Consider the following 57671-nt stretch of genomic DNA (forward strand, 5'->3'; position numbering starts at 1 on the left):
ATGGAAAACTGTCGCTATTATTTGATCAGTCCAAGCACCTATTAAATCTATATTAGAAAGGGTGGCATAATAGCTTTCCTCTTTGTCATATGAACGTGCAGGTTCTACTGTTGCAAGTAATAGTGCCATCTTACCTTTAAAATGCTTATACAATGCAGCTTCTGAAACACCGACTGTTTTAGCAATTTGGGACGTAGAAGTAGCATCAAAGCCTTGTTTATAAAAAAGGTTTCTCGCTTCTACTATAATTTTTTGCTTTGTTAAAGCACCTTTTGTTTGTTTATTTGAATGATGCGTATCCGTCATCAAGCATTACCACACTTCCGTTAATAACATCTGCTTCTTCCAATGATAGCAGATAAACGGCATTGGCAATAGCTTCAGGTTTGATTAAATCACCGCGCATTTGATTACCTTTTAATTTATCAGTTAGACCAGCATCCTTGTAACCTTGTACGATTGGAGTATCAACAGTTCCTGGAGCAACACCTACAACACGAATACCATATGGTGCTAATTCAAGTGCACCTGTTTGACACATCATACGTACGGCACCTTTAGATGCTTGGTAAGCAAATGTATATTGATTTGATAGATATCCAAATACCGAAGCTGTGTTGATAATTACACCTTTAATATTAAGGTCACGCATTTTACGACCAGCTGCTAGCATGCCGTAGAATACACCATGCTGATTAACACCAATAACGCGATCATAATCTTCTACTGTGTAATCTAAGAATGGAATAATTTTTCCAATTCCGGCATTGTTAAATACCACATCTAAAGAGCCATACAGCTCTACAGTTTTTTCTATCATTGCCTCTACTTGGTCGAATTTAGAAACGTCAACTTTTACAAAAGTAGCTTCGCCATTTTGAGCTTTAATCATATCAACGGTTTCTTGTCCACCTTTTTCGTTGAAATCGGCTACAACTATTTTGTCCCCTTTACTTGCAAATTTAATTGCTGTGGAGCGACCAATTCCACTACCTGCTCCTGTAATGACTACTACACGTTCTGCCATGATAATATCTCTCCCTCAAGAAAAAAAGTTAGTAAGTGTTCACTTACTTATTTAAATATACAGTGTTCGGATTTTTTTCGCAAATGAAATGTACTCTCTTCATGATTAATGGCCATTAATCATGAAGAGAGTACTAGAAATGCGTTTATTATTGAGGGCATAAGGTGGAAAATAATATTAATTATCTCTAGGTGTAATATTCTTAGAGAACTTTAAAATCATTTTGAATAGGGTGGGAAAAGCAATGTGAACTATTCTTGAACCTATTTCAAAATTGTCCGATTTTTTTATTTACTAAGTAGTAATTGGGTCGAAAAGGTATAGAAAATGTGGAATAATGAATACTAAGGAGTGATATATAATGGCATGGAAAGAACAGACATTTGACGAGTTAACAACAACAGATCTATACCGCATACTGCAATTGCGCATAAACGTATTTGTAGTTGAGCAAAAGGCATATTATGCAGATCTGGATGACCATGATCAAAATTGTGTACATGTAACATATGAAAAGGACGGCAAACTAATTGCTTATGCACGAGTTGTACCACCAGGCGAAAAATTTGAAATGGCTTCATTTGGACGAGTAATCGTTTTACCAGAAGCCAGAGGAACAGGGCTAGCACAAGAACTCATAAAAAGAGTAATGGCGATTCTAGAACGTAATTGGCCTGAAGCAGACCTATTTATAGAGGCTCAAGCCTATTTAAAAAAATTCTATGGTGCGTTTGGATTTGAGGCTGTTTCGGAGGAATATATTATGGAATGTTTGCCTCATATTGATATGGTGTGTAAACGAAAAAAATAGTATTTTGCAAGGTGAATTGCAATATCATGTTTAGTTATTTGGATATAAGGTAAATAACATAGTATGATTAAACAAAATATTGGAAGGAATGATGTTCAATGGCAAAAGGTAAATCTTTAGTTATCGCTGGCATAGCAGCAGGTGCATATGCATATTTCCGAAAAAAAGAAAACCGTGATAAAGCGGTAGTGGCGTTCAATAATACAAAGGTAAAAGTTAATTCATTTATTGAAGCGCAAAAACACAATTATTCTGAGCTAACTGAAGCAGGACACCCAAACCCTTATGACGAGGGTGATTCTAGAATGGTAGATGAAGGGGCGCTAACAAGCGTTCAATATTATAATGCAGAGGTGCAGGATGATGGACAAGATAATTCTTTTGATGATCCCGAACAGCCTGCAGATGATAAAAAAAAATAATATTGTAAAAGCCAACCGTAATTGATTTGCGGTTGGCTCTATTTTTTAGTATCAATGAATACAAAAAAGAGGAGCCCAAATCTTTGGAATTTCCAAGATTTGAACAACCTCTTTTAGTAAGCAATTTAGAACTGAATTATTATTTTACTTCTTCAAGTTCTGGAGTAAGCATTTGACCGTATTTAGCAAGGTTTGTATGGAATTCAAAAGCCTTTTCTAATACGTGAGGAGTTTGTCCTCCACGTGCATTTGCTTCTTCTACATATGCATTTAATGCAGATTTGAATTTAGGGTGAGCACAGTTTTCGATAATTAGTGCTGCACGTTCACGAGGAGCAAGTCCGCGTAAATCAGCATAACCTTGTTCAGTTACAATTACATCTACGTCATGTTCTGTATGGTCAACGTGAGATACGAATGGTACTACTGAAGAAATTTTGCCGCCTTTAGCGTATGATTTAGTAACAAAGATAGATACACGAGAATTACGTGTAAAGTCTCCTGATCCACCGATACCATTCATCATTTTCGTTCCGCTTACGTGAGTTGAGTTTACGTTTCCGTAAATATCAAGCTCAAGAGCAGTATTAATCGCGATTAATCCCATACGACGGATTAATTCTGGATGGTTAGAAATTTCTTGTGGACGTAATAATACTTTTTCTTTGTATTTTTCTAAATTGTGATAAACAGATTCCATTTTCTCTTGAGAAAGTGTTGTAGAGCAACCACTAGCAAATTTTACTTTACCAGCATCGATTAAGTCGAATACAGCATCTTGTAAAACTTCAGAGTAAACTTCTAAATCTTTGAATTCAGAATCTAACATACCGTGAAGCACTGCGTTTGCAACTGAACCTACACCTGATTGCATTGGAGCAAGTTCTTCAGTTAAGCGTCCTTCTTTGATTTCGTTACGTAAGAAACCAAGTAAGTGAGAAGCGATTTGATCTGTTTCAGCATCTGGTGGTACGATTGCAGATTCAGAGTCTTCTTGATTTGTAATGACAATACCAGCGACTTTATCTAAATCTAAAGGAATACCGATTGTACCGATACGATCAGAAGCATTTAACAGTGGAATTGGACCACGTTCACCTTGGTTATCTGGAATGTAGATATCATGCATACCTTCAAGAGCTGGATAAGAAGCAAGGTTTAATTCGATAATTACTTTATCTGCAGTTTTAACGAAAATGGGTGAGTTACCAACAGAAGTAGTTGGAATTAACATACCATCTTCAGTAATTGCTACTGCTTCAATGATAGCTACGTCTACGCCTTTCATAGCGCCTTGACGTAAGTACTCAGCAGTAATAGATAAATGTTGATCTATATAGTACATGTCACCATTGTTAATATGACCACGCATAGCGCTATCAGATTGGAAAGGTACGCGTTTACCAATAATACCAGCATCAGACATAATAGTATCGATATCAGATCCTAGAGATGCACCTGTATATACATCAACTTTGAACTTTTCGTTTTTAGAGCGCTCTACTAAAGCCATTGGTACTGCTTTTGCGTCTCCTGAACGTGTGAAGCCACTTAGACCTAGTGCCATACCATCTTGAATGAAAGATGCAGCCTCCTCAGCTGTAATTACTTTTTTCGCAAGTTCTGCATGACGAAGTCTTTCTTCGATTTTTACTGTCATTACTATCATCCTCTCTGCTTAATGAATGCTTTTTAATCATTATTACGTAAAAATTCTATTTCTATAAAATAGCCAGGAATGAATATTATACCTATTTTTTATATTATCATCGAATTGTCACATTTGCTCGAAAAAAGCATGAAAAGGCTTAAAACTGGCTCGAAAGAGAAAAAAAGCGCATGAACGAGAAAAAGCTGCCTTAAAAGACAGCTTTTTCTTATGTTTACTTAGAATCCCAGTGAACGACGGAAATAGCTTGCATAACGTTGACTGACAGGAATTCTAGTCCCATCTTTCATAATTAATAAGAAGGTTGAATGAGAATCTGGTTGGATTTCTTCAATAAAATCGATATTAACAATGTATGAACGATGGCAACGGATGAAAGAGTCCGGAGATAAGAAAAGCTCTAGATCACTTAAGTTCAAACGATGGTAGCCTTCTTTGTGCATTGTTTTCACAAAAGTCTTGCGTAGTTGGGTTTCTAAATAGATAACCTCTTTATGTTTGACAGGGTACCAACAGTCATCAATTTTAATCGTAATGTAGTTTGTAAGGAAAGGAGATGGCTTTTGTGGAAAAATAGCTGTAATAGCCCCTTTGGTTTCTCCTTCTTCCATTAACGGAATACTCATTCCATAGTAAGGAACGCCGAACACTTCAGGTTCGATAAATGAATTGATTTTTTGTCCGTAACGAAGAGCTTGGTGAGTTGCTGAACCTTCAGGGATTAAATCACCCGGTTTGATTTTCAAATCAACTTTTTTGCTTGGCTGATAATATAAGTATTCTTCAGTATCTGAAATAACGATTGAAGTGTTATCAGGGAAAAACTCCTTAATAATCTGTATCAATTCCTCGATAGATCGTGGATCCATAAATCCTTACCCCGTTTCTTTCCATTCTTAAGTTCTTTCCTAACATTTTACTATAGTTTAAAGAGGAATTTAAGTAAATAGAATGATTGGAATTTTGAAAAATTATTTGTTGAATTTTGGGTGAAACAAAAGGTACATACTATGCTTAGTTCATACTATAGTTTTGTCATAAGAGTTTGTAAAGAATTGTAGCTTACATGCCAATATGAATAAAAAATATACCCTTTAATTATTATTAATGGATAAATTATGTATAATATATATAATTCACCTGTAAAATTAGTGAGAATAACGACCTATAATATCTTTTTTTACAAATTTTGCTTAGAAAGGCATAAAACTATTTTCATATTACCAATTTCGTTATATAGTTATTTAAAGTCTATTATAAAACATGCGCATATTGTAGAAAGATGGGGAGTATATGCTACAACACCAATATTCTATTTCAGAAGCTATTTCAAAGAGGTATTTCCAAGAGATTGAAACGATGAACCGTTATGAGGGTATTGAAAGATTTTTTGAAATTGAATCCCAATTGTTGCGAGAGATTTATCAATTAGAGGCTGAAGCTTCTAAGGAATCTTTGCGTCGTCTAATCGATATATTATCAGAGCGATCAGGGAAACATTTTTTCAGAGCAATCAGGCATTATTTTGTTGTACTTTCATCAGTTGTCACCAGAAGGCTTATTGAAAACCAGGCACCATCTAAAAAGGCATTTGCCTTTAACGCCGCTTGCGTTGAGATGATTGATCAACGTATGAATGATGCAGAATTTTTGCAGTTTGCGGATGATTTAATAGAGTTCTATATTTATGTGATTTCTGAAAGAAAACAACCTTCTTACAAGCATCAAACCGTCAATAAAGTCATTATGTTTATCGATGATGAGGTGGAGACAGACTTATCTGTAGAAGATATTGCTTTGTACTTTACAATCAGTACAAGCCATCTGTCGCGTATTTTTAAGGAGCATGTGGGAATTACATTAGTAGAGTATTTGAACGTAAGACGTGTTGAAGAATCGCAGTATTACTTAAGGCATACAAATAAAAGTATTTCAGATATTTCAGAGCAATTTCACTTCTGTAACCAGAGCTACTATACACGTATTTTCAAGAAGTATGTGGGGCTGACTCCTAAGCACTTTAGGGATCAACCAAATCACGAGTACTTTCGTTTTCAACTGCCAGACCGAAATATTTGAAAATATTGATAGTTTGCTTCTTCTTTGATTTGATATGTACTATATATTTAAGGTATACTTCACTATAGTTTGAGAAATTGTAGGTGAGAAAATTGAAGAAGAAACTTGGGTTACTCTCAATGCTTGGTTTAGCGCCATTTGTGCTAGCTGGTTGTGATTCAGTGAAAAACCAAGAAGGCTTTTTTTATAGCTTGTTCGTAAAGCCAATGGAATTTGTTTTAGATTTCTTTGGAAATACGTTATTTACAGATAGTTACGGATTGGCAATCATCTTAATTACGGTTCTTATTCGACTTATCTTGATGCCGTTTATGCTTAAAAACTATAAGCATCAACAAGGTATGAAGACAAAGATGGATAAGTTAAAGCCTGAAATGGATGATATCCAAAAGAAATTAAAAGCAGCAAAAACAAAAGAAGAACAAATGGCATTGCAACAAGAAATGATGGGTTTATATCGTAAACATGGAGTCAATCCATTGAATATGGGTTGTTTACCAGTAGTGATACAAATGCCAATCATCATGGGTCTTTATTATGCAATCCTTTATTCAACTGAGGTTCAAGCCCATCAATTCTTATGGTTTAGCCTAGGTAAACCAGATATTATTATGACATTGGTTGCTGGTGCGATTTATTTCGTTCAAGCACAAGTATCGTTATGGACGGTTCCTGAACAGCAAAAATCGCAAATGAAATTGATGATGTATATTTCACCAATTATGATTATGTTCATCTCATTCTCTAGTATGGCAGCATTACCACTTTATTGGTCTGTCAGCGGTGCGATTTTAATATTCCAAACATACCTTGGTCGTAAGTTCTATTCGCAACATCCAGAAAAAGCAGCAGAATAGTAATACAATGATCGGGGCAGATAGTGTCCCGATTTTTTTGGAGGAAAATACTTTGAAAGCAAAACAAATTACGGGTGTACTTGTTGTCATTACGAGTTTATTGGCTCTATATTTCATCATTAAACAGAATTTTAATGTAGCTATACTTTTCATGACATTAATGTTCACCGTGACAAATGGATTTAGAGCAAAAGATTTTAAGGAAAAAGGTTTTGAAAAAGAGGCTAAATGGATGCGAGGAATGTCTATTTTCTTCGGTGTAGCTACTTTAGCAATTTTAGTAGTGAATTTCATATAACCTTATTATGAAACGGTATCTTGCGATTGCTAGATATCGTTTTTATTGTTAAACGAAACATTACTGCAAATAAATCGTCTATATAAAAGAGAATTGGTAATTGGTAATTCAAAAGGATCACTATAAAATGATGAAAAATATACAAAAGAAGGATAGGTATCGATTTGTAATGAGTAAAAATAACCATATCGAATTTCCATTTAAGATGATGGCTTCATTTGCCGTTTTTGCGCTAATGATGTCAGGTTGTGGAAATGAAAATACCGAAAATAAGGATGAACAATCATCAAAAACAACTGAAACATTCCAAGAGGATTTAGAAAAGAAAGATCCCCAAAAAAATGAACAAGAAGTAGAACGTGATGCTGGTGGCTATATTGTGGGACAAGAACTTCCTAAAGAAGCAACTTATATAAGCGATCTGTTAATCGCGAGTAAAAGGTATCCTTTACCTGCTGATTTTGCTCCAGGTGAAGATCCTGAAGCACGTGCAGCTTTTGAAGAATTAAATGCTGCTGCTGTACTTGAAGGATATACTTTTAATGCTTTTAGTACTTATCGTTCTTATGATCGTCAAGTTGAGTTGTATGCGAATTATGTAAGTAGGGATGGCAAAGAGGCAGCAGATACATATAGTGCCCGTCCTGGTTATTCTGAACATCAAACAGGGTTAGCTTTTGATATCGGTGAGGTAGGAAATGAACAGTTTTTTGCCGATGAAGGTTTCGGTGCAACTGCAGCAGGGCAATGGCTTGAAAAAAATGCCCATAAATATGGGTTTATCATGCGCTATCCAGAAGGAAAAGAAGATGTTACAGGTTATATGCATGAATCTTGGCATTTCCGTTATGTAGGTAAAGATATTGCTAAGGATATCTATAAAAATAAAAGTACATTAGAAGAATACTTAGAAATCGAAAAATAAAATACTATACAATAGGAAAGCCTTCTGAATATAAATTCAGAAGGCTTTTATTGTTTATAAAATTGGTGATAGTAACCGAGATATTGATTCTTTCATTTTTATAATACGAGAACGGTTAGCGTATCTTTCAGGTGTTAATTCTGTACTTAACTGCATATCTTGCTCAAATAGTTCTGCTAATTGATGGGAAGTTTCTCGATCATAGATAAATGCATTTACCTCAAAATTCAGTTTGAAGCTACGGAAGTCGATATTAGCTGTACCTACTGTGGAGGCTTCATCATCAATAACAATCATTTTTGAATGCAAGAAGCCATTTTCATAAATGTAGATTTTAGCCCCAGCTTTAATGAGTTGCCCAATATATGAATAGGTTGCCCAGTAAACAAACATATGATCAGGTTTGTTAGGAATCATAATACGCACATCAATTCCTGATAAACAAGCAATCCTAACTGCATCCATAAAACTATCATCAGGAATGAAATATGGTGTTTGAATATAAACGTACTTCTTAGCCATACCAATTAATTTTACATAGCCGATTTTAATTTGTTCCCATTCTGAATCAGGACCACTAGAAACTATTTGCAAACCAACTTCACCTTTACGAGAAAAAGTAGGGAAGTATCGATCAGAATATTCAATATCCTGGTTATCAGATGCTTGATTCCAGTCTAGAATGAAGCGAGTTTGAAGTGGATGTACAGAACTTCCCTCTATACGTAAATGTGTGTCACGCCAGTAACCAAATTTTTTGTTTAATCCAAGATACTCATCACCGACATTAAACCCGCCGATGTATCCAGTCCGACCATCCACTATAACGAGCTTGCGATGATTTCGGTAATTCAAACGGGGGTTAATGAGAGGTAAAATTGATGGGAAAAATACTTCCACTTCACCACCGGCCTCTATCAACTCCTTGAAATGTCGTTTGTGTACTCCTCTAGAACCCATCTCATCATATAATACTCTTACTTGTATTCCTTGCTTTGCTTTCTTTATTAATTCATTGTATATATGTCTTCCCAAGTTATCCATTTTGAAAATATAGTATTGAATATGGATATGGTCCTTTGCAGCTTCAATATCTTTTAGCAAGGCTTTAAATTTTTCAGCACCATCAGAATAAATCTTCACAGAGTTATCTTGTGTTAGTACGGCATGATTTGAACTGAGGTGCATATAGATAAGATCTTTATAATGAGCTGCATCATCTAAACGGTATTCAAACGTACTATCTTCAATTGCCTCCATTTGATAATCGATTAGTTTTTCAATCCCAATTTTCTTGCGACCTTCCCATCGGAAAAGGTGCTTTTTACGTAATTTTCGACCTAATAATAAATATAGTATGAAACCGCCTACTGGGAAAAAGAAAAGGACTAATATCCAAGCCCATGTCGAGGAAGGCTCACGTCGTTCTAAAAATATAATGGGGATTGCTAATAAGATGTTCAACGATAAGATGAGGGATACCATAAATGAAAAGAATGTTACAACCATACGCTACACCTTCTTCCATTATTTCTTTTCTTTAGTATATCTTATAAATCTGCAAGAAAGAAGAATATAAAGTCTACCTACAAGTTTCTTTAAAACCTACTTGACCAATAGGTATTAATGGTTTATGGTATTCTATATATTTATCATTCTGTTATTCTTTATAGGAGGATTTACTATGGATACTTTATTGACATTACTCAATGTTGTAGTACTTTTACTACTCATTGGTTTATTAGTTATTATGCACCGCAAAAATATATCATTTTCAAAGCGGGTATTTGCTGGACTTGGTTTAGGAATTGCATACGGTTTAATCTTACATTTTGCGTATGGAGTTGACGCACAAGTATTGGTGGATTCTGTTGGATGGTTTAGTATCATTGGCTCGGGATATGTAAAATTACTTCAAATGGTTGCAATGCCATTAGTCTTTATCTCAATACTTTCGGCGTTTACGAAAGTGATTATCGGCAAAAACTTTGGTAAAATGGCTGGACTTATTTTATTCATATTAGTTGGCACGACGGCAGTAGCTGCGGCAGTAGGTATTACTTCAGCAGTAGGTTTTCAATTAGATGCATCGCAAATTGTACAAGGTGATGCGGAAATGCAACGTGGTGAAGATATTACTGCGAAATCAGCAGATATAAGTGAAAAAACATTACCGCAACAAATTATAGATTTGCTTCCAGCTAATCCATTTTTAGATCTAACAGGTGCACGTTCTTCTTCAACAATTGCAGTTGTTATTTTCGCAGCGTTCCTAGGATTTGCTTATTTAGCAGTTAAGCGTCAGGACGAAAAGACAGCCGATACAATAAAAGTTGGAATTGATGCAATTTATGCACTAGTAATGGGTGTTGTGAAAATTGTTTTACGTTTAACTCCATTCGGTATTTTGGCTATTATGGCAGCAACAGTTGCAACATCAGATTTTGGTGCAATCTATAATATGGGGAAATTCGTTATCGCTTCATATGTAGCGTTGTTCGTAATGTTCATTGTTCACTTATTGATTGTGACTGCGTCAGGTTTAAACCCAATTACTTATGTAAAAAAAGTAGCGCCGACATTATTATTTGCTTTCACTTCAAGATCGAGTGCAGGTACATTACCACTTAATATTCAAACACAGACAAATCGTTTAGGTGTTTCAGAAGGGATTGCAAACTTCTCAGGTTCGTTTGGTTTGTCAATTGGTCAAAATGGTTGTGCAGGTATTTATCCAGCTATGCTTGCTGTTATGATTGCTCCAAGCGTTGGAATTAACCCATTAGAACCATCCTTCATTTTAACATTGATTGCTGTAGTAGCAATTAGCTCATTCGGTGTGGCAGGTGTTGGCGGTGGTGCAACATTCGCTGCAATTCTCGTTTTATCAGCGATGAATTTACCAGTAGCTCTTGCAGGCGTTTTAATTTCTGTTGAGCCATTAATTGACATGGGTCGTACAGCGTTAAATGTAAATGGTTCAATGACTGCAGGTGTTGCAACTGCACGCTTGACAGGTGAATTAGATAAAGATGTTTATAACACTGAAACATCACAAGAACTAACTGAAATTTAATGTACTTAATGAAAGCCTGCTCTAGTATAACTTAGAGCAGGATTTTTTTACATCTAGCGACCTTTTTTAAATACATCTCTGGTCTGATATGGTATATCTTTCTTTTTGGTATAGTAAAATAAAGGAAAGAGGTGCTGTTGTGAAGAAAGTATTGGTAAGTATATTTTTAATAGCAATAATTATAGTTTGTGGCTTTTATTACTTTACTGGATTTAAAATGAAAAATGCGATTATCGAGAAGGAGATTGTGGTAACAGATATAGATGAGATTGATTTGTTAAGCTCGTCGATTGACATTGAAGTCGTTGAAAGTAAAGGGGATAAAGCGGTTTTCACTATATCAGGAAGAGCAACTCCTAATTTGGCAAAGAAAATTTATTTAGATGTAAAGAAAACTGATCGCACTATTGTAGCTGAAGCGAAATTTAAAAGATTATTCTCTTTTTTTAGTTTCAATAGAGGGTCAGTCCACTTAAAAGTAGCATTGCCTAAAGCTACGTATGAAAAAATATCAGTGAATACTTCTTCAGGTGATGTAGCGTATATAGATATTGCTACGAAAGGGTTAGCTATTCATACCGCTTCAGGTGATATAGCTGGGAATAATATTGCTGTAGATGGTGACATAGAATTAACTACTTCTAGTGGAGATATAAGCGTCCGAGATATGCAAGCGAAGAAAGTTATAATGGATTCAACATCAGGAGACATTACAGGTCAAAGCATTACCGTAGATGGTGATGCAAAATTAACTTCAACTAGTGGAGATGTAGGCACACAGGATGTAAAAGCAAAGAGCATAGTAATGAATAGTACATCGGGCGAAATAGCGGCGGATTATTTATCAGGAGATATTACAGCCAAAACTAGCTCGGGTGATATTGCGGTATTAGTAAAAACATTGAATGAAAATATAACGCTTAGTACTGCAAGTGGAGATACGGCTGTAATATTGAAAAACAAGGCAGATAATTTAAGTGTAGATTTCGTGAGTGATTCAGGAGATGCGACAGTAATATATTCTGGTATGACTTTTAAAGAGAAAAAAGATCATCGAATTGTGGGTGAAATCGGTAACGGAAATCCGATCGTGAAAACCCGAACAAATTCAGGTGATTTTGAATTAATCGCACAATAATACAAAATGGGAAATTACCTCCTTTTTTTCGTAGCCATTTAGCTATAAAATGAAAGTAGTAGAAAATATTCCTGTTTTGTAACTAATAGTATTAATATGGAAACTTCTATTTAAACATTTCGTTATTATAGTAAAACGTTAAAGGGGCTTTTCTATGTATTGGTGTAAAATTGCGCAAACAGAACATGAATTTGATGAAATCGCCAAACTTAACTACGAAACATTTGTAGAAGAAATCCCTCAGCATGAGCCAAACCCTAGCGGTCGACGAGTGGATGCTTTTCATCATGAAAATATGTACTTAGTTGTATTGAAGGATGAAGAGCTCGTCGGTATGGTTGCTTTTCGAGATGTTCGACCTTTCTCTTTAGATAAAAAGATTGGTCCAGTGGAAAAGTTATTACCTGCAGATGCTTTATTAGGGAAGCTTTGTGAGGTACGATTGTTAGCTGTTAAGAAGGAGCATCGTAATGGACGTGTCTTTTTTATGCTGACACGAGCTCTGATCGACTATGCTTATGAAAATGGCTATGGAGCTGCGGTTATCTCGGGTACTGTACGCGAAGAAAAATTGTATATGCAAATGGGTTTTGAGGCATTTTCAGAGCCAGTTGGGACAGATGATGCAAAGTTTATCCCGATGGTTTTAACGACTGAGCGCTATGAGAAATCATTAGCAGGTCGTTTTAAGCAACGACGTTACTCCTTTTATCCAGGACCAGTCCAACTGACAGATGCTATTCAAGCGCCATTACTCAAGACGCCAGTATCTCATCGTTCCTATTCTTTTTCTAGAACGATAGGTCAGGTGCGTAGTAAATTGGAAGCATTAAGTGGAGCACGTTATGCACACTTGCTGTTAGGAAGCGGTACATTGGCGAATGAGGCAATGATTGCACAGCTTACCAAACTCTCTGGAAGAGGATTAATTGTTACGAACGGTGCCTTTGGTGAGCGCTTGCAAAAGCAAGCAGAGCGTTGGCATTTAGAACATGATTGGTTACGTTATGATTGGGGCCAATCTTTTAATGAAGCAGAATTAGAAAGTATTTTAAAACAGTCTGATTTTGAGTGGCTATTAATGGCTCATGGTGAAACATCTACTGGAATGTTAAATAATCTAGAGATGGTACAAAATTTATGCGAGACATATAATGTGAAACTATGTATGGATAGTGTAAGTTCTTTTGGAACATATCGTTTTTCAATGGAGAAAGTATTTATAGCAACAGCGGTTAGTGGTAAGGCAGTCGGCACATTGAGTGGTATTGCCGTAGTATTTTCAAATCATGTTATTGCAAAAAGTGAGCAACTTCCGTCGTATATTGATTTAGGCAATTATTCTAATCATAATATTCCATTTACTTATCCAGCGCAGTTGATGGAGAGTTTTAACAACGCGCTATTAGCCTATACTGAAGGAAATCGCTACGATTTATTGCAAACAAGATATAAAAAATTACAACAGGCAGCTATAGATGGAGACTTCACTTTCTTAACAACTGAAGGCTATCCAATGATCGTTACATTAAAAGCAGATGAATCTTTAACGAGTATGGCGGATGCTGCAGCGATGAATGGTTTCCATTTACACTACGAAAGTGCTTATTTAAAAGAGCGTGGATGGGTGCAAATCTCAATCATCCAACCTGACTTTGATGAAGCATGGGAACGCTTTAAGAAATGGTATAGTAAGTATAGGGAATACAGAAAACTTAAATGTTGAATGGACTAGTTGAACTGTTAAAACTAGTACACAAAAAAGCAGATGGTGCTATCGCCCATCTGCTTTCTTTTTTAGCTTTTCATATGTGTCATTAATAAATTGTTTATAAGGTGTATCTATAAAATGCTCGACTAAATCAACGCCAATTTTTGCTTCTTCTAAAGCTTTTGCTAATTGCCCTTGTTGCTCATAGCATAAAGCTTTATAAGCATATAATTCATTTTGAAGAGACAGATCATAAGGGTGATGGAAGTGGTTGGGAAATTCGTCGATTTGTTCAAATGCTTCAAGTGCTTCAGTGTAACGCTTCATCCCGAATAAAGATTTACCTTTTTCAAGATAGTAAAAGACCTTTGTTTTACTTCCTTCGCCTTCGTCAATTTCGTAGTATTGCTCAAGTAACTCATTTCCTTTTTCGTAGTCTTTAATATAACTGTTATAGTAATGGGCTTTCGTAAAAAGGGTAAATTCCTTTGTTGTGATATCGTCTGTAAAGTCAGCATATTGAGAGAGCTTTTTCAAATAATATTGTAAGTCTTGCTCGTTACCATACATCATTTCTTTGAACGCGGCTAATCGATAAAGGTCATCGATGCGATAGAAAATACGTGCTTCCTTCGATAGTTTGATTGCTTCGTTCATGACTCCAAAACCTTCTTCATTCATCCCGATTGCCAAGTATTCAACAGCTATCATATAAAGTAAATCAAGATTTGGTAGTTCATCTATTACATAGTGATTCAATTCCATTTCTTTTTTAGCTGCCAGTAGAATATTTAACGATTCTTCGTAATTATGATTAACGAACACAGCAGATGATTTTAATATATAGGCACGTAACCAATCGTTCATTAAGTTCATCTTTTGGAAGGTATGAATAGCTCGATCTAATGGTTCTTCCCAATGTTGCTTCTCTACATCGTATTTAGCCTCAGAATATAATACCAAGAGTTGTCCTGCTTCGTAACTAATGGGGAGTCTGTCTATATAAGGCTCAATAAGTTGTAATCTTTCAAGTTGTGGTTCAATTACTTCTAACGATTTAGGGACCTGGATACTTTTCACTTTTTCAAGTAACTCGCGTAATTCGGATGCACTTACTTCCTCTAATAATTCACTTACTTCAATCCCGAGCTGTTCTGCAATATATGCCAAGCTATCCATAGAAGGATTGGCTTTATCATTTTCAATTAGACTGAGCATACCTTTTGTTAAACGGTCGCCTGCTAGCTCTGCTAATGTTAGCTTCCGCTCTTTGCGAATTTTACGTATTCGCGTTCCGAGAGTTTCCATACAGACACCTCATTATTTTTGAATTAGTTTAATTATATTAAACTTTAGCTTGCAATGGAAGTCAAGTGCATGGTATTATTTGTTTAATAAAATTAAACATTTTAATTAAATTAAACAAAAGGTGGAGATAGAAAGTGAATGAAGCGTTAAAGTTAAAGAAAGCGACTTATCATTTATGGACTTTTACAATTAGTAAAATGATTTCTTCATTGGGTTCAAATGTATTAGGGTTTGGTATTAGTTTATATATTTTGGCAATGACAGGATCAGCGACTTCTTTTGCTGTAAATATGATTTGTTCTATTATTCCAAGAACTTTGTTGGCACCAATTGCAGGTATGATGGCAGACAAATATTCGAAAAAACCTATCATATTAACTGCACAAGCTTGTACCGTATTAACTATGGGTGGACTCCTTACGTATTCATCTATATTCGGAATGTCAGTAACAGCAATCTATATTACAACAGCAATTTATTCAATTACATCAACATTTATAGGTATTACATTTTCTTCTTCAATTGCAAGTTTAGTTGATGGAGAACGTTTACAAAAAGCGACCTCATTTAACCAGGCTTCATTATCTGTAGCGGCCATTGGTGGCCCTGCTCTTGGTGGTATGATGTATGGTTTTGTTTCGATAGAAGTATTCTTAATAATTCATATGGCTGCATACGCTACAGCTTTTATACTCGAAGCAACAATGGATTTTAAATTGTATTCAAAAAAAGAAGATAAAAGTGAAGGAGATAAAGAAAGCTTTTTACAAAATTTTAAAGAAGGATATAGATATTTAAAAACAAAGCGTGTCGTCTCAATTATTATTTGGGCTGCGTTATGGATTAATTTTTTCTTTGCGGCTTTGAACGTAGGTGGAACTTATGTGTTAGTTCAGTTATTACATGTAAATTCACGACATGTCGGGATTATTGATGCATCAGGAGCAGTTGGGATGCTTGTAGCGTCTATTTATTTCGCGACAAGAAAGCAAGTGAAATATCCGTTATTATTTTCAAAACGATCTATATTGTTAATGGCCATATCATTAGGTTTAATGACTATTCCACTGTGGATAGATTTCCCGTATATTGGGATAGTTATTTTTTATATAACTATTTTTATAAGCTTTTCTGTATTGGGTGTATTTACGAATACACCAATAGGAGTCATGATGCAAACGGAAGTAGAGGAAGAATATCGTGGTAGAGTATTCGGTATTCTTGAAACAATGGCGGGGGCGATGATGCCACTTGGAACGCTGCTGTTTGGGTTATTATTTGATAAGTTCCCCGCACAGTGGATCTTGCTCGGCTCAAGTAGTTTCCTTATTGTCATAACGCTTTATATGCTAAGATCCTCCGTACTAAAAGAGGCTTATCCGGAATTGGCAAAAGAAACAAAGTCATTTAAATTGACAGAAAAAATCCAGCAACCATAATGGTTGCTGGATTTTTACTTTTATTCTGAAATGCGTAATGTTTTTTTAGTTGATTTGAATAATAGGATGACTAGAATGCTTACTACCGCTAGTGATGCAGAAATAAAATATGTTGAGTTTGCTTGCATAGTGAATACCCAAGTGAAGAATAGTGGGCCGATAATACGTCCCATATTATCCATTGAATATGTTATACCAGCTGCTGTACCGTATTTACCGCCAGATTCTTTTGATGTTAACGAAACTGTTAATGTTCTTGCTAAAGCATTACCTGCTGTGAAGACACATAGCGCAAATCCTGCGAAAGCGAGGCTTGTTGTAAAAGGGAATAGTAATAAACCGCATGCTGTAATAATTTGAGCAATCATTAACCATTTTGCTTCAGACCCGTCTTTAATTCGACGAACAAGACCACCTTGGACTAAGAAATCTACAAAGCCGCTAAATAAGAATAGTGATCCAAGTTGAGCTGAAGTGATGTTGATTTTATCCATTTGGAATAATTGGAGAGTCGACTCAACACCTGCAAGTAAAAAGGTTACAACGAATGAAAATAGGAATAAATATCGTACTCGATATTTGAAAAGAGTAGAAGCACCTTTTGGAACAATTGCGCGTTTATTCGCTTGGCCAAGTCGCTCAGGTTCTACTAATACAATACTTGCATAAATGAATAATAGGAAGATTAAAATAGCTGAGGCTGTAAATGGTAAGCTCAGGCTATATTGACCAAGTAATCCACCTATAGCTGGGCCGAAGATGAAACCTAAACCGATTGACATCCCCATGAAGCCCATGTATTTATTGCGATTTTCCTCTGTAGACATGTCACCTATAAAACCTGTGACAGCCGTATAAAGTGCTCCGGAGAATAGCCCACCTACAACGCGGGAAACATAGAGCATTGTAAGAGAATCGATAAAGAGCGAAATTAATAAGAAACTTGTGCAGAAGCCAAGAAGCCCCACTAAAATTAATTTTTTACGACCCATTTTATCTGATAACATACCCCAAAGAGGAGCTGTGAAGAAGCTTGCTAAAGAATAAACTGTTAATAATCCACCTACATGCATTTTGTTAAAGCCTTGTTGTACTACAACCTCAGGCAAAATTGGAATGATTAACCCGAATCCTAAATAAACAAAAAACTGTACGGACATTAATAATAGGATGGATTTTTTCATATAATCCCTGCTTTCTATAAACATAAGTATGTTCATTTTAACGCTGTATAAATTCAGAAACAACTATAAGAGGTAAAATAAAGAAGTGTTTGATCGTATCGAATTGAACGCTCCTTATACCCATTCTATAGTTTTCTGGTTGCAGTATGAAGGATTTAATGCTACAACCATCGTGACACGATGACCTTTTGAGGTTGCACAATTTCCTTGTTATCATAATGTGATAAGACTGAGTAATCTGTGACAACTTGTGGGTGTATGAATAAAAAATATTTCCCATGAACATAAAAAACAACTGCTAGGAGCAGTTGTTTTATGTGTGATTAAAAATTATTAAGATAAAATTTTCCTGTTAAGAAGGATCTACTAAGCCCTTAACAGCATATCCTGCCTCTTCAATTGTTTGTGAAATGTCTGTTTTATCCAATTTTGAATTGTCATAAGCTACATCTACTGTGCTTTCTTGAAGGTTTACCGATACAGTATTTACGCCTGTAAGTGCACTAACATCAGTTTCAATAGCTTTTACACAGTGACCACAAGACATGCCTTCTACTTTTAATTGAATTGTTTCTGTCATATCAAACACTCCTTATTTCCTCATTAGTTTTTGTATAGTGGTGAGAAGTTCATCTAATACTTCGTCATCACCTTCAGCTAGTCTGTCCTTTACACAGCCTTTTAAGTGTCCGTTTAAGAGCACTTTTGCGACACTATTTAAAGCTGATTGTGTTGCGGATAGTTGTGTGATGATATCGTCACAGTAAACATCCTTTTCGACCATTCCCTTAATACCGCGAATTTGACCTTCTGCGCGATTTAGTCGAGTGATTAAATCTTTTTTTACTTGTTCTGGATGATGACTTTTACGACAAGAGTTATCGTGACATTCGTTCGTCATTTTGTTCCTCCTACGTTTGATGGAGTTATTTTATCATACTATAGGGGGGTATTCAAAATTAATGAATTAAATACCTTGTTTAAATATTACTGTTCAGGGTAACTAACAAGTAATAAGTAGCATAAATATTTTGAAAATACCGTTGTCAATAAGGCTTATCGTGTAGTATGATTTACTTCCACTTAATATATGTAACAATATTGAAACGTATCAGATGTTGAAAAAATGTTATAATAATAAGCATGAAATACTTAATAAGTGGGTATGATGTAGTTGAAACCTTTTATGGGACACTACGTCTTAAATATAAAGAAAAGAAGAGGTGGAAAGTATGGGAAGAGAAGTAGATTTGACTAAAATTGTTTCTAACTTATCAAAGCTTGGCGTTAAAGCAACGACTACAAAATCGCGCTTGGAATTACTTAAAGCAATAGCACCACCAAAACAATCACCACAAACACAAAACTAACATGCTCCGCTTCGACTATATGATGTCGAAGTTTTTTTGTTTGCAAAAAAAGCCCAGAGAAAAATTTTTCTCTGGGCTTTAATATTATTATAAAAACTCTTCGTCTTCATCATGATTTCCGAACATATATGTGCGGTGATGGAATTTCATACTGAATACAAGGCCTAATGCCAGTGCATTCCCCATCATTGAGCTACCACCGTAACTTATAAATGGTAATGGAATACCTGTTATAGGTAGTAATTGAATTGTCATACCTATGTTTTCTAATACGTGGAATGTTATCATCGCTATAATCCCAGCACAAACATATGTACAGAATGGGTCTTTCATTTGCAAAGTTAATTTTGTCAGATGGAAGATTAGGAAAAAGAATAAACAAATAACGGCGCTTGCTCCGATAAAGCCGTACTCTTCACCAATTACACTAAAGACAAAGTCAGTATGGTTTTCGGGGACATATACTTCACGACCTTGGAAACCTTTCCCGAAAATTTCACCTGAGCCAATGGCATTTAAGGATGAAATTAAGTGATAGCCATCACTAGATGCATAGGAATAAGGGTCTAACCAAGAATAGATTCGAGCAAATTGATAAGGGCTAAAACCTAATTTATGTTGTAGGAAGTCTTGCATATAAAGAGCCATCCATAATAAACCAGCCCCTAAAGCTGCGGCGCTACCTGCTATAGGTAAAATTATTTTCCAAGAAATCCCTGCTACAATTACAGTTGCTGCAGTAATAGCAAAGAATACGAGCGCAGAACCTAAATCAGGCTGTTGCATAATAAATGCTAATGGAATTAATAATACGCCGAAAATTTTACCTAATAACATGAAATCTGTTTTCAAAGATCTCATAGAGTATTTTTCATGATGCTTACTGACCATTCGGGCGAGTGCAAGTATGAAAAAAGTTTTCATAAATTCGGAAGGTTGAATATCACCTACAGGTAAATGGAACCAACTTTTTGCACCATTTCGTGGTTCTGCGATTTGACCTACTCCACCAGGGGCAATCAATAATAGAGCTAATAGCAAAATCCCAGCTCCATATAAATACCAGGACATTTTCTTGTACTGGTCAGGTTCAAAATACATCATAGCACCCATGATACATGCGCCGATAAAATACCAAAATAATTGCTTAGTTACATAGTTTGCTGCATATTGACCAGAAGTTTGAGCTGAAGCAATAGCTGTTACACTGATAATACAAAATAGAAGCATTATAAAAGCGAGCGTCCAGTCAAAACGATCGGAAAATTTTTTATTTGTATTCATTTACGTCACCTAAATTATTTAGTTTCAATTCTTATTTCATTATAGCGTAAATAATTGTATCACGCTTCATAATAAAGATGTGACGAAATCGAATCACAAATGTTTCAAATTATGATAATTCATCTTATAATGAGAGTTGGAAATGAGGTGATCGACTTGGCAAAAAAAATGCGAGCTGCTGATGATTTTTTGCACCACTTATATGTACATATGAATGAGATTAATCAATTTGTCATTTTTAGTGGTTTAACGTTTCAAGAATTCGTTTCTTCAGTCGGTCCGCTTCAAAATATTTTACTCTTGAAAAATGAATACGAAGACGGTTCATTTAATATGCATACACAGTTAGAATTCGTAGAAGAAAGAAGTATCCGCAAGTTTATAAAGAAAGCCTCAGATTCAAAAAAAGAGCTTTGCTGGATTGATTTCTCAGACGAAAAACGATTAAATCTTTTAACGCCACAAGAACAGGCGGAGCTATTATATATCGGTCATAAAAAAGAGCCTGTCCGGACGCCATTTTATCACCAGTTACAAAATAAATACGTATATTTGGCCAATGAAGATGAAAAGATGTCTAAAATTTATTTTCGAGATTTACAAGATGTCGAAGAATTATTAGCTAATTTGTTTAATGCCATTATTCAAGAAAAAGAAAAGCCTGCGACATTTTGGAGAAGAAAAGTAAAAGACAGTATACCGACTTTTACGAAAGAAATGCTTTCGAGCTTTCGCGAGGAAGTGAAGGATGGTGTCCTATTTTCAATGTACAGAATTGAAAAGCCGGACCTTGCATATGTCTTAGAACTGCGCAATATTTCCGATTTAACTTTCCCAGATGAAATTTGGGATGAGTTGAATACGATATTAAAGAAAAAGGCAGAGCAAATTATGGAAGTTCATTGAGTGCCAACTGCTTTAAAGGGTTCTCCACGGATATTTCTGTGGAGAATTTTTTCATATTAGCATGCATAAATTTTCTAGAGTGCTATTATAAGAAAAGATATTTTTAGTAAGAAAAGATTGAAAGTCCTGCGACTCTTCACGATGAAATCATTTCATGAATCATTTTGGTTCATGATAAACTAAAAGTACAACAAACTGGAGGACGTTTATAAAATGAAAAAAAAATTAGGCTTATTATATGGTGGTAAATCTGCTGAGCATGATGTTTCTCTTTCGACAGCAAGAGCAGTCACTCAAGCGTTAAACTTTGATAAATTTGATGTATTCCCTATTTTCATTACACGCGAAGGCGAATGGAGAAAAGGAGACCAACTAACTGCACCAGTAGAATCAATTGAACAATTACAATTAGGCAAAGGAACGCAGGATAGCATTCCAAATGATGTATCAAGCTTTTTATTAAATAAAGATGAAAAAGAATTTGATGTAATTTTCCCATTACTTCATGGTACAAACGGGGAAGATGGTACAGTGCAAGGTTTATTAGAAGTATTGAACTTACCATATGTCGGCAATGGAGTTTTAGCTTCTTCTGCAGGGATGGATAAAGTAGTGATGAAGCAATTATTCGAGCATGCTGGTTTAAAACAAGTTCCTTATGTCTACTTCATCCGTAAAGAGTGGAATAAAAATCAAGATGCATTAATCGCTAAAATGGAAGAAGAGCTAACTTGGCCGATGTTCGTTAAACCTGCAAACTTAGGTTCAAGTGTTGGAATTAGTAAAGCTTCTAACCGTGAAGAGTTGATTAAAGCAATCGATCTTGCGTCAAAATATGATCGTAAAATTATTGTTGAAACTGGAATCGATGCACGTGAAGTAGAAATGGGTGTACTCGGAAACGATTCACCAAAAGTATCCGTACCTGGTGAAATCAAACCAGTTACAGACTTCTATGATTACGATTCGAAATATAATGATAATAATACAGGTCTAATCATTCCTGCTCCTGTAACAACAGATGTTGTAGAGCGTATGAAGGATATGGCTATTCGTGCATTTAAAGTATTAGATTGTTCAGGCCTCGTTCGTGCAGATTTCTTTGTAACTGCTGAAGATGATATCATTATTAATGAAGTAAATACTATGCCAGGATTTACGCCTGTCAGCATGTACCCGATTTTATGGCAAAATACAGGTGTCACTTATTCAGATTTAATCGAACAATTGATTGATTTGGCAATTGAAAGACATGACGAAAAACAACAGCTTCAATATCAATAAGACGCGAGTGTGATGAGATAATGAGAAAAACATTAAAGCAAATTGCAAAGTGGTTAAATTGTGAACAACAACTAGTAGAAGACGTTGTTGTAACAGGGATTTCGATAAATACACGTACGTTGCAAGCTGGAGATTTATTTATCCCTTTCCGTGGTGAAAAAACAAATGGTCATCGTTATGTAACACAAGCATTTGAAAACGGTGCAGCGGCATCATTTTGGCTAAAGGATGAACCGAATCCTCCTGCTGGCCTACCATTACTTTTTGTAGATGATGCAGAAGAGGCACTTCAACAAATGGCATCAGCATATCGACAAGAGCACAGTGCAACATTTATCGGTATTACAGGCTCAAATGGGAAGACTTCAACAAAAGACTTAGTAGCAGGAGTGTTATCGCCATACTACAAAGTGCAAAAAACAGAAGGTAACTTTAATAATGAGCTAGGTTTACCGTTAACAATTTTATCGTTAGATGAAGATACAGATTTTGCTATTCTTGAGATGGGAATGAGTGGTTTTGGTGAAATTGAATTTTTGACTAAATTAGCTAAACCTCATTTCACAGCTATCACGAATATTGGAGAAGCACATATGCAAGATCTTGGTTCAAGAGCGGGCATCGCGAAAGCGAAGTTTGAAATTATTCAAGGTTTACAAACAGGTGGTAAGTTGTTCTATGACGGTGATGAGCCATTACTTACACCGCTTGTTACAGAACAAAAAGATTTGCAAGCCGTATCATTTGGACTGTTAGGTTCGGCGGATATAACAGCTACTAATATAGCGACAACTGAAAACGGAAGTTCATTTACTGTTAAGGGTTTGTTGAATGAGGATTTCTTCATCTCAGTATTAGGTAGTCACCAAGTGAAAAACACATTGGTAGCGATTTTAATTGCGCGTGAAGTAGGGCTATCAGCCGAACAAATTCGCGAAGCTTTAAAAGAGGTTTCATTAACAAATATGCGCATGCAATTAGTAAATGGAGCGCAAGATATCTTATTTATTAATGACGCTTACAACGCAGCACCAACTTCTATGAAGGCAGCATTACAGTTTTTACAAACGACAGAAATACGTTCAGATAAATGGATAGTACTTGGAGATATGTTAGAACTAGGTGATTTGGAGCAACAGTACCATGAGGAAATCGCGGAGGTTATTGATGGTAAGAGCATCCATCAAGTATGCTTATTTGGACCACGTATGAAGTGGCTAAATGATAAGTTGAAAGATAATCTACCAGCGGATCGACTATTATGGACTGCAGAAGATTATGAAACAATCATAAAACACCTTCGCACGAATGCAGGTCCAAATTCTATTGTCTTATTAAAAGGTTCACGTGGTATGGAGCTTGAAAATGTATTGAATGCGTTTAAAAAATAATTTTTTAGTAAAAGCATCTAAAAAGGTTAAGTTCCTTTTAGATGCTTTTTTCTTATAAAATATTGGGTACACTATTGGCGGAGGGTGACGTGATGACAACAGGCGTACTTTGTATTCATGGTTTTACAGGTGGACCTCAAGAATTAAAGCCTTTTGTGGATTTTTTAAAGCAGAATACGGATTGGCTTGTTCTTGTGCCGACTCTTTCAGGACATGGTGAAGAATTGCATTTGGAAAACTATAAAGCTGAACATTGGCTAATGGATGCGGAACTTGCTTATAAAAAGTTAGCTAAAGAAGTAGATGTAGTCATTGTAGTAGGTTTTTCAATGGGTGGACTTATAGCCCTTTATTTAGCATTACGTTATGAAGTGGAGAAGTTAGTTTTACTAAGTGCTGCGGCAAAGTATATTAGCGTTCGTCAATTGCTGAAAGACATTAAAGAATTGACTAACGATTTGTTTCATGGAGAGCTAGAGCAAAATGAGTTATACCATCGCTATGACAATAAAATTAGCAATGTTCCGATGTCATCGACGTTAGAATTCCTTCGTTTAGTGCGAAAAGTAGAGCCTTATTATGAAAAAATCACAGTACCCATTTGTATAGTGCAAGGGGAAGTGGATGGAATAGTGCCAGCAATAACCGCACAATTTTTATATGACCGATTAGGGTCTACAAAAAAGCAATTAATACTTTCACCAAATGGCAAGCATCATATTTGCTTTAGCGATGATAGGGAAGAATGGTTTCAATCTGTACTGAACTTTTTGTTAGAGTGAAAAAAACAGATAATTATGACTGATGGATATTGATTGCATAGTATGGTTACTCGTGTTAGACTATTGAAAGCAATGGATACATTTTGTGTGAAGACTCTCCGAGATGATGGAGAGTGCTTTTTTTTGAACATTACGGTTTATTCTTTTTTGGGTTAGAATTCCCCGAGAATTGAACCGCTCGGCAAAGACCGGGCTTTACTTTATATATATAAAATTCCTCTGGAACTTAAACAGAGATATATTAAGAGACGGAAACGTTCCTCTCACAAGGCTCGATTTGCCCTATTTTCATCTGAAAATGTAACCATTTGTCAAATGCATGAGCAAAAAGGAGAATGAAACTTTGACAAATTTTTCAGAATTAAACGTTAGCGCTTCTATCCAAAAATCCCTATCACGTATGGGCTTTGAAGAAGCAACCCCAATCCAAGAAGGTACAATTTCATTTGCGAAAGAAGGACGCGACATTATCGGCCAGGCACAAACTGGTACTGGTAAAACTGCAGCGTTTGGTATTCCGCTTATCGAGAAAATTGATATCAATAATCCTGCAATCCAAGGCTTAATTATTGCCCCAACTCGCGAATTAGCAATCCAAGTTTCTGAAGAACTTCATAAAATTGGTTATGATACACGTGCACGAATTTTATCAGTATATGGTGGACAGGACATTGGTCGCCAAATCCGTGCTCTTAAAAATAAACCACAAATTATTGTTGGTACTCCTGGTCGTATTCTTGACCATATCAACCGTCGTACATTGAAATTAGATAACGTTCAAACACTTGTGTTAGACGAAGCTGATGAAATGCTAAACATGGGATTCATCGAAGATATCAATACAATTTTAGAAAACGTTCCAGCTGAACGCCAAACATTACTGTTCTCAGCTACTATGCCTGGACCAATTCGTAAAATTGCTGAGAAATTCATGAAAGACCCTGAAGTGGTTAAAATTAAATCTAAAGAAATGACAGTAGAAAACATTGAACAATTTTTCGTTAAGTCTCAAGAACGCGAAAAATTCGATATCCTTTCTCGTCTTTTAAATGTTCACCAACCAGAATTAGCGATCGTATTTGGTCGTACTAAACGTCGTGTTGATGAATTAGCTCACGCTTTAAGCATTCGCGGTTACCTTGCAGAAGGTATTCATGGTGATTTAAGCCAAGCAAAACGTATTTCAGTATTACGTCAATTCAAAGAAAATAAAATTGATGTATTAGTTGCAACAGACGTAGCAGCTCGTGGCCTTGATATTTCAGGTGTAACTCACGTTTATAACTTCGATATCCCACAAGACCCAGAGTCTTACGTTCACCGTATTGGACGTACAGGTCGTGCTGGTAAATCAGGTATGGCAATTACATTTGTAACTCCACGTGAAATGGGTTACCTACGCATCGTTGAAGAAACAACTAAAAAACGCATGACAGCTCTTCGTCCACCAACAGCGGATGAAGCTTTAGTTGGCCAACAAGCTCTTGCAGTAGAACAATTAACTGAACTAGTTGAGAAAAATCACTTAAGTGATTACCGTTCAATGGCAGAAGACTTATTAGCTAAACACGAAGCTGTTGACTTAGTAGCAGCAGCTATTAAATCAATGACTAAAGAGCCGGATGATACACCAATCAAAATCACTGAAGAACGCCCATTACCACAACGTGGCGGACGTTCAGGTGGTAGCGGTAGTCGTGGCGGTCGCTCAAGCGGCGGCGGTGGCGGTTACCGTGGCGGTCGCTCAAGTGGCGGCAGCAGCCGTGGTGGAGAACGCGGTGGACGCGGCGGAGAACGCGGTGGAAGCCGTGGAGAACGTGGCGGAGATCGTGGTCGTCGTGAAGGTGGCGGTCGTCGTGAAGGCGGAGCTAGCCAAGGTGGACGCACTCGTGCACCACGCAAACGTAGCGAAGACTAAAATTCACTTATTAAAGCTATCCCATTTCGGTGGGGTAGCTTTTTTGTTTTCTCTATATTGACGTAGAAATAACTATTGGACAGTTTACCTGCCTCTCTGTAGACTGAAAATAAATGAAACATTTCTTACTATTCAAACGTAAAAGAGTTATAAGAGAAGAGAGGTGGACAAAGTGAGTGTAGAACCAAAATACCAAATATCAAGAAAAGGTCTAACTGTATGGCGTGTGTACGGTATCATTCAATCACTAATTGTTTTATTAATAGCCGCAGGCGTTGGAGTGTTAACGTGGTTTTTTGAATGGTATTGGTGGATATACATAATTTGCGCAGTAGTGCCGTTTGTTTTTGCATTTTTATTTATTTATCTATTTCCTAAAATACGTTGGGATCATTGGCGTTACGAAGTACGTGAACAAGAAATTGAAGTGCAACATGGGTTATTTATTGTTGTTAGGACATTAGTGCCGATGGTGCGTGTACAACATGTTGATACTTCGCAAGGTCCAATTTTAAAACGTTATGGATTAGCTGAAATGACAATCTCAACAGCAGCAACGACGCATACAATTCCGGCACTCGTTATAGCTGAGGCAGATGATTTACGAGCGCGTATATCTGAATTAGCAAGGGTGGCGGAAGACGATGTCTGATGAAAAATTTAAATTACATCCAATATCAGCTGTTATAAATTTCATCACAGGTTTAAAGGATTTAATATTACCGTTCGTCATTATTTTTGTTAGTAATGGTTTTAAGTTGAATTTAAATCCGCATGATGAAGAGTTTTGGGCGGATCTCGTACCGTTAGCGATTGTTGGGCTTTTATTAATATTAAATTTAATTAGCGGAATTGTGAAATGGCGACGCTTTGTTTACTGGTTTGAAGATGGTGAACTGAGAGTAGAGTATGGGCTCTTCGTGAAAAAGAAACGTTATATCCCATTTGAACGGATTCAAAGCTTGAATTATCAAGAGGGAATTTTTCATCGACCATTTGGGCTTGTTAAAGTCAGTGTAGAAACAGCTGGTAGTAATGATGGGAAAGCAGAAGCGGAATTGACTGCGATTACACGAACTGCTGCGGATATGATTGAGATTGAGATGAAACGGACAAAGAGGGAAAAACGACAAGTGTCTACCTTAAACGAATCAGTAGATGAAATTGGTCATGACTATTTGTCAGAAGCTGATGTCCAGCTAGTCGCAAATCAACAAAAGCAATATACTGAAGAGAATATTCAAAGAGATGTTATTTTCAACATGTCTATAAAGGACTTACTTGTTTTAGCAACTACATCAGGCGGTGTTGGTGTGGTATTTTCAGGGTTAGCAGCTATAGCATCGCAGTTTGGAAATATTATTCCGTATGATTATTTGTATGGGGAGTTTCAAGCATTTATTAAAGTGGGTGTATTATTAATAGCACTAGTGGTATTTTTTGTGCTACTTGTTGCTTGGGCATTGTCTGTCGTTTTAACGTTATTGAGTAATTATGGGTTCGTTGTTGAACGTGAAAATGACAAGCTTATTATTACGCGGGGGTTATTAGAGAGAAAGCGTATAACTATTCCGATTAATCGAATCCAAGGTATTAAAATTGTGGAAAATCCACTACGTCAAATGTTTGGCTATGCAACGGTTGTTGTTGAAAGTGCTGGAGGTGCAGTGCTTGATAAAGATAAGAAAATTATCCTTATGCCACTTGTGAAAAAGGGCCAAGCAATAGCTCCATTACAACAATTGTTCCCGGAAATCAATTGGTTACCAATGTTAAAACGCTCTCCTAAAAAAGGTCGTTCATTTTACTACCGTATAGATTTTTTATGGATGCTACCATTAATAGCGTTAGTAAGTTACTTCTTCTTCCCTTATGGATTATTGTCGCTAATCATTATTCCGTTAGCGATGTTACTTGGTATGTGGCAGCATAAAACTGCAGGCTATTCTGTAGAAGGGCACCAACTAACAATTAGTTATCGTTCATTTAGTAGGACAACAATCTTTATGGAGAAAAAACGTATTCAGCAGATGAGTTTGCGGCAAACATACTTCCAAAGAAAAAAAGATGTTGCTTCAATTGGAACGACTATTATGTCAGGTTCAATGGGATCATCCGCTGTGATTGCTCATTTTGAAAAAAATGATATGGAAAAAATAATGGCTTGGTATAAACCGAATACGAAACAGGTTCATGATGAACAGCAGTTTTATGGGCCATAAGAAAAAGCTGTTGAGTAAGAAACTCAACAGCTTTTCTTATTTTTTCTTTTTTATCCGCCAATTTAAAATTCTGCGTGGATGAAAGTCGATTAGACCGATAACGAAACCAGTTAGCAAACCAACAAGATGCGCAGTTGCATTAACATTGGATTGTAGGAACGTCATTATAATACTAACAATGATAATAGGCATGATTGTTTGCTTTAATTGTGGCATGGTATTTCTCGTATAATAGACTAGTGCAGCAAATGCACCGAAAATACCAAATATCGCACCACTGGCTCCAACGCTGATGTAGTTTGGTGGTTGAATTAAATAGGTTGCTACATTACCTAAAAGTCCTGCGAAAAAATAGATGGTGAAGAATCTCATCTTCCCTGCAATTTTTTCGAGTTCAGGACCAAATAAATAAAGCCAGAACATATTAAATAGCAGGTGTAGAAAACCTGCATGAAGGAAGATTGGAGTCACTAGTCGCCAATATTCCCCGTCGGCAATTAAAAAGTTTGCACCAGCACCTAAGTTGAATACATTATCACCAACGATAGGTAAAACACCCATTGCATAGACTAAAATATTCAGTGCAATTATTAATGAAACGACAGGGTAGTATTTTATGTACTGTGAAAAATTTTCTCTACGATTAAACATCTATTCACCTCAATTTTGTATAATTATTATACATTGTTTTAGCTAATGAAAGAAAGGAGAACCTTATATGATAAAAGGAATCGGATTAGATATCGTCGAAATCAAACGTGTCAAACGATCCAATGATCTCAGTGAAAAATTTAGACAGCGTATTTTAACAAATAAGGAACTCGCTATTTTTGATACATTAAAAGCACGTCGCCAAATGGAATTCTTAGCTGGGAGATTCTCTGCAAAAGAAGCTTATTCAAAAGCAAATGGAACGGGTATTGGTAAGAGTTGTGGCTTTCTAGACATCGAAGTCTTGCCTAATCAGTTGGGTCAACCGACTCTTTATTTTAAAGGGAAAAGTGTAGATGGTTATGTTAGTATAACCCATTCAAAAGAATATGCTGCAGCTCAAGTAATCCTTCTAGCATAAACGCTTAGCTTGTTTCATAAGATACCTTAACGGATAGAATTGAGAAGGGATGGGAAATTGCGAAAACGTTTTATAGTGGTTGCGTTACTTATGATTGTATCACTGGTTTTGGGAGCTTGTGGTTCAAATTCAAAGGAAGCAGTTTTGAAAAAAACGAGTAATAAATGGACGGAAACAAAGGGGTATGATTTGACTGCTCAGATGGAAATTAAATCTGGTGCAGAACCCCGTACTTATGATGTTAATGTATGGCATACAAAACCTGATTTTTATCGTGTAGCCGTTGCACAACAAGGTGAAAAAGATTCGCAAATGATTATTCGCAATGAAGATGGTGTATTTGTTGTAACACCTTCTATGAAAAAAACGTATAAATTCCAAAGTGATTGGCCGAAACAAAATAGTCAGGCGTACTTAATTGGTGCACTTGCTGAAGATTTAAAAGCTGACGAGAATGCGAAGATGACAGAATCAGACAAGTCTTATGTTTTTGAAGTCAAAACACGTAATAATCATTCGAAGATGTTACCTTATCAACAAATTTTCATTGATAAAAAGACGTTACTTCCAACTAAAGTTTCGGTGTTAAATGAAGCGAAGGAAGAACAAATTGTTATTACATTCAAGAAAATCTCGCTTGGAACGTCAAGAAAAGGTACAGACTATGCAGTAGAGGATTTCTCTAAAAAAGGCACGAATGATAAAGGGACAACTGATGGAACAGCAACTAAAGAAAATGCAACTGATGAAAAAACTGAAGGAACTACAACTGAAAAAGAAAATGCTAAAGATGACTCTGGGAAAACTTCAGAGAATGCAACTGGAGAAGATAAAGATGGGACTAAAAGTGTAACAGGTGATGCACAAGCAGGAGCTGAAATTGAAAACCCTGAATTCCAAACACATTACCCAGTTCTTAAATGGGATAATGTCAAGCTGACTGATGAAAAAACAGTTGCAAGTGCAGACGGTGAAAGAAGAATCTTGACATTCGAGGGTGACAAGCCATTCACAGTAATTGAACAAGCTGCAAATACAAATCCACTCTCTGTTCCTGTATTTGCACCAGGAGATCCTGCTGATTTAGGATTTACTATTGGAGCAATTACAGATAATTCGATTAGCTGGGAGAAAAATGGGGTATCTTTCTTTATAGCGACAAATTCTTTAACTCGTGAAGAGATGGTGGAAGTTGCATCATCTATGGTAAATGGCGAAGTAAAATGATGAAACATTTGACCTGACCTTTTTCAGGGCGGATAATAGAAAAAAATCCATTTTTAAAGAGGGATCTTCTATGAATCAGCATCAAAATTTCCGCCCTACTAAGGCAATCATTGAATTAGAAAATATTCAATATAACATCAAACAACTGCGCGAATACTTACATACCACTACAGAGATTATTGCAGTTGTTAAAGCGAATGCATACGGTCATGGTGATTTACAGGTAGCAAATGCAGCGTTGCAGGCGGGAGCTTCAATGCTAGCTGTAGCAACTCCTGAGGAAGCACTTCATTTAAGAGAGTTTATAAAAGAAGACCCAATTTTAATTTTAGGAGCAACACCGGTATATTTTGCAACTTTTGCAGCACAATACGATATATCGCTAACTGTGTTTTCGTTAGATTGGGTGAATGAAGTTGCGAAACAGGCGGTGAACTTTAAAAAACCTTTGAAGCTACATATTAAAATTGATAGTGGTATGGGACGTATCGGCGTTAGAAAACAAACTGAGTTAACAGCATTATATAATGCCATCGATGCGAACGAGCACTTATTAATCGATGGCATTTTCACTCATTTTGCAACAGCAGATGAAGAAGATTCTACTCAATATAACGAACAATTAGCCACGTTTGTATCATTTGTTGAGAGTTTACCTAAGAAGCCGCGTCTTGTACATGCTGCCAATACAGCTGCGACACTAAATAAAGAAGATGTACAATTCGATGCAGTAAGATTCGGTATTTCTATGTATGGACTAGCACCATCACCATATGTGGATAAGCATCTACCATTTTCTTTGAAACCTGCTTTGTCACTTGAAAGTGAACTTGTTCATGTGAAGAAAATTGAACAAGGTGATAAAGTGAGTTATGGTGGCAACTATGTAGCGACTAAAGAAGAATGGATTGGTACAATGCCGATTGGCTATGCGGATGGTCTATTACGAGGGCTTGCTGGTCAAGAAGTATTGATACAAGGGAATCGCGTTCCGATTATTGGACGTATATGCATGGATCAATGTATGATCAAGCTGCCATATGAAATGTCGGTTGGAGAAAAGGTTATATTAATTGGCCAACAACAGCAAGAGGAAATTCAGATGAAAGAATGGTCAGATAGACTTCAGACAATTGTATATGAAATACCGTGTATGTTAACATCAAGAATTCCAAGAATTTATAAATGATTTCAACTACTTTAAGTCTTTAATAACAATGATTGCAGCCGACAAATAAAAACATTTCCACCCACAATGTCAAATTCTTACCTTTCTTGTCTATTCAACAATTAATTTCAATGTTAAGATAGGGGTAAGTTGAAAGTTGAATTGAAAAAGATGGAATGTTTTGTCGGAGGTGCTGGCCGTGAATAAGAAGAGGATAAGTGAAGTTATCTTAGAGCTACCTAAGCATAAGATGGCTGAGAATATTGAACAAGCTTATAGACAAATTACGACAGAATGCGATGAATTCGTTTATACACCAACTAAGAGATACAAAAGAGAATACAAACAAAATCAAATACGAGAAGCAATGGTTAAAGGTTATATAGAGATGTCACAAATTAACTTATCCATATGTAGCGAATGTCTACATTTAGAGTATGAAGCAGAACATATGGTGGAGCGTCTCGTAAGCGGAGGATGAAAACTTGATCGTAAAACGTGGTGACGTTTTTTTTGCTGATTTATCACCAGTTATCGGGTCTGAACAAGGTGGTACAAGACCCGTTCTGGTTATTCAAAATGACATAGGAAATCGTTTTAGCCCAACAGTAATTATTGCGGCCATTACTGCACAAATTCAAAAGGCAAAACTACCAACTCATGTCGAAATAGATGCCAAGCAGTATGGCTTCGAAAGAGATTCAGTCATCTTACTTGAACAATTGCGTACAATAGATAAATCACGATTGACTGATAAAATAACACAACTTGATGATCCTTTAATGGAAAAAGTAGAAGAAGCGTTAGAAATTAGCTTGGGACTTTTGAAATTTTAACGGTATACATAAATGTTAAGCACTGAAGTGAATCTCACTTTGGTGCTTTTTTATTTGGTGTTGTCATTGTTATTCTGATGAGAGGGTGAATACTGAGATATTTTATGCAAGAATTTTTATAAAAAAATAATGAAAAGGTTTAAGGTTATTATAATAGGGTAATATATGAGTAATTGAACTAGATTAGTAGATGGAAGGAGATTTTAATGTGGATTTCAAACTAGAAACTGTAGATGCACGAAAAAGTATAGCTTATGTCAATGGTGAAATAGATGCTTTCACCGCACCTAAGCTTCGTGAGCAATTAAATAACATGAAATTAACTGAGAGTATCCAGATTGAATTAGACTTTCATGATGTAGTATATATGGATAGTACAGGATTAGGTGTTATAGTGGCTTTTTATAAAAACGTAATCAGCGCTGGTGGAGATGTGAAATTGATAGGGTTATCACCACGTTTATATCGTTTATTTAATATAACTGGACTAAGCGACATTATGAATATTGAAGAAGAGGGGAAGGCGACTACTAACCATGAAGGAATTTGATTACTTTGAAATGAGAATACCAGCGAAGCCTCAATATGTAGGGGCTGTACGATTGACCATTTCAGGTTTAGCGAATCGAATTGGCTTTTCTTATGATGATATTGAAGACTTGAAAATTGCTTCAAGTGAAGCGATTACTAATGCTATTCAACACGCTTATGAAGAAGATGATGACGGTGAAGTCGTAGTAGGTTGTGCGTTATATAAAGAAAAAATTGAAATCATGGTAGCGGATTATGGATATAGCTTTGATTTTAAGGAAGTGAAAAAGAGGGTTGGTCCTTATCATGAAGAAGAAGATGTTCAATTTATTCGAGAAGGTGGCCTAGGTCTTTATTTAATTGAAACTCTAATGGATGAGGTAAAAGTGCTTAATGACAATGGCGTTACTGTTTTAATGACAAAATATGTCGCCAGAGAGCAGGTGACTGACAATGTGGAAAAAATCACCCTCTAATTCAGCCTCAAAAGAGCAAGTTATAGATTGGATTAATAGATATCAAGAAAATGAAGATAATGAAGCGCAAACTAATTTAGTTTTACAGTATAAATACTTAGTTGAGTCGCTTGCAAGAAAGTATTCAAAAGGTGGTTCTTACCACGATGATATTGTCCAAGTAGGAATGCTTGGATTACTTGGTGCTATTAGAAGATTTGATGTGTCTTTTGGTCGTAACTTTGAAGCTTTTGCAGTTCCTACAATTATTGGTGAGATAAAGCGTTTTTTACGGGATAAATCTTGGGATGTCCATGTGCCAAGGCGTATTAAAGAGCTTGGGCCACGTATAAAGTCCGCGGTAGAACAACTGACAATAGAATTTCAGCGTTCTCCGCATGTGAATGAAATTGCAGAGTACTTGGGAGTCGAAGAAGAAGAAGTATTAGAAGCGATGGAAATGGGACAGAGTTATCAAGCATTATCGATGGATTATACATTGGAATCCGATTCGGATGGTAGTTCTATGACCCTTTTCGATATTGTTGGTAATGAAGATAAGGGATACGAAACAACAAATCGCCGAATGATAGTGGCTGAAGCTATGACGGTTTTAACAGAAAAAGAAAAGCAAGTCATCCAGCTTACATATTTGGATCAATTAAGTCAGAAGGAAGCAGGAGAAAGTCTGGGAATTTCTCAAATGCATGTTTCTAGATTACAAAGGAAAGCGATTAGAAAGCTACAAGAAGCCGTTGGTGCCACCAGTAGTAATTAGAAAAATTTAATTTAAATTAGATTAATGGTTTTATGATTGTTATATGCAAGTTTATGTAATATAAGAATATCTATCTATGCCATACTCGAGGTGATAATATGGCGCGGGTATTGAAAGACTGGACACCTTATTAAAGCGGTGATGGTTGGCGAGAGCCAAAAATAACAATAGAAACTTTGATGTTAGGAGTCTGCTCTTTTGAGTAGGCTTTTTATTTATTGTAAGATAATTCAATTTAAGTTGATACAAAGCCACCTGATAAAGGTTTTTGAACTTACCTATATGATAAGATAAATAGGATAGAGAAAGGTTGTGACTGTATGGACAACAAAAAAATGCAGCAATTAATTTCGAGAGAACTTAGCATCCGACCAAAACAAGTAGAATCGGTTATCGAATTGTTAGAAGGCTCAAATACTGTGCCGTTTATAGCACGTTATCGTAAAGAAGCAACTGGTTCACTTGATGAAGTTCAAATTAAAGCAATCGAAGACCGTTATCATTATTTACAACAACTTCAACAACGAAAAGAAGAAGTGCTTCGTCTTATCGATGAACAAGGTAAATTAACTGAAGAACTTAAAAAAGATATAGAGGCAGCAACCATTTTAAAACGAGTTGAAGACTTATATCGTCCTTATAAACAAAAACGTAGAACAAAGGCGACAATTGCTAAAGAAAAAGGGTTAGAGCCTTTAGCGGATGAATTAATGAAATTTGCAGCTACTTCACTAGCTGATTTAGCTGCACCTTATATCAATGAGAATGTGGAGTCGGTTGAGGAAGCCTTGCAAGGTGCTAGCGATATTTTAGCGGAGCGCTTTGCTGATGATGCTGCTATTCGTGAGAAAATTCGTAAGCTATCATGGCAAAATGGCAAGGTTCTTTCAGCGGTGAAAGATCCAAGTTTAGACGAAAAATCTGTTTATGAAATGTACTATGAATACGAAGAACCAATTAATAAAATTGTTCCCCACCGTATATTAGCTATTAATCGCGGTGAAAAAGAAGATATTTTGAAAATTAACATAGCCGTACCAGCTGAGCGTGTTCATCAATTGATGTGTACAGAATGGATCCCGCGGACATCCTCACCAGCAGCTAAACAAGTTGAATTAGCCATTGAAGATGCTTACAAACGATTAATTCAACCTTCAATTGAAAGAGAATTGCGTGGAGAGTTGACGGAGAAGGCGGAGGCTCAAGCGATTCATATTTTCTCTGAGAATTTACGTAATCTACTATTACAACCGCCATTAAAAGATCGCTTTGTACTGGGGCTTGACCCAGCATATCGAACGGGTTGTAAATTGGCTGTGGTGGATGATACAGGTAAAATGCTTGAAATCTCTGTAATCTACCCGCATCCGCCAAAAGCAGATCCTATACAATCCAAAAAGGTATTCAAGGACATATTACAAAGGTACCCAATATCTATTATCGCAATTGGTAATGGAACAGCTTCCCGTGAGTCAGAGCAGTTTGTAGCGGAATGTTTGAAAGAGTTAAATAGTGAAACAGCTTATGTTATCGTCAATGAGGCTGGAGCGAGTGTGTATTCCGCTTCAGAAGTAGCGCGTGAAGAGTTCCCTGATTTACAGGTTGAACAACGCAGTGCAGTCTCTATTGCGAGAAGATTACAAGATCCACTCGCCGAGCTCGTAAAAATTGAACCGAAAGCGGTAGGTGTGGGGCAATACCAGCATGATGTATCTCAGAAGAAGCTTGCAGACTCATTAACGTTCATCGTTGAAACAGCTGTTAACCAAGTTGGTGTAGATGTGAACACTGCTTCATCTTCACTTTTACAATATGTATCAGGGTTATCAAAAACAGTTGCAGAAAATATTGTTAAAGTCCGTGGTGAAAATGGGAAATTTACAGCTCGTACACAGTTGAAGAAAATTCCGCGCTTGGGAGCTAAAACGTATGAACAAGCAATTGGTTTCTTACGAATTTCTGAGGCGAAAAACCCGTTAGATGCAACGGGTATTCACCCAGAAAGTTATGATCTTGCAAACAAACTACTCGAAGTTGCTTCTATTAAGAAGGAACAGCTAGGTTCAACGGAAGCTGAAAAAGCGCTAGCTAACTTAGATATTTCAACTTTAAGCTCGCAGTGGGATGTAGGAGAAGTAACATTAAAAGATATCATCGATACATTGATGAAGCCATCACGTGATCCACGCGATGCATTCCCGCAACCATTATTGAAGAAAGATATTTTGAAAATGGAAGATTTGCAACCAGGAATGGAGATGCAAGGGACAGTACGTAACGTAGTGGATTTCGGTGCTTTTGTTGATATCGGTGTTAAACAAGATGGTCTTGTCCATATTTCTAAATTGAAAAATGGTTTTGTAAAACATCCTTTAGATGTAGTGGCTCTTGGTGACATCGTAACCGTATGGGTAGAAAAGATTGAAAAGGATAAAGGGAGAATTGCATTAACGATGCTTCCTCCAGCAAAACAAATCGATTAAAATAGCAGAAAAATAAACCTCGCATTAAAGCGAGGTTTATTTTATAGAAGAAAGGGCAGGATAATATGACCGATGAAGAACTACAAAATCTTGTAATAGAAATCTCCATAAACGTATTCCATAAGCCTTTTAGACATCAAGCCTATTTTAATAAGCGATTACGTTCTACTGGAGGTAGATACTTGTTACAATCACATAATATAGAGATTAACCCGAAATCATTTGAAAAGTTTGGCATTCAGGAAGTAGAAGGGATTATTCGTCATGAGCTATGTCATTATCATCTTCATATAGAAGGAAAGGGATATAAACACCGTGATGCAGATTTTCGATTTCTCTTAAAGAACACTAATGCTCCTAGATACTGCTCTAATTTATCAGAGATAAAGGGAAGAAGCTCTAATAAAAGTTATACTTATATATGTATAAAATGCGGTACAAACTATGTTAGAAAAAAAAGAATGAACCCCGCTAAATACCGTTGTAGCAGGTGTTCAGGGCACATTGAACAAATTAGTTGAAAGTTTTTTTAGAAAAACGCTTGACCTTTTTTGAATACCTGTCTATAATAATAAAAGTCGACAAGGTGATGACGACAAAATGTAACAAAATGCAACATGTTTTCCGAAGTAGCTCAGTGGTAGAGCATCCGGCTGTTAACCGGACGGTCGTAGGTTCGAGTCCTACCTTCGGAGCCATATGGCCCCTTGGTCAAGCGGTTAAGACACCGCCCTTTCACGGCGGTAACACGGGTTCGAATCCCGTAGGGGTCACCAATTTTATATGGTCCGGTAGTTCAGTTGGTTAGAATGCCTGCCTGTCACGCAGGAGGTCGCGGGTTCGAGTCCCGTCCGGACCGCCATTTACTTTTTGGGGTATAGCCAAGCGGTAAGGCAACGGATTTTGATTCCGTCATGCCCTGGTTCGAATCCAGGTACCCCAGCCATTTCCATTCTTCAAGCTACGAGTCATTAGCTCAGTTGGTAGAGCATCTGACTTTTAATCAGAGGGTCGCAGGTTCGAATCCTGCATGACTCACCATTTTAACTTGACATTATGTTTTAAGGTGATATAATATAACCTACATGTTTCAATTGAAATGCGGCCGTGGCGGAATGGCAGACGCGCTAGGTTGAGGGCCTAGTCGAGGTTTACTCGGTGGAGGTTCAAGTCCTCTCGACCGCACCAAAACCCTTACAATATATAATATACGATATGCGCCCGTAGCTCAATTGGATAGAGCGTCTGACTACGGATCAGAAGGTTGTGGATTCGACTTCTGCCGGGCGCGCCATATTTTTTAAAAATTATAATATCAATGCGGGTGTAGTTTAGTGGTAAAACCACAGCCTTCCAAGCTGTTGTCGAGAGTTCGATTCTCTTCACCCGCTCCAATATAATTTATGAACCTTGAAAACTGAACATGCAAGACGTTAATCAATAAACGTTTTTGGACATCAACTTGTTGGTGGGTCAAAACAAAAATAGATATCATCTTCGGATGATACGCTAGCAAAGCTAATGAGCTTTCAAACTACTTTTATGGAGAGTTTGATCCTGGCTCAGGACGAACGCTGGCGGCGTGCCTAATACATGCAAGTCGAGCGAATGATGAAGAAGCTTGCTTCTTCTGATTTAGCGGCGGACGGGTGAGTAACACGTGGGCAACCTACCTAGTAGATTGGGATAACTCCGGGAAACCGGGGCTAATACCGAATAATCCATTTTGTCACATGGCAAAATGCTGAAAGGCGGTTTCGGCTGTCACTACTAGATGGGCCCGCGGTGCATTAGCTAGTTGGTGGGGTAATGGCCTACCAAGGCAACGATGCATAGCCGACCTGAGAGGGTGATCGGCCACATTGGGACTGAGACACGGCCCAAACTCCTACGGGAGGCAGCAGTAGGGAATCTTCCACAATGGACGAAAGTCTGATGGAGCAACGCCGCGTGAGTGATGAAGGTTTTCGGATCGTAAAACTCTGTTGTAAGGGAAGAACAAGTACGTTAGTAACTGAACGTACCTTGACGGTACCTTATTAGAAAGCCACGGCTAACTACGTGCCAGCAGCCGCGGTAATACGTAGGTGGCAAGCGTTGTCCGGATTTATTGGGCGTAAAGCGCGCGCAGGTGGTTTCTTAAGTCTGATGTGAAAGCCCACGGCTCAACCGTGGAGGGTCATTGGAAACTGGGAGACTTGAGTGCAGAAGAGGAAAGTGGAATTCCAAGTGTAGCGGTGAAATGCGTAGAGATTTGGAGGAACACCAGTGGCGAAGGCGACTTTCTGGTCTGTAACTGACACTGAGGCGCGAAAGCGTGGGGAGCAAACAGGATTAGATACCCTGGTAGTCCACGCCGTAAACGATGAGTGCTAAGTGTTAGGGGGTTTCCGCCCCTTAGTGCTGCAGCTAACGCATTAAGCACTCCGCCTGGGGAGTACGGCCGCAAGGTTGAAACTCAAAGGAATTGACGGGGGCCCGCACAAGCGGTGGAGCATGTGGTTTAATTCGAAGCAACGCGAAGAACCTTACCAGGTCTTGACATCCCAATGACCGCTCTAGAGATAGAGTTTTCCCTTCGGGGACATTGGTGACAGGTGGTGCATGGTTGTCGTCAGCTCGTGTCGTGAGATGTTGGGTTAAGTCCCGCAACGAGCGCAACCCTTGATCTTAGTTGCCATCATTTAGTTGGGCACTCTAAGGTGACTGCCGGTGACAAACCGGAGGAAGGTGGGGATGACGTCAAATCATCATGCCCCTTATGACCTGGGCTACACACGTGCTACAATGGACGATACAAAGAGTCGCTAACTCGCGAGGGTATGCTAATCTCATAAAATCGTTCTCAGTTCGGATTGTAGGCTGCAACTCGCCTACATGAAGCCGGAATCGCTAGTAATCGTGGATCAGCATGCCACGGTGAATACGTTCCCGGGCCTTGTACACACCGCCCGTCACACCACGAGAGTTTGTAACACCCGAAGTCGGTGAGGTAACCTTTATGGGGCCAGCCGCCGAAGGTGGGATAGATGATTGGGGTGAAGTCGTAACAAGGTAGCCGTATCGGAAGGTGCGGCTGGATCACCTCCTTTCTAAGGATAATTACGGAAACAGATCTTGGATCTGTCGATTAACGTCTTGCGTTCAGTTTTGAAGGCTCATTGTAAAATGATCTTCAAAACCTTGTTCTTTGAAAACTGGATAAAACGACATTGAAGCAAATTAAGTAACACATTTTTTATTATTAAGTTTTTTAGGCTTAATAACTAACTTTTAGGTTAAGTTATTAAGGGCGCATGGCGGATGCCTTGGCACTAGGAGCCGAAGAAGGACGGCACTAACACCGATATGCTTCGGGGAGCTGTAAGTGAGCTTTGATCCGGAGATTTCCGAATGGGGGAACCCACTGTTCGTAATGGAGCAGTATCTTGACGTGAATACATAGCGTCTTGATGGCAGACCCAGGGAACTGAAACATCTAAGTACCTGGAGGAAGAGAAAGAAAAATCGATTCCCTGAGTAGCGGCGAGCGAAACGGGAATAGCCCAAACCAAGAGGCTTGCCTCTTGGGGTTGTAGGACACTCTATATGGAGTTACAAAGGAATGAGTTAAACGAAGCGGTCTGGAAAGGCCCGCCAGAGCAGGTAACAGCCCTGTAGTTGAAAGTTCATTCTCTCTTGAGTGTATCCTGAGTACGGCGGAACACGTGAAATTCCGTCGGAATCTGGGAGGACCATCTCCCAAGGCTAAATACTACCTAGTGACCGATAGTGAACCAGTACCGTGAGGGAAAGGTGAAAAGCACCCCGGAAGGGGAGTGAAATAGATCCTGAAACCATGTGCCTACAAGTAGTTAGAGCCCGTTAATGGGTGATAGCGTGCCTTTTGTAGAATGAACCGGCGAGTTACGATTACATGCGAGGTTAAGTTTTAGAAGACGGAGCCGTAGCGAAAGCGAGTCTGAATAGGGCGAATGAGTATGTGGTTGTAGACCCGAAACCAGGTGATCTACCCATGTCCAGGGTGAAGGTAAGGTAACACTTACTGGAGGCCCGAACCCACGTACGTTGAAAAGTGCGGGGATGAGGTGTGGGTAGCGGAGAAATTCCAATCGAACCTGGAGATAGCTGGTTCTCTCCGAAATAGCTTTAGGGCTAGCCTCGTGATAGAGAATCCTGGAGGTAGAGCACTGTTTGAACTAGGGGTCCATCCCGGATTACCGAATTCAGACAAACTCCGAATGCCAGTGATTTATGCACGGGAGTCAGACTGCGAGTGATAAGATCCGTAGTCAAAAGGGAAACAGCCCAGACCACCAGCTAAGGTCCCAAAGTAATTGTTAAGTGGAAAAGGATGTGACGTTGCTTAGACAACCAGGATGTTGGCTCAGAAGCAGCCATCATTTAAAGAGTGCGTAATAGCTCACTGGTCGAGTGACGCTGCGCCGAAAATGTATCGGGGCTAAACAATTCACCGAAGCTGTGGATGGACATCTTAGATGTCCGTGGTAGGAGAGCGTTCTAAGTGCTGTGAAGTCAGACCGGAAGGACTGGTGGAGCGCTTAGAAGTGAGAATGCCGGTATGAGTAGCGAAAGACGGGTGAGAATCCCGTCCACCGAATGACTAAGGTTTCCTGAGGAAGGCTCGTCCGCTCAGGGTTAGTCGGGACCTAAGCCGAGGCCGATAGGCGTAGGCGATGGACAACAGGTTGATATTCCTGTACCACCTATTTACCATTTGAGCAATGGGGGGACGCAGTAGGATAGGGTAAGCATGCTGTTGGTTATGCATGTTCAAGCAGTGAGGCGTGAAATGAGGCAAATCCCATTTCTATAACGTTGAGCTGTGATGACGAGGACGTATGTCCGGAGTTCCTGATTTCACACTGCCAAGAAAAGCCTCTAGCGAGGTAAAAGGTGCCCGTACCGCAAACCGACACAGGTAGTCGAGGAGAGAATCCTAAGGTGTGCGAGAGAACTCTCGTTAAGGAACTCGGCAAAATGACCCCGTAACTTCGGGAGAAGGGGTGCTCTAGTAGGGTGAAAGCCCGAGAGAGCCGCAGTGAATAGGCCCAGGCGACTGTTTAGCAAAAACACAGGTCTCTGCAAAACCGTAAGGTGACGTATAGGGGCTGACGCCTGCCCGGTGCTGGAAGGTTAAGAGGAGTGCTTAGCGCAAGCGAAGGTGCGAATTGAAGCCCCAGTAAACGGCGGCCGTAACTATAACGGTCCTAAGGTAGCGAAATTCCTTGTCGGGTAAGTTCCGACCCGCACGAAAGGCGTAACGATCTGGGCACTGTCTCAACGAGAGACTCGGTGAAATTATAGTACCTGTGAAGATGCAGGTTACCCGCGACAGGACGGAAAGACCCCGTGGAGCTTTACTGTAGCCTGATATTGAATTTTGATACATCTTGTACAGGATAGGTAGGAGCCAGAGATTCCGGAGCGCCAGCTTCGGAGGAGGCGTTGGTGGGATACTACCCTAGATGTATTGAACTTCTAACCCATGCCCCTTAGCGGGGTAGGAGACAGTGTCAGGCGGGCAGTTTGACTGGGGCGGTCGCCTCCTAAAGAGTAACGGAGGCGCCCAAAGGTTCCCTCAGAATGGTTGGAAATCATTCGTAGAGTGTAAAGGCATAAGGGAGCTTGACTGCGAGACCTACAAGTCGAGCAGGGTCGAAAGACGGGCTTAGTGATCCGGTGGTTCCGCATGGAAGGGCCATCGCTCAACGGATAAAAGCTACCCCGGGGATAACAGGCTTATCTCCCCCAAGAGTCCACATCGACGGGGAGGTTTGGCACCTCGATGTCGGCTCATCGCATCCTGGGGCTGTAGTCGGTCCCAAGGGTTGGGCTGTTCGCCCATTAAAGCGGTACGCGAGCTGGGTTCAGAACGTCGTGAGACAGTTCGGTCCCTATCCGTCGTGGGCGTAGGAAATTTGAGAGGAGCTGTCCTTAGTACGAGAGGACCGGGATGGACACACCGCTGGTGTACCAGTTGTTCTGCCAAGGGCATCGCTGGGTAGCTATGTGTGGACGGGATAAGTGCTGAAAGCATCTAAGCATGAAGCCCCCCTCAAGATGAGATTTCCCATTACGCAAGTAAGTAAGATCCCTCAAAGACGATGAGGTAGATAGGTTCGAGGTGGAAGTGTGGCGACATACGGAGCTGACGAATACTAATAGATCGAGGACTTAACCAAATTTTACTTAACTAACTTCAATGTAATTTATCCAGTTTTGAGAGAACAAGTTCTCTATAAAAGATTTTCAAGACACAAGTAATACGATGTGTATTGGAAGTCGAATATAGTCTAGTGATGATGGCAAAGAGGTCACACCCGTTCCCATGCCGAACACGGAAGTTAAGCTCTTTAGCGCCGATGGTAGTTGGGGGTTTCCCCCTGTGAGAGTAGGACGTTGCTAGGCACATTAAAGCACAGCTGATTTAATCAGTTGTGCTTTTTTATTTTTTATAATGTAATGGTATATGAGAGTAATTTATCATTAAATGCGATTTTTATATTGTTATTAAATTCCGCTGGTTTTATTGCCTGAATCAGAGGAGCTTGTTTAGTAGTTTTATTCCTATGGCTAATATAAATGATGAGATGGTAAATATAGTGATCCCAATTTACTTGGCAAAGGAAATTCATTAGTTAAGAAAGTTTGAGACTTACAACTTATGGATATTCTTATTTAAAGAGAGTTAATGTAACTTCATTAATGAAACTATTAATGGTAGGTAGCTTAAAGTGTTAGAAATACTTGAATCATACAATATTAGCTGGATAAAGCGAAAATATTTTATATAAAAGTAGTTTTTTTTATGAAAAACTATTGCTAAAGCGTAGAATAGCTGATATAATAAATCTTGTCTTAAAGAAATGGTCCGGTAGTTCAGTTGGTTAGAATGCCTGCCTGTCACGCAGGAGGTCGCGGGTTCGAGTCCCGTCCGGACCGCCATTTACTTTTAAATTCAAATGTAAACACAGCTAATGTAGCTGTGTTATTTTTTTATGTCTAAAAATTTTTAGCCCGTTCACTTTGAACATTTGCGATGCTTTAGGTAAACTATAGTTAATGTAAGTTTGAGAGGATAAGGTCGAATGACAATGGAGATATTGGTTAATTCATTAGAAGAAACAAAAAGTCTTGCTTTGAAACTGGCTGATTTGCTGGAAGCACAGGATACGATTACACTTGAAGGAGATCTTGGTGCAGGTAAGACAACTTTTACACAGTCTTTGGCTAAGGGATTGGGAATTACACGTACAGTGAATAGCCCAACCTTTACAATATTAAAGCAATATGAAGGTAGGTTGCCATTCAATCATTTAGATGTCTATCGACTAGCTGATAGCGATGAAGATTTGGGCTGGGATGAGTTGTTTTTCGGTGATGCCGTGTCTGTAATAGAATGGGCTCATCTAATTGAACAAGATCTACCTGCTGAACGTCTAGGGATTGAAATACATCGAATAGATGAGAATAAAAGACGATTTTTATTGAAACCAATCGGAAAGCGTTATGAACGATTGTGTGAGGAGTTAATGAAATGATTTGGTTAGGAATAGATACATCGAATTACCCGTTAGCTGTAGCCATTGTAAAAGATGGTCAAGTTGTAGCGGAGGAAGTAGCGAATATTAAATTAAATCATTCAATCGGGGCTATGCCAGCGATTGAGCGATTGTTTGAAAGAACAAAGATGAAACCAGCTGAAATTGATGCAATTGCAGTCGGTGAGGGTCCTGGTTCTTATACTGGTGTGCGTATTGGTGTTACGATTGCTAAGACACTTGCTTGGACACTGAAAAAGCCACTAGTTGGTATTTCTAGCTTAAAGCTTTTAGCAGCAAATGCAGCACTCTATAATGGAGTTGTATGCTCTATTATCGATGCGAGAAGACAAAATGTCTATGCAGGTGCATATAATATGACTGCAGGTCTAACGTCAGTAGTTGAGGATGGGCATTATAGCTTGCAAGGCTTACTTGAAAAATTAAAGGAATTAAATGTACCGGTAATGTTCGTTGGGCATGACGTGGATTTATTTTGGGAATCAATTCTAGCCCAATTAGGAAACCATGCGGTACGTGCACCTTTTACTTTAGATCTGCCTAGTGCCAGTCAGCTTATACAATTGGCTTCACAACAAGAATTGCCTGATATTGAAGCTGTACATTCATTTGTACCTCAATATCGTCGTTTAGCAGAGGCTGAGGCAAATTGGATAAAAGAACAGAAAGGTCAGTAATAGGTGAAACGATGATTACTTATCGAGAGATGACAGTGGCGGATGTACCAGCAGTGCATGCAATTGAAGTTGAAGTATTTCCTTCACCGTGGACGATGGATTCTTTTTATCATGAAATGACTACCAATACACAAGCTACCTATGTTGTTGCTGTGGACGGCACAGAGCAGATTATAGGGTTTTGTGGCATGTGGATTGTATTAGATGAAAGTCAAATTACAAATGTGGCAGTAACGGCATCTGCTAGGGGTTTAGGAATAGGTGAAGGGCTAATGCGTGAAGCAATTCGTATCGCTCGTGAACGGGCAGTTGTCGTCATGAGTTTAGAAGTACGTGTTACAAATAAAGTTGCCCAAAATCTTTATCGTAAACTTGGCTTTCAAGATGGAGGTATCCGTAAAGGATACTATACAGATAATCAAGAGGACGCTCTTGTCATGTGGGTGAATTTATAATGGAAAATCGATATATATTAGGAATCGAAAGTAGTTGTGATGAAACAGCAGCTTCTATTGTCAAAAATGGGTGTGAAATAGTGTCAAATGTAGTGGCATCTCAAATTGAGAGTCATAAACGTTTTGGTGGTGTTGTACCAGAAATTGCTTCAAGACACCATGTAGAGCAAGTGACACTTGTGATTGAAGAGGCATTAGCGCAGGCGAATATGAAGCCTGAGGATTTGGATGCGGTAGCTGTTACTGAGGGGCCTGGGTTAGTTGGTGCACTTTTAATCGGTATTAATGCGGCGAAGGCTTTTGCATTTGCTAATGGCCTTCCATTAATAGGCGTGCATCATATTGCAGGGCATATATATGCGAATGCTTTAATGCAGCCGATGGAATTCCCTTTACTTGCTCTAGTCGTATCTGGTGGACATACAGAACTTGTTTTTATGAAGGAGCATGGCTCATTTGAATTGATCGGAGAAACACGTGATGATGCTGCTGGTGAGGCTTATGATAAGGTAGCTCGTGTATTGAATATTCAATATCCAGGTGGCCCGCACATTGATCGTATGGCGCATGAGAGTGATGAAGCAGTTAAATTTCCTAGAGTTTGGCTGGAAGAGGATTCATATGATTTCAGTTTTAGTGGTTTAAAATCTGCAGTAATTAACTATAAGCATAATGCCGAGCAACGAGGCATTGAAGTGAATCCATTGCATGTTGCCAAAGGGTTCCAAGATAGTGTTGTAGAAGTATTAACAGCTAAAACATTACGAGCAACGCGTCAGTTCAATGTGAAGCAAGTAATTGCAGCTGGAGGTGTTTCTGCCAATAAAGGTCTGCGTAAATCATTAGAAGAAACATTTGCTAATGAAGGTATTCCTTTTTATGTGCCTCCACTTAAGCTATGTACAGATAATGCTGCGATGATTGCTGCTGCCGGTACATTTATGTTTGAAGCTGGAAAACGTAGCGATATGGGAATGAATGGACGCCCAGGTATGGAATTAGTATCTTGGCATAAATAATATCACTACTATTTTCTAAAACTAAATTGTGTATGGGAAAAGATTACTTTCGTCAGAAAGTGATCTTTTTTTCATAAAATGGGAACACAGGTCGAAAAATGCGAACATCCGTACTTATGCACAATCTGTGGATAAGTTGTGGATAAAGTGTGTGTTTTCAATATATAGTATTGTCTTTTACACAACAAAATGTGTATAAAATAAATTTATACTGTGAATAGTGTGTATAACTATGTTAATACACTGGGAATAAAGGATTTATAATGTGTATAACCCAGTGGATAAAAAATGCGTAAATTTTCTTCTTGACCTATATATGGGACATGAATTGTTCTTATACGACAAAAACCGCGTGCTCATCGACACGCGGTTTTCTTTTAAAACATTTCAAGTTGTTCGTTTAGTTCTAGCCATTCCATTTCAGCTGTTTCATGCTCTTGTTTGGTTTCATCTAGCTGTTGTTGAAGGGCCATTACTTTTTCGTGATCAGGAAAGATTTCTGGATCGCACAGTTGCTCTTCTATGAAACGGATTTGCTCTTCATAGTTTGCCATACTATCTTCAATCTCTTCAATTCGTCGACGAATTTGGCGTTCTTTCTTTTTGGCTTCCTTATCGATTTTTCCATTTGTAGTCACTTTCTCTGGAGCTTGCTCTTTTGGGAGAGGCATTGCAGCGAGTTTTTCAGCTGCTAATTCTTCAAGCTCTTTTTTCTTCTCTAAAAAATAATCATAATCACCTAAATATTCAAAGCTTCCATCCGCTGATAAATCAATAACTTTTGTAGCAATACGATTAATGAAATAACGGTCATGCGAAACAAATAGTAATGTGCCTGGGTAATCGATGAGCGCATTTTCCAATATTTCTTTACTATCTAAGTCTAAATGGTTCGTCGGTTCATCAAGAATAAGGAAATTACATTTTTGAAGCATTAGTTTCGCGAGTGCGAGACGTGCCTTTTCCCCACCCGATAAATCTTGTACGATTTTACTAACATCATCACCAGAGAATAGGAAACGACCTAGCACTGTGCGAATGTCTTTTTCGTTCATCAATGGCCATTCATCCCAGAGCTCTTTTAAAACAGTTTTGTTGCTTGTAAGTTTCGCTTGCTCTTGGTCATAATAACCGATTTGAATATTCGTACCATAATGAATGTCTCCTGCAAGTACAGGTTTGTCCTTCACAATGGTTTTTAGCAGTGTAGATTTACCAACACCATTTGGTCCAACAAGCGCGATGCGATCTTCGCGGAAAATACGCATATTAATATGTTGGGATACTAATTTTCCTTCATAGCCTATCGCCACATCATTCACTGCAAGTACATCATTACCACTTTGTCGGTCGATGCCAAAGGTAAATGTTGCTGATTTTTCATCGCCATCAGGTGAATCCATCCAATCCGTTTTCTCTAGTACTTTACGTCGGCTTTGAGCCATTTTTGTCGTTGAAGCTCGAGCAATATTTTTTTGGATAAAGACTTCTAATTTTGCTTTTTCATCTTGTTGCTTTTCGAATAGTTTCATATCACGTTCATAGTTTTTCGCTTTCTCATCTAAGTAGCGACTATAGTTACCTGTGAACTTTGTGACATAATGACGAGAAACTTCGTACACAATAGATACAACTTGGTCCAAGAAATAGCGGTCATGTGATACGATTAAAATAGCCCCGTCATAATTTTTTAAATAGTTTTCAAGCCAGCTTAATGTTTCAATGTCTAGATGGTTAGTAGGTTCGTCCAAGATTAGCAAATCAGGTTTAGTTAAAAGAAGCTTTGCAAGGGCAAGACGCGTACGCTGTCCACCAGAAAGGGCAGAAATATACTTATCATAATCAGCTGGATAGAATTGCATACCATGCAGAACGGAGCGTGTATCGGCTTCGTATTGATAGCCACCTTGCTCTTTGAAGTCATGCTGTAACTGATCGTACTCAGCCATTACCTTAGCATAAGTTTCTGCATCCTCATAAACAGCTGGATCAGCCATTTTATGCTCTAAGTTTCGTAACTGCTGTTCTTGTTTTTTTATTGGTTCGAAAATAGTCATCATCTCTTCCCATATAGTTAGAGAAGATTCTAAACCAGCATGCTGTTCTAAATATCCTAGGCGAACATCTTTTGGCATTATGATATCACCAGAATCATAAGAAAGCTGACCCGCTATAATTTTCAGTAATGTAGATTTACCAGCGCCGTTACGGCCAACAAGTGCAACACGATCTCGATGCTGTACTTCTAGCTTAACGCCGCTTAAAATTTCGTCCGCAATGTAAGATTTATATAATTGATTGACTTGTAAAACAATCATTTTAGACACCTCAGTTCAATCTTAGTTTATCGGATTGCGCAGTAGGGTGCAATGAGATAACTTTACAGGATCACAATCGTCATGTAATATTGAAACGATTTCGGATTGATTGCAGGAGGAAACTGTGTGAAACACGAATCAACTAAAATTCCACAAGCTACGACAAAAAGGCTTCCTCTCTATTATCGATTTATTCAAAACTTCGCTAAAGCAGGGCAGGAACGCGTCTCTTCAAAAGAATTAAGTGAAGCGATGAAAATTGATTCTGCGACCATTCGTAGAGACTTTTCTCATTTTGGAGCGCTTGGCAAAAAGGGCTACGGCTACGACGTCCAGAAAATGCTGGCGTTTTTTAGAAATATTTTAGACCAAGATGAGCGTATGAATGTAGCACTAATAGGAGTAGGGAATTTAGGAAATGCCTTTTTGAAATATAACTTTCAAAAGAATCATAATACGAAAATTGTCGTTGCATTTGATACAAAAGCTCCACTAGAAGGTAAAATGATAAGTGGTATACCTGTTTATCATCCAGATGCTTTAGAGGAGAAGTTTGTTGAGTACGGAGCAGAGCTTCCTATCTTAACAGTACCGTCACGATCTGCTCAGATGATGACAGATCGTCTAGTGAAGATGAATGTCAGAGGTATATTAAACTTCACACCAATTAGAATATCAGTACCGGATTCAATCCGGGTGCATACGATTGACTTATCTATCGAGTTACAAACGCTCATATATTTCATGCGAAATGATGAAGAATAACTCGAAATATTCACATAAATAAAATAGCATAATTTATCGAAATGAGTTAAAATAATAGCATATTATGAGGAGGTGTCTGTTATGGGAATTGGCCCAGGGAGTGCTATTATCATTGGGATTGTAGCCCTACTTATTTTCGGACCGAAGAAATTACCTGAGCTTGGAAAAGCAATGGGTTCTACTCTCCGCGAATTCAAAAACGCTACTAAAGGTTTAGCTGATGATGAAGATGAATCAAAAAAAGTCATCGAAACTAAAAAAGTAGAAGAAAAATAAGTTAGGATGTTAGTTGGATGAACAATAATGAACTAACGATTATCGAACATATAGAAGAATTAAGAAAACGGTTATACATTGTTGCCGTTTTCTTTGTTATTAGTGTGGTTGGTAGCTTTTTCTTAGCAGAACCGTTAATCCACTTTTTACAATTTAATAGTGAAGAAGCACAACAATTACAATTGCATTCATTTAAAGTAACAGATCCAGTCAAAGTCTATTTCCAAGTTATTTTCATTTTATCTGTTATCATAACATCACCTATTATTTTGTATCAGATTTGGTCATTTATCAGTCCGGGTTTATATGAAAAAGAACGTAGAGTAACATTGAGCTATATTCCTTATAGTGTGTTACTTTTCTTAGGCGGAGTAGTATTTTCTTACGAAGTATTATTCCCATATATTATTAAGTTTATGATGCAAATGTCTGTGGAATTAGATGTTCAGCAAACGATTGGAATCAATGAATACTTCCAATTTTTAATGCAAATCACTTTACCTTTCGGAGTAATATTCCAATTGCCAATAGTGGTTTTATTCCTAACACGTTTAGGTATAATCACACCAATGATGTTGGCTAAAGTACGGAAATACGCGTACTTTATCTTACTAGTCATTGCTGCTATCATTACACCGCCAGATATTATGTCTCACATGTTTGTAACATTACCACTATGTATTTTATATGAGATTAGTATCCTTATTTCCCGCGCAGGCTACCGCAAGTACTTAAGAGCGGAACAGCAACGCCAGATTGAATTAGCAAATAACCCTTCGACTGATGAATAATCAGTGGAAGGGTTTTTTTATGAGAAATATACATTATATAAAATACAGAAAAAAAACCTACTCAACAAAAGAGTAGGCTTGGCAATCTTACTGTCCTAAGAACCTCATAAGATCATCTTGATAAAGTTGAACTAAAGTCACAAAGCCGTTTAGCATCATATGTGCAATAATCGATGTAATAATGCGTTGTGTTTTATAATATAAAAACGCGAATATAAAGCCCGAAATCGCATAAAGTATGATGTGTGAAAAGTCGAAGTGGATAACGGCAAAGACAATTGCACTCACAGCAGCAGCGATAAAGAAATTAGTTTTTCGGAAAATTGAACCGAAAATAACACGACGGAAGATAAATTCCTCTAAAATTGGTCCAAATACTACGATACCTATAATAGCTACTGGAGCCACATCTGCAATTTCAATTAAATTGGCTGTATTTTCTGAGCCAGTTTTTATACCTAGACCTTGTTCGATGAGAGCACCGACTGTTTGGCCAAAGAATACGAGGAAGAAGCCAATTATACCCCAGCCGATTGACATAGGGATAGAAGCTTTTTCACCTTTAAAAACATGCCAAAAACCTTTGTCTCGCTTTACGAGAATAAGTGAAACGATTAGAGCGGTACCCATACTGAGGAATATCCACCAACCTTGTGTCATAAGTATAGCTGTCTTAAAACTAAGGTCAGGATTCATTTTCTGTATGAGCTTGAGAAGCGGTTTCAAAAAAAGAATAGATGATAGTTGCATAATAATGTAGACAATCAAAACAAAAAATGCGGTTTTCTTTGATTTCAAATTTAAAATCCTCTCTTAAAAAAGGTGTTATCTCTATTGTAGAATACTCGCTTTCGAAAACAAAATAATTTATGCTTCTTACTTGCAAAAAAAGATGGAATTCTTTATTATAAGAATTGTGTTAGCACTCATGACTTAAGAGTGCTAATAAAATATAAATTCCACATTTCTAGGAGGTTGTTTCACTTGTTAAGACCATTAGGTGATCGCATTATTATCGAATTAGTCGAAGTAGAAGAAAAAACAGCATTCGGCATCGTTCTTCCAGACTCTGCAAAAGAGAAACCTCAGGAAGGTAACGTTATCGCAGTAGGTACTGGCTTCTTGACTGACAGTGGTACAACTGTTCCACTTAACGTAAAAGAAGGAGACCGCGTTATCTACTCTCAATACGCTGGTACAGAAGTAAAATATGAAGGTAAAGAATATTTAATTTTACGCGAAAGCGATATTTTGGCTATTATCGGCTAATAACTGAAACTAAAAACTATTTAGGGGGTACGCATCAATGGCAAAAGATATTAAATTTAGTGAAGAAGCACGCAGCTTAATGCTTCGCGGTGTAGATAAATTAGCAGACGCTGTTAAAGTAACATTAGGACCTAAAGGGCGTAACGTAGTTCTAGAAAAAACTTTCGGCTCACCACTAATCACAAACGATGGTGTAACGATCGCAAAAGAGATCGAGTTAGAAGATCCTTACGAAAACATGGGTGCAAAACTTGTATCTGAAGTTGCTTCTAAAACTAACGAAATCGCTGGTGACGGTACTACTACTGCAACAGTTCTTGCGCAAGCAATGATCCGTGAAGGATTGAAAAACGTTACAGCTGGTGCTAACCCAGTTGGTATTCGTAAAGGTATCGACAAAGCAGTTGCTACAGCTATTACTGAACTACAAACTATTTCTAAACCAGTTGAAAACAAAGAAGCTATCGCTCAAGTAGCGGCTATCTCTGCAGCTGACGAAGAAGTAGGCGAACTAATCGCAGAAGCTATGGAACGCGTTGGTAACGACGGCGTTATTACTATCGAAGAGTCAAAAGGCTTCACTACTGAACTTGATGTAGTAGAGGGTATGCAATTCGATCGTGGTTATGCATCTCATTACATGGTGACTGATACAGATAAAATGGAAGCTGTCCTAGACAACCCATACATCTTAATTACTGACAAGAAAATCGCTAACATCCAAGAAATATTACCAGTACTTGAACAAGTTGTTCAACAAGGTAAACCACTTTTAATCATTGCTGAAGATGTAGAAGGCGAAGCACTTGCTACATTAGTAGTGAACAAACTTCGTGGTACATTCAATGCAGTAGCAGTAAAAGCTCCTGGATTCGGTGACCGTCGTAAAGCTTTATTAGAAGATATCGCAATCTTAACTGGTGGACAAGTAATCACTGAAGATATTGGGTTAGATCTTAAACAAACTTCAATCGATATGCTTGGTCGCGCAGCGAAAGTTGTTGTAACTAAAGACCACACTACAGTAGTAGAAGGCGCTGGTGAAATCGCTTCAATCGAAGCTCGCGTAGGCCAAATTCGTGCACAATACGAAGAATCTACTTCTGAATTCGATAAAGAAAAACTACAAGAACGCCTTGCTAAATTAGCTGGTGGTGTAGCAGTAATCAAAGTTGGTGCTGCAACTGAAACAGAACTTAAAGAACGTAAACTACGCATTGAAGATGCTCTAAACTCAACTCGCGCAGCAGTACAAGAAGGTATTGTAGCTGGTGGTGGTGTTGCATTAGTAAGTATCTACAACAAAGTGGCAGAAGTTGCAGAAGCACACGAAGGTGACGTAGCAACTGGTGTTAAAATTGTTCTGCGTGCTCTTGAAGAACCAGTTCGTCAAATCGCTAACAACGCAGGTCTTGAAGGCTCAATCATCGTAGACCGCCTGAAACGCGAAGAAAACGGCATTGGTTTCAACGCAGCAAACGGCGAATGGGTGAATATGATCGACGCTGGTATCGTAGATCCAACTAAAGTAACTCGTTCAGCACTACAAAACGCAGCATCTGTAGCAGCTCTATTCTTAACTACAGAAGCAGTTGTAGCAAACATTAAAGAAGCAGCAGCTCCTGCAATGCCTGATATGGGCGGCATGGGCGGCATGATGTAATAAGCCGCTGCAACCCTTGATATATAAGGGTTTGTATGTAAGGTGAAAGTGAATTGCTAACATAGAGGATAATAATAGAGGCTTCTCATTAGTTGTGTAAACTTTTGGGAAGCTTCTTTTTTATTTCTTTGGTTATTTAATAGCGGTGTATTTTTTGCGTAATGAAAAACCATTATATACAAGCTCGTGATTGATTACTTATATATAATGGAATAATTTTAATGATTAACAATTGGGCGAACTTGTTGGATTTAATAATAAGATGGAATTCTTAATTGTAATGTTTGCCTCGACTAAGCATTTGAAGAATTTCTTCACCGCAGCTATCATCTTTCTGAGAAATCTAAGGCTGATCGAACTGATTTTGTGTAAACTGTTCACTAGGAGTGACTGCTACTTGCAATGGCGAAGTTCCCTCTCCAAATTTTAAGCGTTTAGCAGTAGCGATAAAGCTTTGCTCGTCTTCTATTAAACCACAAGCTCCACAATGAACACGCCTCCCGCTTCCATTGTATTGTATTTGCAGTTGTTCAGGATTATCATACTGTTGGATAATTTCCCCACTCTGTGGATCTAATTTTACATATGCAGGAGTCTGTTCAATAATAGCAAAGCGAGTACGGTTAGTTTGACATTGTGGGCATAAATACGGTTGACTCATAATTTTAACTCATCCTTTCTTTTGGATTCCATAGTATCTTCCTACAAGAGCTTATCATTTATTCAAAAATGTGAACCTCACTCAAAAAAATTCCTTTTTGAAAAAGGTTGAAATTTCTAAACCGAAAATAAGCAGTGGAATACTGTCTCAATTCTTCTATATTTACTATCAACAATCCTGAACGCTTAACAATGTAGTAGAAATATAATCAAAAGCAACCCTGCAATTACTGCAAGGTTGCTTTTTTTGTATCAAAAATTATTTACTATGAAGTAATATTTTCGTTAAGTGCTTACTCTATACATCTACATATCTAAAGAGCAAGCATACTATAACCTTATAATAAATAGGAGGGATATCCTGTGTCTAACGCTTACTTAGACTTATTAGCTTACTTTGGAATTGGTGGTGCACATCCTGGTGGGTTTAATCTAACCCAAACTATATTGGAAGACGCAAATATTAAGCTAAGTGAATCTGTACTGGATGTAGGTTGTGGTACAGGGCAGACATCAGCTTTCTTGGCAAAACGATTTAATTGCCAAGTTACTGCAATAGATAAGCATCCAATTATGATAGCAAAAGCAGTGGAACGATTTAAAAACGATCCAGCCTCAGTTAAAGTAATGGAAGGGGACGCGGAATGTTTGAATTTTGAGGATAACTCCTTCGATTTCATCATCGCTGAATCTGTTATCGTGTTTACGGATATTGAAAAGACTTTACATGAACTTGCTAGAGTTATGAAAAGTGATGGAAGGATAATTCTTCTTGAAATGACAGCAGAAAAGAACCTGTCGAAAGAATTACAGAGGACTGTATGCAACTTATATGGTATCAAAGAAATTTTGAATGAAAAAGAGTGGCGGGCAAAGCTTCAACAAGCTGGATTTACGCGTATTGAAATAATCGATACACCTTCTGAACTTAGTCCAAGTGAAGTAGATGATATTAATCAATCGGATAACATAAAAAAAGAGCTCTTTGATTTATTGGAAGAGCATAACGAATTAATAACTCATTATCGTCATTTCATAGGTTATCGCGCCTTTAAATGCTATTTCTAATTTAACTTAAAAAAGATTGGAAAGGGCTTTTTTACAGTTACTCATCAATTGCAAATTTGGAACCTGCAATTATTTCGTCAGAGGATTTATAATATAACTCGCCTTTTTTAAAGGGACCGTGCTTTTTTTGATAACTATCAACAATCTGAAACCCTAGATGATAACCAATCCATTTTGGAAGTGGGCCTCTAGCTTTACCATATAAAAAAGGGTAATGATTATTTATGTCTTGCACATTTAAAGAAGGTATAAAGCGTCGTTTCCATATAGCGGAAGCGTCTTCAAATGAATAGAGATTAACCCAAGGACCAAGCCATTTCTCACCATACAAATCTTTTACTGCATATTCTCCAAGACCTTCAATGATGAGTGAATCTTTTAACGTGATTTTATTGGAAGCCAAATCTAAATGTTTTATTCGACAAACATGGTTATATTCATGGGCTAATAAAGCCTTTAGTTCTGTTAGTGGAAGATCGACAGATACAAATAAAAATAATGATCCACTATAGGCCACACCGTTTTTATTTGGTGTTTGTTTTCCTAACTTCATATTTGCGTTTTTTATAGGGAAAATATAAATTGAAACTTTTGGACCCTTCCATAATCTCCGTAAATACTGATATTCTTGCTCAACAATCTGCCAAACTTTTTGATCTTCTAACTTCTTCAATGTGCTCTTTAAATTGGTCCATTCATATGGCTCAAAAAGTCCATAATTCTGAAGTTCATACTGCCAGACTTCTGGAGTGGATTTAGGCTTTAACCCTTCAAGCGGTCCGCATAGTGTCTCACATTGTATGTAAGATGCATCTTTACCCGACTGCTCTTCACATAGTTCAATAAACTCATAAAGCCAAGGCTGTGTTTTTATCACTGACATATATCTCATCCTTTTAATTTTGATGTCTTTTATTATATGTTTAAGACTCTTCATTGATTTTGAAAAATATAAATAGCGACTAATCCTTTATTCACTAGACGATTGTCCATTACAGTAATTTATCACTCCCATATACTAGCAGAGCATACTTGTATGTAAATAATTATGGGAGGAGGATGGAGATGAGCATATATGATCAATGTTGTAATCACCATGGGAAAACAGTGAGAATTACTTGTCACAATGGTAGAGTCCATGTTGGGAGAATTACTAGAGTTGAGAGAGATATGGTCTGGATTCAACCAGCTGGCGGTCTAGGTGGATTTGGTTTAGGATTCTTTGGAGGCGGTTTTGGGTTTGGATTCGGAACTGGATTTGGTATAGCTCTTGGTGCAATTGCTGGGATCGCATTAGTTTCAGCATTCTTCTGGTAAAACATATTCTATCTTACTCAAACCAATTACACTATTTAACAAGCATAGTTTAACTTCCATTAATCGATCTCTTGTAAATTAAAAAGGGAAATGGGGCAAATACTTGCTTTGGCTGAATGACATAGCCATAAAATGGGGAGCAAATTGAACTGCACT

Annotated in this window: 54 protein-coding genes, 9 tRNA genes and 3 rRNA genes (1 of these 66 running past the window's edge); 51 read left to right on the forward strand and 15 right to left on the reverse strand. The window is 37.8% G+C overall.

Annotated features, from left to right (window positions below):
- Together MHH85_RS21760 and MHH85_RS21765 are read right to left on the reverse strand one after the other, a co-directional pair.
- Nucleotides 1–306 carry the 5' portion of a TetR/AcrR family transcriptional regulator gene (locus tag MHH85_RS21760; protein ID WP_193737660.1) on the reverse strand. 300 nt of this gene lie to the left of the window's left edge, so 306 of the gene's 606 nt are visible here — the first part of the coding sequence; the start codon lies at nt 304–306; the stop codon falls past the left edge of the window.
- Nucleotides 281–1027 (reverse strand): SDR family NAD(P)-dependent oxidoreductase, encoded by a 747-nt coding sequence (locus MHH85_RS21765; RefSeq protein WP_340708490.1) that lies wholly within the window; start codon nt 1025–1027, stop codon nt 281–283. The genes MHH85_RS21760 and MHH85_RS21765 overlap by 26 nt, the downstream gene beginning before the upstream one ends.
- Nucleotides 1028–1388: 361 nt before the next feature.
- Between MHH85_RS21765 and MHH85_RS21770 the strand changes: the two genes are divergently transcribed.
- The gene (locus MHH85_RS21770; protein ID WP_193737658.1) at nt 1389–1838 is read left to right on the forward strand and encodes a GNAT family N-acetyltransferase; all 450 of its coding nucleotides are present in this window, start codon (nt 1389–1391) and stop codon (nt 1836–1838) included.
- A 98-nt stretch (nt 1839–1936) separates the two neighbouring features.
- Nucleotides 1937–2260: a hypothetical protein gene (locus MHH85_RS21775; RefSeq protein WP_053419192.1), complete on the forward strand. Its 324-nt coding sequence runs from the start codon at nt 1937–1939 to the stop codon at nt 2258–2260.
- A gap of 139 nt (nt 2261–2399) precedes the next feature.
- On the opposite strand, the gene MHH85_RS21780 is transcribed toward MHH85_RS21775, so the two are convergent.
- Nucleotides 2400–3920: an acetyl-CoA hydrolase/transferase family protein gene (locus MHH85_RS21780; protein ID WP_038186003.1), complete on the reverse strand. Its 1521-nt coding sequence runs from the start codon at nt 3918–3920 to the stop codon at nt 2400–2402.
- Between the two features lie 227 nt (nt 3921–4147).
- Nucleotides 4148–4798 carry a LytTR family DNA-binding domain-containing protein gene (locus MHH85_RS21785; protein ID WP_038186000.1) on the reverse strand — a complete coding sequence of 217 codons (651 nt, stop codon included), beginning with the start codon at nt 4796–4798 and terminating at the stop codon, nt 4148–4150.
- A 424-nt stretch (nt 4799–5222) separates the two neighbouring features.
- Here MHH85_RS21785 and MHH85_RS21790 point away from each other — a divergent pair, with 424 nt between their 5' ends.
- The 4 genes from MHH85_RS21790 (at nt 5223) to MHH85_RS21805 (ending at nt 8088) form a co-directional block, all read left to right on the forward strand.
- Complete coding sequence (locus tag MHH85_RS21790; protein WP_038185997.1) at nt 5223–6008, forward strand: AraC family transcriptional regulator; 786 nt, start codon at nt 5223–5225, stop codon at nt 6006–6008.
- 92 nt (nt 6009–6100) lie between these two features.
- Entirely contained in the window at nt 6101–6865 is a 765-nt protein-coding gene (yidC, locus tag MHH85_RS21795; protein WP_227751942.1) for a membrane protein insertase YidC, read from the forward strand.
- Between the two features lie 52 nt (nt 6866–6917).
- Nucleotides 6918–7163 (forward strand): hypothetical protein, encoded by a 246-nt coding sequence (locus tag MHH85_RS21800; protein ID WP_053419194.1) that lies wholly within the window; start codon nt 6918–6920, stop codon nt 7161–7163.
- A gap of 127 nt (nt 7164–7290) precedes the next feature.
- Nucleotides 7291–8088 (forward strand): M15 family metallopeptidase, encoded by a 798-nt coding sequence (locus MHH85_RS21805; RefSeq protein ID WP_340708491.1) that lies wholly within the window; start codon nt 7291–7293, stop codon nt 8086–8088.
- 54 nt (nt 8089–8142) lie between these two features.
- On the opposite strand, the gene cls is transcribed toward MHH85_RS21805, so the two are convergent.
- Entirely contained in the window at nt 8143–9597 is a 1455-nt protein-coding gene (cls, locus tag MHH85_RS21810; RefSeq protein WP_193737655.1) for a cardiolipin synthase, read from the reverse strand.
- 175 nt (nt 9598–9772) lie between these two features.
- Here cls and MHH85_RS21815 point away from each other — a divergent pair, with 175 nt between their 5' ends.
- The 3 genes from MHH85_RS21815 to MHH85_RS21825 all read left to right on the forward strand — a co-directional run bounded on the left by MHH85_RS21815 (nt 9773) and on the right by MHH85_RS21825 (nt 14028).
- Entirely contained in the window at nt 9773–11164 is a 1392-nt protein-coding gene (locus MHH85_RS21815) for an L-cystine transporter (protein WP_340708492.1), read from the forward strand.
- A 139-nt stretch (nt 11165–11303) separates the two neighbouring features.
- Nucleotides 11304–12302 carry a DUF4097 family beta strand repeat-containing protein gene (locus MHH85_RS21820; RefSeq protein ID WP_340708493.1) on the forward strand — a complete coding sequence of 333 codons (999 nt, stop codon included), beginning with the start codon at nt 11304–11306 and terminating at the stop codon, nt 12300–12302.
- 154 nt (nt 12303–12456) lie between these two features.
- Complete coding sequence (locus MHH85_RS21825) at nt 12457–14028, forward strand: GNAT family N-acetyltransferase (protein ID WP_340708494.1); 1572 nt, start codon at nt 12457–12459, stop codon at nt 14026–14028.
- Nucleotides 14029–14076: 48 nt separating this feature from the next.
- Here MHH85_RS21825 and MHH85_RS21830 read toward each other — a convergent pair whose 3' ends face one another.
- The gene (locus tag MHH85_RS21830; RefSeq protein WP_340708495.1) at nt 14077–15321 is read right to left on the reverse strand and encodes a helix-turn-helix transcriptional regulator; all 1245 of its coding nucleotides are present in this window, start codon (nt 15319–15321) and stop codon (nt 14077–14079) included.
- 134 nt (nt 15322–15455) lie between these two features.
- Here MHH85_RS21830 and MHH85_RS21835 point away from each other — a divergent pair, with 134 nt between their 5' ends.
- Nucleotides 15456–16760, forward strand: a complete 1305-nt coding sequence (locus MHH85_RS21835; RefSeq protein ID WP_340708496.1) for an MFS transporter — start codon at nt 15456–15458, stop codon at nt 16758–16760.
- Between the two features lie 20 nt (nt 16761–16780).
- Here MHH85_RS21835 and MHH85_RS21840 read toward each other — a convergent pair whose 3' ends face one another.
- The 3 genes from MHH85_RS21840 to MHH85_RS21850 all read right to left on the reverse strand — a co-directional run bounded on the left by MHH85_RS21840 (nt 16781) and on the right by MHH85_RS21850 (nt 18845).
- Nucleotides 16781–17944 (reverse strand): MFS transporter, encoded by a 1164-nt coding sequence (locus MHH85_RS21840; protein WP_340708497.1) that lies wholly within the window; start codon nt 17942–17944, stop codon nt 16781–16783.
- Between the two features lie 352 nt (nt 17945–18296).
- Nucleotides 18297–18524, reverse strand: coding sequence for a copper ion binding protein (locus tag MHH85_RS21845; RefSeq protein WP_193737648.1), 228 nt, complete (start codon nt 18522–18524; stop codon nt 18297–18299).
- Between the two features lie 12 nt (nt 18525–18536).
- Nucleotides 18537–18845, reverse strand: a complete 309-nt coding sequence (locus MHH85_RS21850) for a metal-sensing transcriptional repressor (RefSeq protein WP_053419204.1) — start codon at nt 18843–18845, stop codon at nt 18537–18539.
- Between the two features lie 331 nt (nt 18846–19176).
- On the opposite strand from MHH85_RS21850, the gene MHH85_RS21855 reads away from it, so the two are divergent.
- Nucleotides 19177–19314: an Lmo0850 family protein gene (locus MHH85_RS21855; RefSeq protein ID WP_164491933.1), complete on the forward strand. Its 138-nt coding sequence runs from the start codon at nt 19177–19179 to the stop codon at nt 19312–19314.
- 87 nt (nt 19315–19401) lie between these two features.
- Here the strand turns inward: MHH85_RS21855 and MHH85_RS21860 are convergent, their stop codons facing one another.
- On the reverse strand, nt 19402–20598 hold the full coding sequence (locus MHH85_RS21860; RefSeq protein ID WP_053419205.1) for an FtsW/RodA/SpoVE family cell cycle protein: 1197 nt from the start codon (nt 20596–20598) through the stop codon (nt 19402–19404).
- A gap of 147 nt (nt 20599–20745) precedes the next feature.
- Here MHH85_RS21860 and MHH85_RS21865 point away from each other — a divergent pair, with 147 nt between their 5' ends.
- The 7 genes from MHH85_RS21865 (at nt 20746) to MHH85_RS21895 (ending at nt 29101) form a co-directional block, all read left to right on the forward strand.
- Complete coding sequence (locus MHH85_RS21865; RefSeq protein ID WP_322787058.1) at nt 20746–21504, forward strand: hypothetical protein; 759 nt, start codon at nt 20746–20748, stop codon at nt 21502–21504.
- 213 nt (nt 21505–21717) lie between these two features.
- The gene (locus MHH85_RS21870) at nt 21718–22788 is read left to right on the forward strand and encodes a D-alanine--D-alanine ligase (protein WP_340708498.1); all 1071 of its coding nucleotides are present in this window, start codon (nt 21718–21720) and stop codon (nt 22786–22788) included.
- 20 nt (nt 22789–22808) lie between these two features.
- Complete coding sequence (locus MHH85_RS21875; RefSeq protein ID WP_340708499.1) at nt 22809–24179, forward strand: UDP-N-acetylmuramoyl-tripeptide--D-alanyl-D-alanine ligase; 1371 nt, start codon at nt 22809–22811, stop codon at nt 24177–24179.
- Between the two features lie 92 nt (nt 24180–24271).
- Nucleotides 24272–24961 (forward strand): alpha/beta hydrolase, encoded by a 690-nt coding sequence (locus tag MHH85_RS21880; RefSeq protein ID WP_340708500.1) that lies wholly within the window; start codon nt 24272–24274, stop codon nt 24959–24961.
- A gap of 343 nt (nt 24962–25304) precedes the next feature.
- Nucleotides 25305–26879, forward strand: a complete 1575-nt coding sequence (locus tag MHH85_RS21885; protein WP_340708501.1) for a DEAD/DEAH box helicase — start codon at nt 25305–25307, stop codon at nt 26877–26879.
- Between the two features lie 172 nt (nt 26880–27051).
- On the forward strand, nt 27052–27531 hold the full coding sequence (locus MHH85_RS21890; protein WP_340708502.1) for a PH domain-containing protein: 480 nt from the start codon (nt 27052–27054) through the stop codon (nt 27529–27531).
- Complete coding sequence (locus MHH85_RS21895; protein ID WP_340708503.1) at nt 27524–29101, forward strand: PH domain-containing protein; 1578 nt, start codon at nt 27524–27526, stop codon at nt 29099–29101. The genes MHH85_RS21890 and MHH85_RS21895 overlap by 8 nt, the downstream gene beginning before the upstream one ends.
- 36 nt (nt 29102–29137) lie before the next feature.
- Here the strand turns inward: MHH85_RS21895 and MHH85_RS21900 are convergent, their stop codons facing one another.
- The gene (locus MHH85_RS21900; protein WP_193737640.1) at nt 29138–29752 is read right to left on the reverse strand and encodes a rhomboid family intramembrane serine protease; all 615 of its coding nucleotides are present in this window, start codon (nt 29750–29752) and stop codon (nt 29138–29140) included.
- Between the two features lie 67 nt (nt 29753–29819).
- On the opposite strand from MHH85_RS21900, the gene acpS reads away from it, so the two are divergent.
- The 26 genes from acpS to tsaD all read left to right on the forward strand — a co-directional run bounded on the left by acpS (nt 29820) and on the right by tsaD (nt 47388).
- The gene (gene acpS / locus MHH85_RS21905) at nt 29820–30173 is read left to right on the forward strand and encodes a holo-ACP synthase (RefSeq protein WP_053419214.1); all 354 of its coding nucleotides are present in this window, start codon (nt 29820–29822) and stop codon (nt 30171–30173) included.
- A 57-nt stretch (nt 30174–30230) separates the two neighbouring features.
- Nucleotides 30231–31400, forward strand: a complete 1170-nt coding sequence (locus MHH85_RS21910) for a LolA family protein (RefSeq protein WP_227751940.1) — start codon at nt 30231–30233, stop codon at nt 31398–31400.
- Between the two features lie 70 nt (nt 31401–31470).
- Nucleotides 31471–32589, forward strand: a complete 1119-nt coding sequence (alr, locus tag MHH85_RS21915; RefSeq protein WP_340708504.1) for an alanine racemase — start codon at nt 31471–31473, stop codon at nt 32587–32589.
- A 178-nt stretch (nt 32590–32767) separates the two neighbouring features.
- Nucleotides 32768–33049, forward strand: coding sequence for a hypothetical protein (locus tag MHH85_RS21920; RefSeq protein WP_038185902.1), 282 nt, complete (start codon nt 32768–32770; stop codon nt 33047–33049).
- Between the two features lie 4 nt (nt 33050–33053).
- Nucleotides 33054–33404: a type II toxin-antitoxin system PemK/MazF family toxin gene (locus MHH85_RS21925; protein WP_038185900.1), complete on the forward strand. Its 351-nt coding sequence runs from the start codon at nt 33054–33056 to the stop codon at nt 33402–33404.
- A 190-nt stretch (nt 33405–33594) separates the two neighbouring features.
- On the forward strand, nt 33595–33954 hold the full coding sequence (locus MHH85_RS21930; protein ID WP_193737637.1) for an STAS domain-containing protein: 360 nt from the start codon (nt 33595–33597) through the stop codon (nt 33952–33954).
- Nucleotides 33941–34411: an anti-sigma B factor RsbW gene (gene rsbW, locus MHH85_RS21935; protein ID WP_340708505.1), complete on the forward strand. Its 471-nt coding sequence runs from the start codon at nt 33941–33943 to the stop codon at nt 34409–34411. Before MHH85_RS21930 ends, rsbW begins: the two co-directional genes overlap by 14 nt.
- Nucleotides 34389–35168, forward strand: a complete 780-nt coding sequence (gene sigB / locus MHH85_RS21940; protein WP_340708506.1) for an RNA polymerase sigma factor SigB — start codon at nt 34389–34391, stop codon at nt 35166–35168. Before rsbW ends, sigB begins: the two co-directional genes overlap by 23 nt.
- A gap of 320 nt (nt 35169–35488) precedes the next feature.
- Entirely contained in the window at nt 35489–37651 is a 2163-nt protein-coding gene (locus MHH85_RS21945) for a Tex family protein (RefSeq protein WP_340708507.1), read from the forward strand.
- Nucleotides 37652–37716: 65 nt separating this feature from the next.
- Nucleotides 37717–38172, forward strand: a complete 456-nt coding sequence (locus MHH85_RS21950; protein WP_340708508.1) for a SprT family protein — start codon at nt 37717–37719, stop codon at nt 38170–38172.
- A 102-nt stretch (nt 38173–38274) separates the two neighbouring features.
- Nucleotides 38275–38349 (forward strand) — tRNA-Asn (locus MHH85_RS21955).
- 3 nt (nt 38350–38352) lie between these two features.
- Nucleotides 38353–38427, forward strand: a tRNA-Glu gene (locus MHH85_RS21960).
- Between the two features lie 9 nt (nt 38428–38436).
- Nucleotides 38437–38513: transfer RNA gene (locus MHH85_RS21965), tRNA-Asp, on the forward strand.
- 9 nt (nt 38514–38522) lie between these two features.
- A tRNA-Gln gene (locus MHH85_RS21970) sits at nt 38523–38597 on the forward strand.
- 19 nt (nt 38598–38616) lie between these two features.
- Nucleotides 38617–38692: transfer RNA gene (locus MHH85_RS21975), tRNA-Lys, on the forward strand.
- A 60-nt stretch (nt 38693–38752) separates the two neighbouring features.
- Nucleotides 38753–38839, forward strand: a tRNA-Leu gene (locus MHH85_RS21980).
- A 29-nt stretch (nt 38840–38868) separates the two neighbouring features.
- Nucleotides 38869–38945: transfer RNA gene (locus MHH85_RS21985), tRNA-Arg, on the forward strand.
- A 26-nt stretch (nt 38946–38971) separates the two neighbouring features.
- Nucleotides 38972–39045: transfer RNA gene (locus MHH85_RS21990), tRNA-Gly, on the forward strand.
- 145 nt (nt 39046–39190) lie between these two features.
- Nucleotides 39191–40743, forward strand: a 16S ribosomal RNA gene (locus MHH85_RS21995).
- Nucleotides 40744–40927: 184 nt separating this feature from the next.
- Nucleotides 40928–43857 (forward strand): 23S ribosomal RNA (locus MHH85_RS22000).
- A gap of 110 nt (nt 43858–43967) precedes the next feature.
- Nucleotides 43968–44083: ribosomal RNA gene (gene rrf, locus MHH85_RS22005) — 5S ribosomal RNA — on the forward strand.
- Together the 16S, 23S and 5S rRNA genes with 9 tRNA genes alongside form the textbook arrangement of a ribosomal RNA operon.
- Nucleotides 44084–44543: 460 nt before the next feature.
- A tRNA-Asp gene (locus tag MHH85_RS22010) sits at nt 44544–44620 on the forward strand.
- A 143-nt stretch (nt 44621–44763) separates the two neighbouring features.
- Nucleotides 44764–45216 carry a tRNA (adenosine(37)-N6)-threonylcarbamoyltransferase complex ATPase subunit type 1 TsaE gene (tsaE, locus tag MHH85_RS22015; protein WP_053418966.1) on the forward strand — a complete coding sequence of 151 codons (453 nt, stop codon included), beginning with the start codon at nt 44764–44766 and terminating at the stop codon, nt 45214–45216.
- Nucleotides 45213–45914 (forward strand): tRNA (adenosine(37)-N6)-threonylcarbamoyltransferase complex dimerization subunit type 1 TsaB, encoded by a 702-nt coding sequence (tsaB, locus tag MHH85_RS22020; RefSeq protein WP_340708509.1) that lies wholly within the window; start codon nt 45213–45215, stop codon nt 45912–45914. Before tsaE ends, tsaB begins: the two co-directional genes overlap by 4 nt.
- A gap of 11 nt (nt 45915–45925) precedes the next feature.
- Nucleotides 45926–46369 carry a ribosomal protein S18-alanine N-acetyltransferase gene (gene rimI / locus MHH85_RS22025; RefSeq protein ID WP_340708544.1) on the forward strand — a complete coding sequence of 148 codons (444 nt, stop codon included), beginning with the start codon at nt 45926–45928 and terminating at the stop codon, nt 46367–46369.
- On the forward strand, nt 46369–47388 hold the full coding sequence (tsaD, locus tag MHH85_RS22030) for a tRNA (adenosine(37)-N6)-threonylcarbamoyltransferase complex transferase subunit TsaD (RefSeq protein ID WP_340708510.1): 1020 nt from the start codon (nt 46369–46371) through the stop codon (nt 47386–47388). Before rimI ends, tsaD begins: the two co-directional genes overlap by 1 nt.
- Before the next feature lie 377 nt (nt 47389–47765).
- On the opposite strand, the gene MHH85_RS22035 is transcribed toward tsaD, so the two are convergent.
- Nucleotides 47766–49706 carry an ABC-F family ATP-binding cassette domain-containing protein gene (locus tag MHH85_RS22035; RefSeq protein ID WP_340708511.1) on the reverse strand — a complete coding sequence of 647 codons (1941 nt, stop codon included), beginning with the start codon at nt 49704–49706 and terminating at the stop codon, nt 47766–47768.
- Between the two features lie 126 nt (nt 49707–49832).
- Between MHH85_RS22035 and MHH85_RS22040 the strand changes: the two genes are divergently transcribed.
- From MHH85_RS22040 to tatC, 3 genes are all read left to right on the forward strand, one after another.
- Nucleotides 49833–50471 carry a redox-sensing transcriptional repressor Rex gene (locus MHH85_RS22040; protein WP_340708512.1) on the forward strand — a complete coding sequence of 213 codons (639 nt, stop codon included), beginning with the start codon at nt 49833–49835 and terminating at the stop codon, nt 50469–50471.
- Nucleotides 50472–50552: 81 nt separating this feature from the next.
- Entirely contained in the window at nt 50553–50747 is a 195-nt protein-coding gene (locus MHH85_RS22045; protein ID WP_053418963.1) for a twin-arginine translocase TatA/TatE family subunit, read from the forward strand.
- Between the two features lie 17 nt (nt 50748–50764).
- On the forward strand, nt 50765–51538 hold the full coding sequence (gene tatC / locus MHH85_RS22050) for a twin-arginine translocase subunit TatC (RefSeq protein WP_340708513.1): 774 nt from the start codon (nt 50765–50767) through the stop codon (nt 51536–51538).
- A gap of 87 nt (nt 51539–51625) precedes the next feature.
- On the opposite strand, the gene MHH85_RS22055 is transcribed toward tatC, so the two are convergent.
- The gene (locus MHH85_RS22055) at nt 51626–52336 is read right to left on the reverse strand and encodes a CPBP family intramembrane glutamic endopeptidase (protein ID WP_227751938.1); all 711 of its coding nucleotides are present in this window, start codon (nt 52334–52336) and stop codon (nt 51626–51628) included.
- 186 nt (nt 52337–52522) lie between these two features.
- Between MHH85_RS22055 and groES the strand changes: the two genes are divergently transcribed.
- Nucleotides 52523–52807, forward strand: coding sequence for a co-chaperone GroES (gene groES / locus MHH85_RS22060; protein ID WP_038179465.1), 285 nt, complete (start codon nt 52523–52525; stop codon nt 52805–52807).
- Between the two features lie 37 nt (nt 52808–52844).
- Nucleotides 52845–54470, forward strand: coding sequence for a chaperonin GroEL (gene groL, locus MHH85_RS22065; RefSeq protein ID WP_053418960.1), 1626 nt, complete (start codon nt 52845–52847; stop codon nt 54468–54470).
- 343 nt (nt 54471–54813) lie between these two features.
- Here the strand turns inward: groL and MHH85_RS22070 are convergent, their stop codons facing one another.
- Nucleotides 54814–55131, reverse strand: coding sequence for a DNA alkylation repair protein (locus MHH85_RS22070; RefSeq protein WP_340708514.1), 318 nt, complete (start codon nt 55129–55131; stop codon nt 54814–54816).
- 362 nt (nt 55132–55493) lie between these two features.
- Between MHH85_RS22070 and MHH85_RS22075 the strand changes: the two genes are divergently transcribed.
- Nucleotides 55494–56198, forward strand: coding sequence for a class I SAM-dependent methyltransferase (locus MHH85_RS22075; RefSeq protein ID WP_193737628.1), 705 nt, complete (start codon nt 55494–55496; stop codon nt 56196–56198).
- A 37-nt stretch (nt 56199–56235) separates the two neighbouring features.
- On the opposite strand, the gene MHH85_RS22080 is transcribed toward MHH85_RS22075, so the two are convergent.
- Nucleotides 56236–57081: a DUF2268 domain-containing protein gene (locus tag MHH85_RS22080; RefSeq protein ID WP_340708515.1), complete on the reverse strand. Its 846-nt coding sequence runs from the start codon at nt 57079–57081 to the stop codon at nt 56236–56238.
- A 182-nt stretch (nt 57082–57263) separates the two neighbouring features.
- Between MHH85_RS22080 and MHH85_RS22085 the strand changes: the two genes are divergently transcribed.
- Complete coding sequence (locus tag MHH85_RS22085; protein WP_403983120.1) at nt 57264–57515, forward strand: hypothetical protein; 252 nt, start codon at nt 57264–57266, stop codon at nt 57513–57515.
- The last annotated feature ends 156 nt before the right edge of the window (nt 57516–57671 follow it).

The sequence above is a fragment of the Viridibacillus sp. FSL E2-0187 genome (assembly GCF_038006425.1).
In the GTDB taxonomy this organism is placed as follows: Bacteria; Bacillota; Bacilli; order Bacillales_A; family Planococcaceae; genus Viridibacillus; species Viridibacillus arvi.

Excerpts from the sequence above, each read along its gene's own strand:
- MHH85_RS21765 (WP_340708490.1), bottom strand. The coding sequence starts at position 1,027 with ATGGCAGAACGTGTAGTAGTCATTACAGGAGCAGGTAGTGGAATTGGT.
- MHH85_RS21770 (WP_193737658.1), top strand. The coding sequence starts at position 1,389 with ATGGCATGGAAAGAACAGACATTTGACGAGTTAACAACAACAGATCTA.
- MHH85_RS21775 (WP_053419192.1), top strand. The coding sequence starts at position 1,937 with ATGGCAAAAGGTAAATCTTTAGTTATCGCTGGCATAGCAGCAGGTGCA.
- MHH85_RS21780 (WP_038186003.1), bottom strand. The coding sequence starts at position 3,920 with ATGACAGTAAAAATCGAAGAAAGACTTCGTCATGCAGAACTTGCGAAA.
- MHH85_RS21785 (WP_038186000.1), bottom strand. The coding sequence starts at position 4,798 with ATGGATCCACGATCTATCGAGGAATTGATACAGATTATTAAGGAGTTT.
- MHH85_RS21790 (WP_038185997.1), top strand. The coding sequence starts at position 5,223 with ATGCTACAACACCAATATTCTATTTCAGAAGCTATTTCAAAGAGGTAT.
- MHH85_RS21805 (WP_340708491.1), top strand. The coding sequence starts at position 7,291 with ATGATGAAAAATATACAAAAGAAGGATAGGTATCGATTTGTAATGAGT.
- cls (WP_193737655.1), bottom strand. The coding sequence starts at position 9,597 with ATGGTTGTAACATTCTTTTCATTTATGGTATCCCTCATCTTATCGTTG.
- MHH85_RS21815 (WP_340708492.1), top strand. The coding sequence starts at position 9,773 with ATGGATACTTTATTGACATTACTCAATGTTGTAGTACTTTTACTACTC.
- MHH85_RS21825 (WP_340708494.1), top strand. The coding sequence starts at position 12,457 with ATGTATTGGTGTAAAATTGCGCAAACAGAACATGAATTTGATGAAATC.
- MHH85_RS21830 (WP_340708495.1), bottom strand. The coding sequence starts at position 15,321 with ATGGAAACTCTCGGAACGCGAATACGTAAAATTCGCAAAGAGCGGAAG.
- MHH85_RS21840 (WP_340708497.1), bottom strand. The coding sequence starts at position 17,944 with ATGAAAAAATCCATCCTATTATTAATGTCCGTACAGTTTTTTGTTTAT.
- MHH85_RS21845 (WP_193737648.1), bottom strand. The coding sequence starts at position 18,524 with ATGACAGAAACAATTCAATTAAAAGTAGAAGGCATGTCTTGTGGTCAC.
- MHH85_RS21850 (WP_053419204.1), bottom strand. The coding sequence starts at position 18,845 with ATGACGAACGAATGTCACGATAACTCTTGTCGTAAAAGTCATCATCCA.
- MHH85_RS21855 (WP_164491933.1), top strand. The coding sequence starts at position 19,177 with ATGGGAAGAGAAGTAGATTTGACTAAAATTGTTTCTAACTTATCAAAG.
- MHH85_RS21860 (WP_053419205.1), bottom strand. The coding sequence starts at position 20,598 with ATGAATACAAATAAAAAATTTTCCGATCGTTTTGACTGGACGCTCGCT.
- MHH85_RS21870 (WP_340708498.1), top strand. The coding sequence starts at position 21,718 with ATGAAAAAAAAATTAGGCTTATTATATGGTGGTAAATCTGCTGAGCAT.
- MHH85_RS21875 (WP_340708499.1), top strand. The coding sequence starts at position 22,809 with ATGAGAAAAACATTAAAGCAAATTGCAAAGTGGTTAAATTGTGAACAA.
- MHH85_RS21880 (WP_340708500.1), top strand. The coding sequence starts at position 24,272 with ATGACAACAGGCGTACTTTGTATTCATGGTTTTACAGGTGGACCTCAA.
- MHH85_RS21895 (WP_340708503.1), top strand. The coding sequence starts at position 27,524 with ATGTCTGATGAAAAATTTAAATTACATCCAATATCAGCTGTTATAAAT.
- MHH85_RS21900 (WP_193737640.1), bottom strand. The coding sequence starts at position 29,752 with ATGTTTAATCGTAGAGAAAATTTTTCACAGTACATAAAATACTACCCT.
- acpS (WP_053419214.1), top strand. The coding sequence starts at position 29,820 with ATGATAAAAGGAATCGGATTAGATATCGTCGAAATCAAACGTGTCAAA.
- alr (WP_340708504.1), top strand. The coding sequence starts at position 31,471 with ATGAATCAGCATCAAAATTTCCGCCCTACTAAGGCAATCATTGAATTA.
- MHH85_RS21930 (WP_193737637.1), top strand. The coding sequence starts at position 33,595 with ATGGAAGGAGATTTTAATGTGGATTTCAAACTAGAAACTGTAGATGCA.
- rsbW (WP_340708505.1), top strand. The coding sequence starts at position 33,941 with ATGAAGGAATTTGATTACTTTGAAATGAGAATACCAGCGAAGCCTCAA.
- sigB (WP_340708506.1), top strand. The coding sequence starts at position 34,389 with ATGTGGAAAAAATCACCCTCTAATTCAGCCTCAAAAGAGCAAGTTATA.
- MHH85_RS21945 (WP_340708507.1), top strand. The coding sequence starts at position 35,489 with ATGGACAACAAAAAAATGCAGCAATTAATTTCGAGAGAACTTAGCATC.
- MHH85_RS21950 (WP_340708508.1), top strand. The coding sequence starts at position 37,717 with ATGACCGATGAAGAACTACAAAATCTTGTAATAGAAATCTCCATAAAC.
- tsaE (WP_053418966.1), top strand. The coding sequence starts at position 44,764 with ATGACAATGGAGATATTGGTTAATTCATTAGAAGAAACAAAAAGTCTT.
- tsaB (WP_340708509.1), top strand. The coding sequence starts at position 45,213 with ATGATTTGGTTAGGAATAGATACATCGAATTACCCGTTAGCTGTAGCC.
- rimI (WP_340708544.1), top strand. The coding sequence starts at position 45,926 with ATGATTACTTATCGAGAGATGACAGTGGCGGATGTACCAGCAGTGCAT.
- tsaD (WP_340708510.1), top strand. The coding sequence starts at position 46,369 with ATGGAAAATCGATATATATTAGGAATCGAAAGTAGTTGTGATGAAACA.
- MHH85_RS22035 (WP_340708511.1), bottom strand. The coding sequence starts at position 49,706 with ATGATTGTTTTACAAGTCAATCAATTATATAAATCTTACATTGCGGAC.
- MHH85_RS22045 (WP_053418963.1), top strand. The coding sequence starts at position 50,553 with ATGGGAATTGGCCCAGGGAGTGCTATTATCATTGGGATTGTAGCCCTA.
- tatC (WP_340708513.1), top strand. The coding sequence starts at position 50,765 with ATGAACAATAATGAACTAACGATTATCGAACATATAGAAGAATTAAGA.
- groL (WP_053418960.1), top strand. The coding sequence starts at position 52,845 with ATGGCAAAAGATATTAAATTTAGTGAAGAAGCACGCAGCTTAATGCTT.
- MHH85_RS22070 (WP_340708514.1), bottom strand. The coding sequence starts at position 55,131 with ATGAGTCAACCGTATTTATGCCCACAATGTCAAACTAACCGTACTCGC.
- MHH85_RS22080 (WP_340708515.1), bottom strand. The coding sequence starts at position 57,081 with ATGTCAGTGATAAAAACACAGCCTTGGCTTTATGAGTTTATTGAACTA.
- MHH85_RS22085 (WP_403983120.1), top strand. The coding sequence starts at position 57,264 with ATGAGCATATATGATCAATGTTGTAATCACCATGGGAAAACAGTGAGA.